Here is a 56,150-nt window from a genome sequence, read left to right on the forward strand (position 1 = left end):
GTCCAATATTCCCCACTGCTGCCTCCCGTAGGAGTCTGGGCCGTGTCTCAGTCCCAGTGTGGCCGGTCACCCTCTCAGGCCGGCTACCCGTCGAAGCCTTGGTGAGCCGTTACCTCACCAACAAGCTGATAGGCCGCGAGCACATCCTCCACCGATAAGACTTTCCACGCACATCCCATGCGGGAGTGCGTCGTATCCGGTATTAGCCACCGTTTCCGGCGGTTATCCCGAAGTGGAGGGCAGATTACTCACGTGTTACTCACCCGTTCGCCGCTCGTGTACACCCGAAGGTGCCTTACCGCTCGACTTGCATGTGTTAAGCACGCCGCCAGCGTTCGTCCTGAGCCAGGATCAAACTCTCCGTAGAAAAACAAACCCGCCTCGGTGCGAGCACCGAAGACGGAAGAAGAGATGCCTCCTGGCGGGAACAAATCAACTGACTGATGTCAGAATTATTGTCTCACCAAAGAAATCCGTCCTGATCGAGATCAGGGACGGGGCATAACAAACTAATTCGTCGACTATGACACACTGTTGAGTTCTCAAAGATCAGACGCGCACCAGCTCCGGCCTCTCAGCCGGCTCCGGGGCAACCTGACAAAACTTACCGGTCCGCCACGCTGCGAGTCAACTTGAGAGCCGGCTCGCGAGCCTGGTGGAGCGCAAGGCCGCCGGGGCGTGCGGATCCGCTCGTCTTTGGGGCCTTGCCCCCGAGGGTTCCGCCGCATCCCTGCGGCGAGGTGAAACAGTAGACGACCGATCCGCGGCAACCAAATCGGGGTGCCGGTTGTTGCAAACCCGCAGGTCAGGACCCCTTGGGTCGTCGCGACCGGGCGACCGCCGGCCGGTAGGCCGACACCGTCGGCTCGCCCGGGAGCCAGAACCGCCACGGCCGGTGTGGGTCGCCGCGGAGCCCGACCCGGGGTCCGGTGGAGACCTCCGTGGCCGGGTCCCCCAGCCGCAGGGTGACCGGACCCGTGACCAGATCGTTGCCGTTGTGGCTCAGGTCGATCCCGAGCGCGCTGCACAACCGGGCCGGGCCGCGGGCGAGGTCGCGGTCGGAGGAGCCCCGGCGCCGGGCGCGGGCCTCGTCGAGACCGGTGACCACCTCTCCGGCCCGGAGCAGCACCGCGCTGGCCACGCCCTCCACGCCGGTCACCACGTTGCAGCACACGTGCATCCCGTAGGTGAAGTAGCAGTAGAGGAAGCCCGGCGGGCCGAACATGACCGCGTTGCGCGGGGTCCGGCCGCGGTAGGCGTGCGAGCCCGCGTCGTTGGCGCCGTCGTAGGCCTCCACCTCGGTGAGGCGGAGCGAGACCTCGCCGTGGCTCAGCGTGGCCCCGAGCAGCCGCGGGGCGATCTCGAGGACCGGTCCCTCGAGCTGCGCCCGGAGGTCAGAGGAGCCGGCCATGCACCCGCTCGACCGCTCCCGCCAGCTCGTCGAGCTGCTCGGCCACCCGCACCGGGGCGGTGCCGCCGCGGCCGTCCCTGGAGGCGACCGAGCCTTCGACCGTGAGCACCTCGCGAACGCCGGGCGTGAGCGCGGGCGAGATCGAGGCGAGCTGGTCGTCGGTGAGCTCGCCGAGCTCGCAGCCCAGCTCCTCGCAGCGGCGTACGCACTCGCCGGCGACCTCGTGGGCCACCCGGAACGGCACGCCCTCCCGGACCAGCCACTCCGCGACGTCGGTCGCGAGCGAGAAGCCCTGCGGCGCCAGCTCGGCCATCCGGGGGGTGTCGAACTCGAGGGTGGCCACCATCCCGGTCAGGGCCGGCAGCAGCACCTCCAGGGTGTCGACGGAGTCGAAGACCGGCTCCTTGTCCTCCTGGAGGTCGCGGTTGTAGGCCAGCGGGAGCGCCTTGAGCGTGGCCAGCAGACCGGTCAGGTTGCCGATCAGCCGGCCGGCCTTGCCGCGGGCCAGCTCGGCGATGTCGGGGTTCTTCTTCTGCGGCATGATGCTCGACCCGGTCGACCACGAGTCGTGCAGCCGCACGAACCCGAACTCACGCGTGGACCACAGGATCAGCTCCTCGGCCAGCCGGCTCAGGTCGACGCCGAGCTGCGCGCAGACGAAGGCGAACTCGGCGACGAAGTCCCGGGCGGCCGTGCCGTCGATGGAGTTGGGCGAGGAGGACGTGAAGCCGAGCTCGGCGGCCACGGCGTGCGGGTCGAGGCCCAGCGACTGGCCGGCCAAGGCACCGGAGCCGTACGGCGAGTCGAGGCGGCCCGCCCAGTCGGCCAGCCGGTCGACGTCGCGGACCAGCGGCCAGGCGTGCGCGAGGAGGTGGTGGGTCAGCAGCACCGGCTGGGCGTGCTGGAGGTGGGTCCGGCCGGGCATGACCGCTCCCAGGTGCGCCCGGCCCTGTGCCGAGAGCGCATCGACCAGGGCGAGGACCTGCTCGGCGACCACGCGGGCGTGGTCGCGCAGGAACATCCGCAGCAGGGTGGCGATCTGGTCGTTGCGGGAGCGGCCGGCGCGCAGCCGGCCGCCGACCTCGGGACCGACCGCCTCGAGGAGCAGCCGCTCCAGGGCGCCGTGCACGTCCTCGTCGTCGTCGGAGGGCAGCAGCGTGCCGGCGTCGTACGCCGCACGCAATGACTCCAGCCCCGACTCCAGCGTCGCGAGGTCGGCGTCGGTGAGCAGGCCGGCTCGGTGCAGCGCGTGCGCATGGGCCTGCGAGCCGGCCAGGTCGTAGGGCACCAGCCGCCAGTCGAAGTGGGTCGACCGCGACAGGGCCTCGAGCTCCGGGGACGGGCCGGAGGCGAAGCGCCCGCCCCAGAGCCTGCCCTGGTTGGTGCCGCTCCTCACGCCGCCCCCTTCACGGTCTCGACGGCCCGCCGCATGATCTCTGGCAGGTCGGGCGAGGCGGCCGTGCCGTCGGCGGCCAGGTCGTCGGGGAACCACCACGCCGCCTCGGTGAGGTTACCGACCTCGGGCTCCTCGAGGCCGTCGAGCACCACCTCCACGTCGCGGTCCAGCGCGATCGCGAAGAACGTCGAGTGGCTGGTGTAGTCGCGGCCGCCCCACGAGAAGTCGTGCGTCCCGACGTGCACCGGCGGTGAGAGCGCCAGGGGCGAGACCACGATCCCGGTCTCCTCACGGAGTTCGCGCAGGGCCCCCTCCTCGAGCGACTCTCCCGGCTCGACGGCGCCGCCGATCGAGACCCAGTGCCAGTCGTCGGGGCGGGCCGGGTCGCGGCCGTGCAGGAGGAGCACCTCGCCGAGGGGGCTGACCGGCAGGACCCGTGCGGAGGTGCGGTGGATGCGTGCCATCAGTCGGTGCCCACCTCCATGGCGGCGTTGTCGAGCGCCTCGTCCTCGAGGTCGCGCTCGGCGGCCGGGTTGGCAGTGATCCGGTCACCGCCGCCGGGCGGCAGCTCGCCGAGGAGGATGCCGTGCTCGACGAGGACCTGGCCCTGGTCGAGCGGCTGGGTGGCATACAGCTCCAGCATCGACCGCGAGTCGGCGATGTCGAGGTTGCGCATGGTCAGCTGGCCGATCCGGTCGGTCGGCCCGAAGGCGGCGTTCTCGGTGCGCTCCATCGACAGCTTGTCCGGGTGGTAGGAGAGGTTGGGTCCGTCGGTGCGGAGGATCGAGTAGTCCTCGCCGCGCCGCAGCCGCAGCGTCACCTCCCCGGTCACCACCGACGCCACCCAGCGCTGCATCGACTCGCGCAGCATCAGCGCCTGGGGGTCCAGCCACCGGCCCTCGTAGAGCAGCCGGCCCAGCCGTCGGCCCTCGGCGTGGTAGCTCGCGATCGTGTCCTCATTGTGGATCGCGTTCAGCAGCCGCTCGTAGGCGATCCAGAGCAGCGCCATCCCTGGCGCCTCGTAGATACCGCGCGACTTGGCCTCGATGATCCGGTTCTCGATCTGGTCCGACATCCCGAGGCCGTGCCGGCCGCCGATCGCGTTGGCCTCGCGCACCAGCGCCACCGGGTCGTCGTACGACGTCCCGTTGAGGGCCACCGGGCGGCCCTGCACGAACTCGACCGTGACGTCCTCGGCCGCGATCTCGACCGAGGGGTCCCAGAACCGCACGCCCATGATCGGCTCGACGGTCTCCAGCGAGACGTCGAGGTGCTCGAGGGTCTTGGCCTCGTGGGTGGCGCCCCAGATGTTCGCATCGGTCGAGTAGGCCTTCTCCTTGCTGTCGCGGTAGGGCAGCCCGCGCTCGGTGAGCCACTGGCTCATCTCGGCCCGGCCGCCGAGCTCGTGCACGAAGTCGGCGTCCAGCCACGGCTTGTAGATCCGCAGCTCCGGGTTGGCCAGCAGCCCGTAGCGGTAGAACCGCTCGATGTCGTTGCCCTTGAACGTCGACCCGTCGCCCCAGATGTCCACGCCGTCCTCGTGCATCGCGCGGACGAGCATGGTGCCGGTCACCGCCCGGCCGAGCGGCGTGGTGTTGAAGTAGGCGCGGCCCCCCGAGCGGACGTGGAAGGCGCCGCACGCCAGGGCCGCCAGCCCCTCCTCGACCAGCGGGGTCTTGCAGTCGATGGCGCGGGCGATCTCGGCGCCGTACTCGACGGCCCGGGCGGGTACGCCGCCGATGTCGGGCTCGTCGTACTGCCCGATGTCGGCGGTGTAGGTGCACGGGACCGCCCCCTGGGCGCGCATCCAGGCGACCGCCACGGAGGTGTCGAGCCCGCCGGAGAAGGCGATGCCGACGCGTTCGCCCTTGGGGAGGGTCGTGAGGACCTTGCTCATGGATGTCCGTTCGTGGCCGTGGTTGAGGCGAAGTCGAGGAACCGGCGGGCGAGCTCCTCGCCGCCGAGGGGGTCGCGGCCGATCACCAGGACGGTGTCGTCGCCCGCGATGGTGCCGAGCACCTCGGGCAGCTCGGCCTTGTCGAAGCCGGAGGCGAGGTACTGGGCGGCGCCGGGAGGGGTGCGCAGCACGACCAGGTTGGCGCTGGCCTCGGCCGAGACGAGGAGCTCGGCGCAGAGCCTGGCGAGCCGGGCCTGGCCGGAGGCGGTCTCCCCCGGCGCCGCGGGTCGTCGGTCGCCGCCCTCGGCGGGTACGGCGTAGACCAGCGCCCCGGAGGCGGCCCGGATCTTCACGGCGTCGAGCTCGAGCAGGTCGCGCGAGAGCGTCGCCTGCGTGACGCTGACCCCCTGCTGGGCCAGCAGCGCGGCAAGCTCGGCCTGGGACCGCACCTCGTGGTGGGTGACCAGGTCGACGATCTGCTGGTGCCGGGCGTTCTTGGTCCCGGGCCTCAGGGTGGACTCGGTCACGGCGAGACCTCCGCCAGCCCCGCCCTGTCGAGGATCGCCGGCCACGCGTCGAGGAGCGCCGCGGCGTCCCCCTCGGAGAGCACCAGCGGCGGCGCCAGCCGGATCCGCCGAGGCGTGGGGTTGTTGACGATGAAGCCCGCCTCCAGCGCCGCCGCGAAGACGTCCGCGGCCCTGTCCTCGGAGAGGTCGAGGCCGATCAGCAGCCCCTCTCCCCGGACCTCGGTGACCCTCGGGTCGGTCGCCAGGCCGTCGCGGAGCTTCTGGCCGAGGACGCTGACGTGGTCGAGCAGCCCCTCGGCCTCGATGGTCCCGATGACCGCGAGCGCTGCCGCGCAGGCGACCGGGTTGCCGCCGAACGTCGTGCCGTGCTGGCCCGGCTGGATCAGCTCGCCCGCCGCGCCGACCCCGATGCAGGCGCCGATCGGGAAGCCGCCGGCCAGCCCCTTGGCCACCGTGACGACATCGGGCACGACGCCCGTGCGGTGGTGGGCGAACCACGCGCCGGTCCGGCCCATCCCGGTCTGCACCTCGTCGAGCCACAGCAGGGCGCCGTGCTCGTCGGCGATCCGCCGGGCCGCGGCGAGATAGCCCTCGGGCGGCACCTCGACCCCGGCCTCGCCCTGGATCGGCTCCAGGAGGACCGCAGCCGTCTCGTCGGTCACCGCGTCCGCCAGGGCCTGCTCGTCGCCGTACGGCACGAAGGTCACCTCGCCCGGGAGCGGCTCGAACGGCTCGCGGTAGGCCGCCTTCGAGGTGAGCGCCAGCGCACCGAGGGTGCGGCCGTGGAACCCGCCGTCCGCGGCCACCAGGTGGGTGCGGGCGGTGCGCCGGGTGAGCTTGAACGCCGCCTCGTTGGCCTCGGCGCCGGAGTTGGTGAAGAAGACCTTGCCCGGCCCGGCCCCGAGCAGCTCCAGCAGCTTCTCGGCGAGGGCGATCTGGGGCTCGGTGGCGAAGAAGTTCGAGACGTGGCCCAGCGTCCGCAGCTGCGTGGTGACCGCGTCGACGAGAGCGGGGTGGCCGTGCCCGAGGGCGTTGACCGCGATACCGCCGAGGAAGTCGACGTAGTGCTTCCCGTCGGTGTCCCAGACATGGGCTCCCTCGCCGCGGGAAAGGGTGAGCTTCGGCGGGCCGAAGGCGTTCATCAGCGACTCGGCGTACCGCTCCGCGTGGGTCGTCACGACTGCGCCTCCTGTGCGTTGCGGGCCTTGCGGGTCTTGGTCTCGACGTCCGGCAGCACCTGCGTGCCGACGCCCTCCTGGGTGAACAGCTCGAGGAGCACGGCGTGCGGCTCGCGCCCATCGACGACGGTGGCCCGCGAGACGCCGGCGGTCACGGCGTCGAGGCAGGCCTTCATCTTCGGGACCATGCCGCTCTCGAGGGTCGGCAGGAGCTCGGCCAGCGCCTCGGGGCTGATCTCGCCGATCACGTCGTCGGAGGCCGGCCAGTCGAGGAACAGCCCCTCCACGTCGGTGAGCACCAGCAGCTTCTCGGCCTCCAGCGCGACGGCCAGCGCCGCCGCGGCGGAGTCGGCGTTCACGTTGTGCGCGGTGCCTGCCACGTCCGGGGCGACGCTGGAGACGACCGGGATCCGGCCGGCCTCGATGATGTCGCGCACGGCCTCGGGGCGTACGTCGACGACCTCGCCGACCAGCCCGAGGTCGACCTCCTCGCCGTCGACGACGGTGTTGGTCTGCCGCGCCGTGAACAGGCCGGCGTCCTCACCGGACAGGCCGACCGCGAGCGGGCCGTGCTCGTTGATCAGCCCGACCAGCTCGCGCTGGACCTTGCCGACCAGCACCATCCGGACCACGTCCATCGCCTCGGGCGTGGTGACCCGGAGTCCGCCGCGGAACTCCGACTCGATGCCGAGCCTGTCGAGCATCCTCGAGATCTGTGGACCACCGCCGTGCACGACCACCGGCTTGAACCCGGCGAACCGCAGGAACGCGATGTCCTCGGCGAAGGCCCGCTTGAGCGTCTCGTCGGTCATCGCGTTGCCGCCGTACTTGATGACCACGATCTTGCCGTTGTAGGCCTTCAGCCACGGCAGCGCCGCGGCGAGGACGGCTGCCTTGACCGGTGGCTGCACCCTGTTGTCGCTGCCCGTGGTCATGAGCTGTAGGCGCTGTTCTCGTGGACGTAGGCGTGGGTGAGGTCGTTGGTCCACACCGTGGCCCGCTCGGTGCCCGCCTTGAGGTCGATCGTGACCGTGACCTCGCGGCCGGACAGGTCCACACCTGCGGGGTCCTCGTGCGGCTCGGAGCCCTTGCAGACCCAGACGCCGTTCATGGCGACGTCGAGGTCGGCGGGGTCGAAGGCGGCCCGGGTGGTGCCGATGGAGGCCAGGACCCGTCCCCAGTTGGGGTCCTTGCCGAAGACCGCGGCCTTGAACAGGTTGCTGCGCGCCACGCTGCGGCCGACCTCGACCGCGTCGGCCTCCGAGGCGGCGTTGAGGGTGGTGATCGCGATGTCGTGGTCGGCGCCCTCGGCGTCGCGAAGCAGCTGCATGGCCAGGTCGGTGCAGAGCTGGGTCAGGGCGTCGGTGAAGTCGGGCGGTGCCGGCGTGATGCCGCTGGCGCCACTGGCCATCACGGTGACGGTGTCGTTGGTCGACATGCAGCCGTCGGAGTCGAGCCGGTCGAAGCTGACGCCGGTCGCCTTCCGCAGGGCGGTGTCGAGGTCGCTGGCCGGGACGACAGCATCGGTGGTGATCACCACGAGCATCGTGGCCAGCTGCGGGGCGAGCATGGCCGCGCCCTTGGCCATCCCGCCGATCGACCAGCCACTGCCCTCGACCACCGCCTGCTTGCTGACCGAGTCGGTGGTCATGATCGCCTCGGCGGCGTCCTGTCCACCGTCGGCGGAGAGGACGGCGTACGCATCGTCGACACCTTTCAGCAGGGCGTCGCGGTCGTTCTTGAGGCCGATCAACCCGGTCGAGCAGACCACGACGTCGATCGCCCCGCTGCCCAGGTGGCCTGCCACCCGCTCGGCGACGGCGTGCGTGGTCTGGAACCCCTCGGGGCCGGTGTAACAGTTGGCGCCGCCGGAGTTGAGCGCGACGGCGCGCACGGTGCCGTCCTTGGCGACCTGCTGGCTCCACAGCACGGGGTTGGCCTTGCAGCGGTTGGTGGTGAACACGGTGGCGCTGTCGTAGGTGGGCCCGTCGTTGACGACGAGGGCGACGTCCTTGGCGCCGGTGGACTTCAGCCCGGCGGCGACGCCGGCGGCCCGGAAGCCGTTCGATTGGGTGACGCTCACTTCTTGCTCTCTCCTGGGGTGGCTGGGACGGCGGGCTCGACGGTGTGCCCGGATCGTCGCCACTCCTCCTCCGCCCGGTCGGCCGCGTCGCCGGGCACGAGGATCCAGTCGGTGTCGAACGTGGAGATCGTGAACACGCTGATCTCCGCCTCGGCCAGGGGCTGCAGGAGCGTGCTGAGGACGCCGGTCAGCGCGAAGTCGAGCGGCCCCTCGACCTCGAACGCGGTGAACGGCCGCTCGTGCCGAGACTTCCGCGGGACGCTGCGGGCCGCGCAGACGATCGAGGTCTCGGTGGCGGTCGCGGTGATCGAGAGGATCGACGACGACTCGGCCCAGTCCGGCACGTCCGCGCCCGCCGGCAGCCTCACCACGGCCAGCGTCTCGGGGTAACGGCTCAGCCTCACGGCGCCAGCCCCACGGTGGACAGGCCCGTGGTCTCGTCGAGGCCGAGCGCGAGGTTCATGCACTGGACGGCGGCGCCGGCGGTTCCCTTGGCGAGGTTGTCGACCACTCCCACGGCGACGAGCCTCCCGGCGGCCTCGTCGACGGTCACCTGGAGGTGCACCGCGTTGCTGCCGGTGACGGACTTGGTCTGCGGCCACTGACCGGGCGGGAGCAGGTGGACGAACGGCTCGTCGCCGTAGGCCTTCTCGTACGCCGTCCGCACGTCGTCCTCGGTGACCGCGTCACGGAGCCGCGCGGTGCAGGTGGCCAGGATCCCGCGCGGCATCGGGACCAGCAGCGGTGTGAAGCTCACGGTCACGGTGCCGGCGGTGAGGCCGCTGAGGTTCTGGGTGATCTCGGGAGTGTGCCGGTGGACGCCGCCCACGCCGTACGCGCTGGCGCTGCCCATCACCTCCGAGCCGAGGAGGTGCGGCTTCGCCGCCCTGCCGGCGCCGCTGGTGCCCGAGGCCGCGACGACCACGACGTCGTTCTCGACGAGGCCGTGGTGGATGGCCGGGGCCAGGCTGAGTGTGGACACGGTCGGGTAGCAGCCCGGCACCGCGACCCGCGTGGCGCCGGCCAGCCTCTCGCGCTGGCCGGGCAGCTCGGGGAGGCCGTAGGGCCAGGTGCCGGCGTGCGCACCGCCGTAGAACCTCTCCCACTCCTCGCTGCTCCGCAGCCGGAAGTCGGCGCCGCAGTCGACGACCAGGACCTGCTCCCCCAGCTCGGCCGCAACCGGCCCGGACTGTCCGTGGGGCAGCGCGAGGAAGACGACGTCGTGGCCGGCGAGGACCTCCGCGGTCGTCTCCTCGAGGACCCGGTCGGCCAGCGGCACGAGGTGGGGCTGGAGTGCGCCCAGCGGCTCCCCCGCGCTGCTGCCGGCGGTCAGGGCGCCGATCTCGACGTGGGGGTGGCCGAGCAGCAGGCGGAGCAGCTCACCGCCGGCGTACCCGCTGGCTCCGGCGACTGCCACCCTGGTCGTCATGGCGCATGACTATACAGACAGCCGTATGATCATGCGCAAGCGGGAATCTCATGTGCGCTTCGGCGGCCGCTGTGGATAGCGTCGATGCCCGTGCCCCGCCTCGAGTACCCCGTCTACCTCGACCACATTCGCCAGGAGTCCGCCCGGTTCCGCGCCGTGCTTGCCGACTGTGACCCTGCCGCGCGCGTGCCGACCTGCCCTGACTGGGACGCCGCCGACCTGCTCTGGCACCTGGCCGGGGTCCAGCGCTTCTGGGCGGACGTCATCCACTACCGCCCGGCCTCGCCAGACGACCCACGGATCACCCACGAGGGCACCGCGCCCCGACCGGAGTCCTACGCCGGGCTGCTGGCGGCCTTCGACGAGAGCTCCGCGGCGCTCGCCACCGAGCTCGAGCAGGCCGACCCCGAGGCCGAGGCCTGGCACTGGTCGGGCGACAGCCGGGTCGGCACGACCCACCGCCGTCAGGCGCACGAGGCCGCGATCCACCGGATCGATGCCGAGCTGGCCGCCGGCGTACCCGTCACGCCGCTGGACGCCGCGCTGGCCGACGACGGCGTCGCCGAGGTGCTCGGGGTGATGTACGGCGGTGCCCCGCCGTGGGGCACGTTCACCCCGTCCGGGGAGACGATCGGCGTCCACATCACCGACACCGGCACCGACCTGCTGGTCGAGCTGGGGAGGTTCTCCGGCACCGACCCGGACGACGGCAAGACCTACGAGGACGAGGACGACATCTCCCTCGTCGACGCCGGACCCGAGCCGGTCGCGACCGTCACCGGCACCGCCGCCGACCTCGACACCTGGCTCTGGAAGCGTGACCCGACGTTGACGCTCGGGTGGGACGAGGGCGACCGGATCGCGATCCAGGGCGACCGGATCGCCTACGAGAAGCTCTCCGCGATCCTGGGCCAGCCGCTCAACTGAGCGCCTGACCCCGGACCGACCTGGACCGACCCGGGCGGGCACGCCCCCGGCGCGGTAGACATGGCCGCATGACTCCGTCCTACCGCGCCGCCGACGACCGCTACGACGCCCACGCCTACCGGCGCTGTGGCCGCTCCGGGCTGAAGCTGCCCGCGGTCTCGCTCGGTCTCTGGCACAACTTCGGCGACGACAAGCCGATCGACACCCAGCGCGCGATCCTGCGCCGGGCCTTCGACCGCGGGGTGACCCACTTCGACCTGGCCAACAACTACGGGCCGCCGTACGGCTCGGCGGAGACGAACTTCGGCGCGATCTTCGCCCAGGACTTCCGCCCCTACCGCGACGAGCTGGTCATCTCGACCAAGGCCGGCTACGACATGTGGCCAGGCCCGTACGGCGAGTGGGGGTCGCGCAAGTACCTCCTTGCCTCGCTCGACCAGTCCCTCGCGCGGATGGGGCTGGACTACGTCGACATCTTCTACAGCCACCGCTACGACCCCGAGACGCCACTCGAGGAGACGATGGGGTCGCTGGCCACCGCGGTGCAGTCGGGCCGGGCGCTGTACGCCGGCATCTCGTCGTACTCCGCGGAGCGGACCCGGGAGGCCGCCGCCCTCCTGCGCGAGATGGGCGTGCCGTTGCTGATCCACCAGCCGTCGTACTCGATGCTGAACCGGTGGGTCGAGGACGGCTCGCCGTCGCTCCTCGACGTGCTCGGTGAGCTGGGGATCGGGTGCATCGCGTTCTCGCCGCTGGCGCAGGGGATGCTCACCGACCGCTACCTCGACGGCATCCCGGAGGACTCGCGGGCCGCGCAGGGCAAGTCGCTGGACCCGTCGCTGCTCAGCGACGAGGCGCTCGGCCACATCCGCCGGCTCAACGACATCGCCCGGGGCCGGGGCCAGTCGCTGGCCCAGCTGGCGCTGGCGTGGGTGCTCCGCGACGAGCGGGTGACGTCGGTGCTGATCGGCGCCTCGAGCGTGAAGCAGCTCGACGACAACCTCGCCGCCGTCGACAACCTCGTGCTCTCCCCCGACGAGATCGAGGCGATCGACCAGGACGCCGTGGACAGCGGGATCAACCTCTGGGCGCGGTCGTCGCAGGAGTGAGCCGGCGGCTCACGGTGGCTGAGCTGCGAGGCCGGTCACGGCCGAGCCTCGAAGCCCCCGCAGGGTAGGCAGCGCGGGTGAGTTCCAGCCTCGGCCCACCTGGCTTCGAGGCTCGTCGCTGGCGCTCCTCGCACCTCAGCCACCGTGGGTCACCTGGCTTCGAGGCTCGTCGCTGGCGCTCCTCGCACCTCAGCCACCGTGGGTCACCTGGCTTCGAGGCTCGTCACCGGGGCGCCTCTCACCTCAGCCACCGCGGTGTGAAACCCGCAGGCCGGTCGTGAAACCGGGCTGAAGGTGCCCTGAAACCCGCGACCGCCACAGTCGTGGTCATGACGAACAACACCTCCCCAACCCACGAGCTCGCGGTCACCGCGCACGACCTCGTCAAGACCTTCGGCGACCTGCGGGCCGTCGACGGCATCGACCTCGAGGTGCGCCGCGGCGAGGTCTTCGGCGTCCTCGGCCCCAACGGTGCGGGCAAGACCACGATGCTCCAGATGCTCGCGACGCTGCTGCCCATGGACGGCGGCGACGCCCAGATCTTCGGTGTCGATGTGAAGAGGCACCCGCACGTCGTGCGCCAGCTGGTCGGCGTGACCGGCCAGTACGCCTCGGTCGACGAGAACCTCACCGCCCGCGAGAACCTCTACCTGTTCGGCCGGCTGCTCGGCATCGAGAAGACGCAGGCCCGGGTCACCGGTGACGACCTCCTGGGCCGGTTCGGGCTCGAGGACGCCGCCGACAAGCAGATCGCGCAGTTCTCCGGCGGCATGCGGCGTCGGCTCGACCTGGCCGCCAGCCTGATCGCGCGGCCGCCGCTGATCTTCCTCGACGAGCCCACCACCGGCCTCGACCCCCGCACCCGCGGCCAGATGTGGGACACCATCCGCGACCTCGTCGCATCGGGATGCACGGTGCTGCTGACCACGCAGTACCTCGACGAGGCCGACCAGCTCGCGGACCGGATCGCGGTCATCGACCGGGGCCACAAGGTGGCCGAGGGCACGTCGGACCAGCTGAAGAGCCAGGTCGGCTCCTCGACCCTGCAGCTGCGGCTCCTCGACCCGGCCCAGACGGGCCAGGCCGTCGACGTCGTACGCCGTGTGGTCGGCGACGAGCCGGTCCTCACCCCGGAGGCAGGCGGCATCAACGTGCCGCTGCCCGACGCCAACCGGGCCGCCGACGTACTGATCGGCCTGCGCGAGCAGGAGCTGCTCATCACCTCCGCGACCGTCCAGAAGCCCACCCTCGACGAGGTGTTCATGGCCCTGACCGGCCACGCCGCGGAGGAGAACGGGACCAACAACGAGATGGAGGCCGTCCGATGACGCTGCTGTCCACCACGGTCGAGGAGACCGTCACCGCCAAGACCCTGACCGGCGCTCAGGACCTGCCCGCGCGGCCGTCCATCGCCGAGACCGTCAGCCAGAGCCTCACCATGGCGTGGCGGGCGACCAAGAAGATGCGCCGCAACCCGGAGCAGTTCTTCGACGTCACGATCCAGCCGCTGCTGTTCACGGCGATGTTCGCCTACATCTTCGGCGGCGCGATCTCCGGCAGCGTCGCGGACTATCTGCCGATCATCATCCCGGGCATCCTCGCCCAGACCGCGCTGACCGCCTGCATGGCGACCGGCATCCAGCTCCGCGAGGACATGGACAAGGGCGTCTTCGACCGGTTCAAGTCGCTGCCCATCGCGCGGATCGCGCCGCTGGCCGGGCCGGCCATCGCCGACCTGCTCCGCTATGCGACCGCGGCCACACTGACGATCCTCACCGGGATCGCCATGGGCTACCGGCCCGGTGGCGGCTTCGTCGGGGTCTTCGCCGGCTGGCTGCTGACGATCGTCGCGGGCTGGTCGCTGGCCTGGATCTTCACCTGGCTCGGCACCGTCGCCCGCAGCGCGCAGGCCGTCCAGGGCATCTCGATGATGATCATGTTCCCGCTGACCTTCCTGTCCAACGCCTTCGTCCCCGCCGAGACCCTGCCGGGCTGGCTGCAGACCTTCGTGAAGATCAACCCGGTCAGCCACGTGGTGACCGCCGTCCGCGACCTGCTCAACGAGGGCGCGCTCACCGCCCAGGTCGGCTGGGCGCTGGTCGGCTGCGTCGCGGTCGTCGCGATCTTCCTGCCGCTGTCGGTGCGCTCCTACGGCCGGAAGATGTAGCTCACCTGCTCCCCCGCACGCTGACCCGCCCGTTCGGTACGGGCGGGTCGGCGTCATTCCGGGCTCATGTGACGGATCCGTGGGTGGGCGGCCGCGCGCGTGGCACGCCGCAACCGCATATTGGCCACCCAGGACGCCGAACCCGGCTTCGCCGAGGTTCTCCGGCACCAGGTGCCGATCTCCCTCCGCAAACCCACCGATGGGCGCGAGACGTGATCCGGTAGGCGCGCGGGCACCCACGGATCCGTCAGGAGAGCCTCACTTCGCGGCCGTGATGCGAGCCACGACCTGCTGGGCCTGCGGGAGGAGGGCGGGGCCGCGGCGGCCGGCGTACTCCTCGCGGACCCGGGCGGCGAAGCCGGGCGCGACGCGCTCGGCCTCGCCGTCGGTCCGCGCGGGGTCCATGGTGACCGTGAAGCGCGGGTAGGCGAACAGGTCGGCGAGCACCAGGAGGCGGATCGCGTCCTCGGGGTCCATGGCCTTCTTGAGCAGCCCCCAGGTGCCGAGCCCGTGCAGCACCAGTCCCGCGACCGGGTAGTCCATCCGCGGACGGTCCGGGTCGAGCACCAGCGGCGCCTTCGCGCGCAGCCGGTCGTAGATGTCCACGCCTTCCACGCCGCTGCCGTGCACGGCGAACGCGGTCGCGCTCGCGGCGTCGCCGAACAGCGACCACGGCTCCAGGCCGGTCATCTCCATGCCCGGCAGCCTGATCGCGTCGAGCTCCTCGCCGGCCACGCGGTAGAGCCGCAGCCCCTCCTCGACCTCGCCCCTGGCCAGGGCCAGCTCGGCCCGGACGGTGGCGGTCACGAAGGCGCCGCCGAAGCCCGTGCGCCGGCTGTTCATCCGGTCGATGTCGGCGACCAGCCGCTCGGCCTCGTCGAAGCGCCCCTCCCCCAGCGCGACCCCGGCCAGGAGGGAGCGGGCCTGGATGCCGTCGTCGTTGGCCTCGAGCAGGTCGAGGATCGGGATCGCGAGGCGTGCGTGCTCGGCGGCCTCGGCGCGCTTGCCGAGCTGGGCGTAGAGGCTGCCCACGAGCGTGTGCATCATCGCCGTGATCCACGGGCCGTCGGTGTCGCCGTCGACCGCGGCCAGCCCGGCCTCGGCCTCCTCGAGCGCACCCTCGGGGTCGCCGACGTTCTCGAGGTAGTGCGCGGCCCAGAGCCGGGCGGTGGCAGCGGCGTAGCGATCGTGGCCGCGCGCCACGTCGAACGAGCGGAGCCGCTCCAGCGAGCCCTCCGGGTCCTCCGGGTCCTGGGCGGCGAGCACCGCGACCATGGCGGCCGCGCGCGGGTCGTTGGTGCGGTCGCCGTACGCCGAGAGGAGCCGCATGCAGTTCGGAGCCTCGGCGATCTCGCCGAGCACGGTGTTCATGACTGTCACCGCGGCCGCGGTGACCGCAGAGTCGATCTCCTCAGGAGCCGGCTCCCAGCCCTCCAAGGCCGCGTCGACGGCCGAGGCGACGGCGATGACGCGGGTGTTCTCCCCCCGGATCGTCCAGAAGCTCGCCAGCGCGGAGGTCAGGTCGGCGGTCGCTGCCGGGTCGGGGACGCCGACCGCCGAGCGCAGCGCGTCGGCGAGGTTGTTCTCCTCGGCGGCCAGCGCGAGGACGGCCGCCACCTGCTCACGCGAGTAGAGGTGCGCCCGGTGGACCAGTGCGTAGCGGCGAGCCCAGCCCAGCTGCGCCCGCTCGGCTTCGGCGTCCTCGCCCGCGCCGACCAGCTGCATCCGGCCGAACTCACGGACCGTCTCGAGCATCCGGTAGCGCACCGTCCCTCGCGCGTCGATGACGGTGAGCAGCGACTGGTCGACCAGCGACTGCACCAGCTCGAGCGCGTCGCAGCCGAGCAGCTCGTCCGCGCCGCTGAGCGTGAAGCCGTCGTGGAAGACCGACAGCCACCGCAGCGCCCGGCGCTCGGCCTCGTTGAGCAGGTTCCACGACCAGTCGATCACCGCCACCAGGGTCTGGTGCCGGTCGGGCGCGCTGCGGTCGCCGCCACGAAGCAGCGCGAACCGGTCGTCGAGCCGCCGGTCGATGTCCTCGACCGACATCACGCGCACCTTGGCCGCGGCCAGCTCGATGGCCAGCGGAAGGCCGTCGAGGCGGCGGACCACGCGGCGTACGGCCTCGTCGTCGAGGGGTACGCCGGGGCGCGCGCCCGTCGCGCGCTGTCCGAACAGGTCGGCGGCGGCGTCCTCGGAGAGCTGGCCCAGCGGAAAGACCCGCTCGGCCGCGATCGACAGCGGCGCGCGGGTGGTGGTGACGACCCGGAGCCGGCGGCACGACGCCACCAGGAAGGCGACCAGCTCGGCGACCGCCTCGACGACGTGCTCGCAGTTGTCGAGGATCAGCAGCGTCGGAGCCTGGTCGAGCAGCTGCGCGATCCGCGCGCGCACGTCGTTGCGCTGCTCGGAGGTCAGGACCCGGCGCCCGCTCACCGAGTCGCGCACCCCGAGCGCGGAGCCGACCTCGCCGACCACGTCCTCGGACGAGGCCACACCCACGAGCTCGACGAAGTGGACCACGGGCTGCTCGGCCTCGCGGCCGAGGAGGTGCGCGAGCCGGGTCTTGCCGAGGCCGCCCGGGCCGAGGATCGACGTCACCCTGGCGTCGCGGACCGCGGCGCGCAGCGCGCGGATGTCCTCGTCGCGGCCGACGAGGGACGTCGCCTCGAAGCGCAGCCCCGCGCGCACCGGCCGGTCGGCGGCCAGCAGCTCGGCGTGGACCGCCTGGAGCGCCGGCCCGGGGTCCACACCCAGCCGGTCGATCAGCTGCTCACGGTGCTGCTCGTAGCGCTCGAGCGCCGCCGGGGCGCCCCTCACGGCTGCCGTCGACCGCAGCAGGGCCGCGACGGTGGCCTCGTCACTCGACGCGCTGCCGGCGGCGGCCTCCAGCAGGGGCAGCGCCTCCCCGTGGTCACCCAGCCCCGAGAGCGCCCGGCCCAGGACCGCCCTGGCGACCGCGCGGTGCCGGGCCGCCTGGAGGCGCAGCTCGCCGAGTGGTCCGTCGGCCGCACTGCCCGGCTCGGGGAGGGCCAGCGCGGTGCGGGCCAGGTCCCGCGCCTGCACCAGGTCGTGCCGCCCCTCGGCCTCGCGGGCCCCGACGACGGCGTCGCGCAGCGCGAGCGCGTCCACGGCGTCCGGTGCCAGGCCGAGCCGGTAGCCGTGGTCGGTGCGCGCGACCGCCTCGGGAGCGGTCTGCGCCCGCGCCCGCGAGACCACGACCTGCAGCGCCTTGGCCGGGTTGGCGGGTACGTCGTCCGGTCCCCAGACCTCGTCGACCAGCCGCTCCTCGCCGACCTGACCGCCGGCCGCGGCCAGCGCGGCCAGCAGCGCGTGGGTGCGGCCACCGGGCAGCGGGGTGCCCTGCCAGGACACCTCGTCGAGCAGCCGGAGGGCGATCACGCCGGCAAGCGTGTCACGCCGGTGTCAGCGCTGGACGGCACCGCACCGCTCGGCGGCCAGCGCCACGGCCGCATCGCGAGCCGTGCTGGTCTCCTGCTCGGTCAGGGTGCGGTCGGGCGCCCGGAACCTGAGCGCGAAGGCCAGCGACTTGTGGCCGGCTCCGACCTGGTCGCCGGTGTAGACGTCGAAGAGGCGGATCGACTCGAGGTGGTCCCCCGCGCCCTCGCGAAGCGCCGCCTCGACCTCGGCCGAGGTCACGTCCTCAGGCACCAGGAGGGCAACGTCCTCCTTGGCCACCGGGAAGGTCGAGAACTGCGGGCCGGGGACGACGTCCACCGCCTTCGACATGAGGAGGTCGAGGTCGATCTCGAGCGCCGCCGAACGGGCCGCGAGGCCGAACTCCTTGCAGACCTGCGGGTGCAGCTCCCCGGCATGGCCGAGCTCCGCCCCGTCGATGCTGACCCGGGCGCACCGGCCCGGGTGCCAGGGCATCCGGCCGGCCGAGGCGACCTCGACGCCGACGCCGAGCTCGTCGCCGAGCCGCCGGACCAGGTCGATGGCGTCCGACCAGCCGGCGGCGCGCCCTGTGCCCCACCAGCCGGCGCGCTCGCGCTCGCCGGCCAGCACGACCGCGAGGTGGAGCGGCTGCACCGGGATGGCCTCGAAGAGCTTGGCCAGCTCGGCCTCGGTGGGCCGCCAGTCGACGCCGTAGACCGGGGCCGGCCCGCGGTCGGCCGGAAAGGCGACGGTGCCTGTCTCGAAGAGGGCGACGCCCGGCGTACCGCGACCGAGGTTGCGGCCAGCGGCCCGGAGCAGGCCGGGCAGGAGTGTGGTGGTGTACGCCGGCTCCTCGGTGGACAGCGGGTTGGCCAGGCGCACCGTCCGGCGCCGCGGGTCGTCCGCAGGCAGACCGAGCTGGTCGAAGGTGGCGTCACCGACGAACGGGAAGCTGATCACCTCCACGCAGCCGGCACCGGCCAGGGTCCGTCCGACCCGGCGGCGCAGCCGCTGCTCCCGGGTCAGTCCGCGGCCGGCGGCCTCCCGCGGCAGGATCGAGGGCACCCGGTCGTAGCCGACGATCCGGACGACCTCCTCGACCAGGTCGTAGGGGTCGGTCAGGTCCGGCCGCCACGGGGGCGGGACGACCTCGAGGTGCTCCGCGTCGGGGGCGGTCCGGCAGCCGACGGCGGCGAGGTTGCCCACGACGGTCTCGGAGCCGATGTCGATGCCGGAGACACGAGCGGGCAGGTCGTAGTCGATGGTGATGGTCGGCTGCTCCGGCGCCGTCCCGACCACCGTGACGCCGGGCTCGGCGATGCCTCCGCCGTAGCGGACGAGCAGCTCGACGACCCGGTCGGCGGCCGCGGGCGTGATCGCCGGGTCGACGCCGCGCTCGTTGCGCTTGCCGGCCTCGGAGGTCAGCCTGTGCCGCTTGCCGGTGCGGAACATGGAGACCGCGTCCCAGTGCGCCGCCTCGACCAGCACCCGGGTGGTGGTCGCGGACATCTCGGTGGTCTCGCCACCCATGACGCCGCCCAGCCCGATGATCCCCGAGTCGTCGGTGACCACGAGGTCCTCGGTGGAGAGCTCCCGGTCGACGCCGTCGAGCGTGGTGAGGCGCTCGTCCTCGACGGCCCGGCGGACGCGGATCGGGCCCTGGAGCCTGTCCGCGTCGTAGCCGTGGATCGGCCGGCCGAGCTCGAGCATCACGTAGTTGGTGACGTCGACGGTCAGCGAGATGGGCCGCATCCCCGACAGCGCGAGCCGCTGCGCCATCCAGGGCGGCGTCGTCGCCTCCGGGTCGAGCCGGCTCACCGTGCGGGCCACGAACACCGGGCAACCGACCGGGTCGTCGATGACGACGGGGTAGCCGTCGTCGTTCGGCTCGGCCACGGGCCGGACAGCCGGGTCGTGGAAGGGCACGTCGAAGGCGAGGGCGGCCTCGCGGGCCAGTCCGCGCAGCGACATGGCGTAGGCGCGGTCCGGGTTGATCTCGAACTCGATGACCTCCTGGTCGAGCCCGAGCACCGGCCGCGCGTCGTCCCCTGGCCGGCCGGCACCCTCCGGCAGCACGATGATCCCCTCGTGGTCCTCGCCGATGCCGAGCTCGCGCGCGGAGCAGATCATCCCGGCGCTCACGTGGCCGTAGGTCTTGCGCGCGGAGATTTCGAAGTCACCGGGGAGCACGCCCCCGGGGAGGATGACGACCACCAGGTCCCCGACCTCGAAGTTGTGCGCACCGCAGACGATGCCCTGCGGCTCGCCCGTGCCGTTGGCGTCGCCGACGTCGACCTGGCACCACTCGATGGTCTTGCCGTTCGTCTGTGGCTCGGCGTCCATCGACAGGACCTGCCCGACGACGAGCGGGCCCCGGATCTGCTCGCCGGGCTTCTCGATCGCCTCGAGCTTGAGTCCCAGGGCGGTCAGGCGCGCCGCCAGCTCCTCCGTGGTGACCTCCGCGGGGAGGTCGACGTACTCACGGATCCAGGAGACCGGGGCCTTCACAGTTCTGTCCCGAACGCCGTCGTGAACCGGACGTCGCCCTCGAAGAGGGCGCGCAGGTCCTCGATGCCGTGGCGGAACATCAGGGTCCGGTCGATGCCCATCCCGAAGGCGAAGCCGGTGTAAGTCTCGGGGTCGACGCCGCAGGCGCGCAGCACCCGCGGGTTGACCACGCCGCAGCCGCCCCACTCGATCCAGCCCTCGCCCTTGCAGGTGCGGCACGGGTCGCCGGCCTCGTTGACCCGCGCGCCCCTGCAGACGAAGCAGACCAGGTCGACCTCGGCGCTGGGCTCGGTGAACGGGAAGTACGACGGCCGGAACCGCGTGGTGATCCCCTCGCCGAACATCGCGGTGGCGAAGTGGTCGAGGGTGCCCTTGAGGTGGCCCATGGTGATGCCCTCGTCGACGGCCAGCCCCTCGACCTGGTGGAAGACCGGGCTGTGGGTGGCGTCGTAGGGGTCGGTCCGGAACACCCGGCCCGGGCACACGACGTAGATCGGGGGCTTGCGCGAGAGCATGGTCCGGGCCTGGACCGGCGAGGTGTGCGTCCGCAGCACCAGGTGGTCCTCCGGCGGGTCGGTCCAGAAGGTGTCCTGCATGGTCCGGGCCGGGTGGTCCGGCCCGAGGTTGAGCGCGTCGAAGTTGAGCCACTCCGCCTCGAGCACCGGCCCCTCGGCCACCTCCCAGCCCATGGCCACGAAGATGTCGGCGATCAGCTCCGAGCCGGTGGTGAGCGGGTGCCGGGCCCCCGTGGGCATCCGGTCGGTCGGCAGGGTGACGTCGACGGTCTCCTCGACGAGGATCCGCTGCTCCTGCTCCTGCTCGAGGACCGCCTGGCGCTCGGCCAGGGCCTGCTGGACGGCTCGCCTGGCCTGGCCGACGCGCTGGCCGGCCTCCTTGCGGGCCGCGGGCGGCAGCGCCCCGATCTCGCGGTTGGCCAGGGCCAGCGGCGACCGGTCACCGGTGTGCTCGATCCGGACCTGCTTGAGCGCGTCGAGGTCGGCAGCGGCCGCGATCGCCGTCAGGGCGGCGTCGCGCGCGGCCTCGACCTCTTCGGGCTTCAGGGCAGCGACCTCCACGGGGTCGAAGTCGGTGTTCGGTCCGGACACGGGACGAGTCTAGGAAGCGGCGTACCCCTGCCGCGAACCGGTTAGCGGTCGTGGACGGCGGCCGGCTGGGTCAGGAGTCCTCCGCACAACCCGCCAGTTGGTCATCAGAGGTCGCGTCCAGGGCCGCGGCCAGGTCGCTCGGGCCGTCGTCGACGGCCGAGGTCGCCCGGCTGCGGCCGAGGTTCCAGCTCAGCCAGTCGTCGTCCTGCGACCAGTAGCGAGGCATGCCGCACGAGATCACGGCCGCGCTCTCGTCCTCGAAGAGCGGTACGGCGTCGGCGGAGAGGTTGCGGAGGTAGGACCAGTCGACCCGCCCGGTGTCGGCGTACCGGTCCAGGTTGCGCTGGGCGATCCAGGCGTCCGGGTTGATGACCGCGAGCCCGAGCAGGCCGACGACACCGGTGACCAGCGCGAAGCGCGGCACCCACACACCCCAGGTCACCAGCCCCGCCACCGCGACGGCGACGACCAGCAGGCCGAGCCAGCCCTCGAAGACGTCGACGAAGAGCCGGAGCCTCGTGAAGCCGTAGGCCTGCTGGTAGAGGTGCATCCGGTGCAGGGCCGAGCCGACCACGACCATCGTGAGCCCGCACAGCAGGCCGAGCGAGCCGCGCAGCCAGAGCCGGTCGGCACGGGTGTCACCGGCCCAGTGCGCCGCGGCCCAGACGACGAGGAAGGTCAGGAGCGTGGCCACGGTGAGCTGGCCGAAACCCTGGTGCACGTAGTCGGCGTAGGTCAGCCCGGTGGTCCGCTGCACGTAGTCGTGGCCACCGAACAGCACGCTCAGCTGGGCGGCGACGAAGACCGTGAAGACCGCGTCGACCAGCAGCACCGGCACCAGCCACTCGTAGCGGTGCGCCACCGACCGGGCCCGGCCCGACCCCAGCACCTGCACGTCCGGCGGGTTGAGTGCGACGTAGGCCGCCCCGAGGGTCGCGGCGGCCACGGCGACGGCGATGAAGACCCGCAGCACGATCGAGTCGACGCTGATGTCCGGCAGCACGGCGTCGACCCAGCTGGCCACGACGGCGTCGGCGGACACGAACAGCAGCCCGAACACGAGCAGCACCAGGCCGGACCACAGGGCCGTGACCAGGACCCGCGGCGCGCTCCCGTGGCCGGTGAGGGTGCGCAGCGTGCGGCCCAGCCAGGGCAGGTCGCGGATGCCGGCGAGCGGCCACGAGACGCCGGCGAGCAGGAACTCGTGGAACCGGCGGGCGCGGCACACCCCGGCGATCACCGCGCTGGCGCCGGCGAGCAGGCACAGCGCGCCGATCCAGGTCGCGTCGAGCAGGAGGATCGGCAGCGTGCACAGCCCGGCCAGCACCAGGCAGGTCAGCGTGAACAGGTCCCGGCGATGCGCTGCGGCGTACGCCGTGGTGAGCCCGGCGGCGACCGACACCACGAACACGGCGAGGCCGGCGGCGTGGTCGGGGAGCACCAGCCCGGCGAGGACGCCGACCCCGGCGGCGGCGAGAACGACGCCCTGACGCGCGGCGGCGGTGTCCGGCCAGAACCGGCCGAACAACGGGTCGAGCACCGGGGTCGCCAGCACCGCGGTCCCCGGTGGTGCCGGCTGGAAGCTCGGCGGGGCGGCGGGGGGCGGCGGGAGCGGGGTGTTCTCAGGCACTGTGGCCTCCTCGCGCTGAGTCGGGCTGAGGGTCGTGACGGGCGGGCTGAGGGGCAGGTCGACGCGGAGGAGCGCTCCGGTCGCACCGGGCGGGTCGAGGAACCGGACCGTGCCCCCGTGCAGCCCGGCCACCCAGCGGGCTATGGCCAGACCGAGCCCGGTGCCGCCGGTGCCCTGGCTGCCGGGGTCGGGCGCGGTGAGGGTCCCGAACCGCTCGAAGGCGCGCTCACGATCCTCGGGCGGTACGCCGGGGCCCTGGTCGGCGACGTCGAGCTGCCACCGGTCCCCCACGACGCCGGCCCGGACCGAGACATGGCCGCCCTCGGGGCTGTGCCGCACGGCGTTGTCGAGCACGTTGGTGAGCAGCTGGCGCAGCCTGGTCCGGTCGGCGCAGACCTCCAAGCCTTCGGGGATCTCCACGTCGAAGCGCACCGCGCGGCCGGTGGGGACCAGGTCGGCCACGACCTCGTCGACCAGCTGCTCCACCGCGACGTCGTCGAGGCGCAAGGCCGCCACGCCGGCTTCGACGCGGGACAGCTCGAGCAGGTCTCCGACCAGGTCGCCCAGCCGTTGGGCCTGGTCCACGGCCCGGCCGAGGCTGCGGGGGTCGGCGGGCCGCACGCCGTCGGCGAGGTTCTCGAGGGTCGCGATGAGCGCGGCCAGCGGGGTGCGCAGCTCGTGGGAGACCGTGGCGACCAGCTCTCGTTGCTCCCGGTCGACGGCGGCGAGCTCGGCGGCCATCTGGTTGAACGCCCGGGCCAGCTCGCCGATCTCGTCGGAGGCGTCGGCCCGCACCCGGCCTCGGTAGTCGCCGCGCGCCATCCGCCGGGTGGCCTCGGTCATCTCGCGCAGTGCCGAGGTCATGCCGACCGCGAGCAGCTGGGTCACGCCGAGCGCCAGCGCGACGGTCACCGGTACGGCGAGCAGCACGGGCACGCGGGCGTCGGCGGCCAGCATGCCGACCACGGCCGCGACCACGACGCTGGCCGCGACCAGCAGGCCGAGCTTGACCTTGATCGACCTGACCGGCTGCAGCGGAGAGGTCACGAGCCCGCCTCGAGCGCGTAGCCGACGCCGTGCACCGTCCGCACCCGGTGGGCTCCGACCTTGGCACGGAGCGCGCGGACGTGGCTGTCGACGGTCCTGGTGCCCGAGGCGTCGGGCCAGTCCCAGACCTCGGCCAGCAGGTGCTCGCGGGTCAGCACCTCGCCCGGTGCGGCCGCCAGCCGGGCGAGCAGGTCGAACTCCGTGGGGGTCAGCCTCACCTCGGTGTCGCCGACGGTCACCCGCCGGGTGCCGGTGTCGACGACCAGGTCGCCCACCACCAGCCGCGCGGTCGGGCGGGCGGCCAGCTCGGCGGCCCGGTCGACGCGCCGGAGCAGGGCCCGGACCCGGGCCACGACCTCGCGCATCCGGAACGGCTTGGTCAGGTAGTCGTCGGCTCCCACGGCCAGGCCGACCAGGACGTCGGCCTCGTCGTCGCGGGCGGTGAGCATCAGCACCGGCACCGGCCTGGTGGCCTGGATCCGGCGGCACACCTCGTGGCCGTCGTACCCCGGCAGCATGACGTCGAGCACCACGACGTCGGGCTCGAGCTCGGTGGCCTTCGCGACCGCACCCGGTCCGTCGTACGCCTGGTCGACGAGGAAGCCCTCGGCGCGCAGCCGCTCGGCGACCGCGTCGTTGATGACCGGCTCGTCCTCGACCACGAGGACCCGGCGGGGCACGGCTTCCTGCACGGACTCACGGTAGGAGCGGAGCGGCGTGGAACGGGGGTGGGACTCGTGAAGGTTCTGTGCAGGATTTCCGGCTCTAGCCGCTGAGGCCGGCTTTGCCGAGGATCTCTGGCACCAGGTGCCGATTCCCTTCCGCAAACCCGGCGAGGTCGCTGACGGCGAGACGCGATCCGGTAGGCGCGCGGGCACCCACGGATGGGCCACAACAGCCGGATGTCCGGTGGGCCTACAGCTCGGGCACCGCCGACGGCCAGGCCACCTGGATCCGCGCTCCACCGCCGGGGGCGTCATCGATCACGATCGTCCCACCGTGCACCTTGGTCAGTCCGCCGACGATGTAGAGGCCGAGGCCGGAGCCGCCGCGCTTGCCGCCCTTCCAGAACTTGGTGAAGACCCGGCGCCGCATCTCGACGGGGATGCCCTCGCCCTCGTCGTCCACGGTGATCCGGACACCGGGCTGGTCGCCGAGCTCGCCGGGTCCCAGCGGCGCCAGCATCACGCGGACGACGCCCTCGCCGTGGCGGACGGCGTTCTCGACCAGGTTGGTGACGACCTGGGTGAACTTGTCCGGGTCGGCATGGATCTCGGGCAGCTCGCCCTCGACCTCGACGCTGATCGTCCGGGCGGTGCCCTCCGACACCGAGTCGACGATGCGGCGGGTGAGTATGGCGGCGTCACTTGGCCGCGGGTGGAGCTGGAGCCGGCCGGTGTCGATCCGGGCCACATCCAGCAGCTCCGCGATCAGCCGGGTGAGCCGGTCGGAGTCGGCGGCGACCGTGGTGAGCATCAGCTTCTTCTGCTCGTCGTTGAGCCGGTCCCAGCGGTTGAGCAGCGCCTGGACGAACCCCTTCACGCCCGTCAGCGGCGAGCGCAGCTCGTGGGCGACGGTGGCGACCAGGTCGGAACGCTCCCGGTCGAGCCGGGCCCGCCCGCGGCCGGACCGGATCGTGACCGCGACCTCCGAGACCGGCTCGTGGAGCGCCGTCCGGTGGATCCTGGCGGCCACCAGCGCCTCCTCGCCGTTCGGGAGCAGCCAGGACTGCTCGGGAACCGCCGTCCGGGTCGACAGGCCCTCGTAGGGCCGGTTGTGGCTCACCCACGCGTTGCCGTCCTGGTCGCGGAGCGCGAGCACCTCCGCCAGCGGCCGGCCGACGAAGTCGCGGTCCACGCCGAGCATCGCCGCCGCGACGCTAGAGATCGCCGTGACCCGCCCGTCCGCGCCGGCCAGGACCACACCGTCCGGCAGCGCGTCCACGACGACCTGCGCTGGGCGGTTCGGCATGGCGTCAGCCTGTCACGTCCGGTCACGGCCTCATAACGATCCGCGGCAACCGTCGACGGGCCGGCCGGGCCGGGCATCACCGCGCACATGAAGCGTGGCCCGGGCCAAGCCCCGGTCAGGAACGCTGCGCGCGGGCCGACTCGTAGAGGCACAGCACGGCCGCGGTCGAGAGGTTGAGACTCTCGGCGCGGCCGTGGATCGGGATCGCGACCCGGTGGTCGGCCAGCGCGGCCAGGTCGTCGGGCAGCCCCCAGGCCTCGTTGCCGAACAGCCACGCGGTCGGGCCGCCCAGCGGGGCGTCGTACAGCCCGACCTCGCCGGCGCCGTCGGCGGCGAGCACCGTCAGCCCGGCCGCTCCGGCCGCCTGGACGGCCGCCGCAGCCGACGGCTCGACGGCAACCGGCAGGTGGAAGGCGCTGCCCACGCTCGCGCGCAGCGTCTTGGGGTTGTAGAGATCCACCGAGTGGCCGGCGAGCACCACGGCGTCGGCGCCGGCCGCGTCGGCACACCGGATGACTGTGCCGGCGTTGCCGGGGTCGCGGACGTCGGCGCAGACGGCCACCAGGCGCGCGCCGGACAGTGCCTCGGCGACGGGTACGTCGACGAACCGGCACAGCGCGACGACCCCCGCCGGCGTGACGGCGTCCGAGAGCAGCTCGAGCGCGCGGTCCTCGACCACGGTGACCCGCACGTCGGCGGGCGGGGCGGGCGGTTCGGCACCTGCGCGGAGGAAGACCTCCTCGACGCACCCGGCGGCCAGCGCCGCCTCGACGGCCTTCGGGCCGTCGGCAAGGAACAGCCGCCGCTCGGTACGAACCGAGCGGCGGCTGAGCCGACGTACGTCCTTCAGGCGAGCGTTGCTCGCCTTGAGGGGTGTCACGTTTTTTCGGGGTCCCCGCGGAAGCATGCCCCTCCCGCGCGTAGCGCGCTCCGGGCAGGCTTTCGTGGGGTGATCAGGCGGAGGCCTCGGCCTTGGGCGCGTTGACGTCCTCCGGCAGGGCGGCCTTGGCCACCTCGACGAGGGCGTTGAACGCCGCGATGTCGTTTACGGCCAGGTCGGCCAGGATCTTGCGGTCCACCTCGACGCCGGCCAGGCCGAGCCCCTGGATGAACCGGTTGTAGGTGATCCCCTGGGCGCGGGCGGCCGCGTTGATCCGCTGGATCCACAGGCGGCGGAAGTTGCCCTTGTTCTTGCGCCGGTCGTTGTAGCTGTAGACCAGCGAGTGGGTGACCTGCTCCTTGGCCTTGCGGTAGAGCCGCGAGCGCTGGCCGCGGTAGCCGCTGGCGCGCTCGAGGGTGGTCCGGCGCTTCTTCTGGGCGTTCACTGCCCGCTTGACGCGTGCCATGTCTTCTCAGTGCTCCTCGGGGAAATCTTCGTGTCTCGGGTCGGGGGCAGGCTCAGAGGCCCAGCATCTTCTTGGCGCGCTTGACGTCGGCCTTCTCCAGCTCGACCATCCCCTGGTTGCGGCGGTGCTTCTTGCGGCTACCGGTGGTCGGGGCGGAGGCGAACGCAGCACCGGACTTCCGGCCGGCCTGGAGGCGGCGGATCTTGCCGGTGCCGGTCACCTTGAACCGCTTGCTGGCACCCGAGTGGGTCTTGTTCTTGGGCATGTCTCTCTCCTCGTACGTCGTACGTCCGCTCGTGGTGTACGGCGGCGGGGCTGGGAATGAGGCCTAGGCCTCGATCTCCGGGTCGAGGTTCTCCGAGCGACCACGGACCTTCTTCTGTGCCACGGGGCCTGCGGCACGGGCCGCGGCGCGCTCCTCGCGCTCCTCGGCCTCCTCGGCGGCGCGTGATGCCATGCGCTCCTCCTTGGCGGCCTGGGCGTCGACCTTGGCCTCGGCCTTCTTCTTGTGCGGGCCGAGCACCATGATCATGTTGCGGCCGTCCTGCTTGGGCGCCGACTCGACGAAGCCGAGCTCGTTGACGTCCTCCGCCAGCCTCTGCAGCAGCCGGAACCCGAGCTCGGGGCGGTGCTGCTCGCGACCGCGGAACATGATCGTGATCTTGACCTTGTCGCCGGACTTCAGGAACCGGACCACGTGACCCTTCTTGGTCTCGTAGTCGTGCTGGTCGATCTTGGGACGAAGCTTCATCTCCTTGATGACCACGTTGGTCTGGTTCCGGCGGGCCTCACGGGCCTTCTGGGCGTTCTCGTACTTGAACTTCCCGTAGTCCATGAGCTTGCAGACCGGGGGCTTGCCCTGCGGGGCGATCTCGACGAGGTCGAGGTCGGCTTCCTGGGCGAGCTTGAGCGCCTGGTCCGTGGGGACGATGCCCACGGTCTCGCCGTTGGGCCCCACGAGGCGCACCTCGGGTACCCGGATCCGGTCGTTGATACGAAGCTCGGTGCTGATGAGTCCTCCTGCTGGTTGGTGACTGGGCTGGGAGGCTCTCCACGAAATGCAGAAGGCCTCCGCGTCGCAAGCGGAGGCCAGTGGACGCCCGTCCCGACCAGGGACGGACCTACCCTTGGACCTGACCCGACGACCTGTGCAGCTGGGCGGTCGGTGCGGGTGGGAGTCCAGTCGGCCCGGGGGCCGCTGTCATCCGCTTGAGATCGGTGCTCCTAGGAGCACAGATCGGTCAACGCCCGATGGTAACCGACTATTCCGGCGCCGAGCCAATTGAAACCGCGTACGGCACCGGCCCCGCCACGTCGATCAACAGCGCGTCGGCGCCGTCCTGGAGCGCCGCCAGCGCCGCCGTGCTGGCGGGGACCGGGACCGGCCGAGCGTCCGGGTCCCAGCTGTGGAGTGCGTCCAGCCCGGTGAAGGCCAGCAGCGCCAGCCGCCCGTCGGCGCCCCGCATCAGGACCGTCGCCATCTCGGCCGACTTGTCAATGACCAGCCCGTCGGGCCCGGTCTCGGACTCCCCGAGCTCGGCGACCACGGGCACCAGCAGCCGGGCCCCGGGCAGTGCCGCCAGCACCTCGGGCTCGCGGCCCGGGTCCTCGGCGTACGCCGCCAGGGCGGCCGACAGCGCCGGGTCCGGCTCACCCGTGTCATCGGGTGCCCCGGCGCCGGCGAGCAGCCGCGCTCCGCCGTGGTCCTGGTCCATGAGCACCACCGTAGGCTGGCTGCGTGGACCAAGCCGCCTGGGGAGCACTCACGCTCAGCCTCACGGTGCTGGGCGGGATCTACACGTGGTTCGCCTTCCGCAGCCGCGGCTTCGTGGCCGGGCTGCGCGGAGTGGGGTTCACACTGATCCCGGTGGCGCTGCTCCTCACCGACACCCTGCAGATGGTCACCCGGATCGGCAGCGCGATCGGTGACTGGGCGCTCAACCTGGCGTTCAGCCCCGCCACCTGGCTCGGGATCATGCTGGGCGGCGTCTCGGTCGTGTGCTTCGTGGTGGCCGGGTTCGTGGCCAACCGCGGGGCCGACGACAAGGCGGCGACGGCGAAGGCCGCACCCAAGCAGGTGGGCAAGGGGAAGGGTCAGAAGTCCGACCCGATCCTCGCCGACCCGGAGCTCGCCGAGATCGAGGCGCTCCTGCGCAAGCGCGGGATCACGTGACCTCCCACGCGGGCAGCCTCGAGCGCAACCGGCTCTGGGCGCGGCTCAACGACGCCGTGAAGGCCCACGAGGAGCCGCTGGCGACGCCGCTGATGGTGATCGACCTCGACGCCTTCGACGCCAACGCCGACGACCTGGTCCGCCGGGCCGGCGGCACCCCGATCCGGGTCGCGTCCAAGTCGGTGCGGGTGCCCGCGCTGCTGCGCCGGGTGCTCGCCCGCGACGGCTTCCAGGGCGTGCTCGGCTTCACCCTGGCCGAGGCCCTGTGGCTCGAGGAGCAGGGCGTCACCGACGACGTGGTCGTCGCCTACCCGACCGTCGACCGGGGCGCCCTGGCCCGGCTGGTCGCATCGCCGTCCGCGGCCGCGCACATCACGCTGATGGTCGACGACCTGGCCCACCTCGACGTCGTCGACTCGGTGCGCGCGTCCCACGCCGTACCGGTGCAAGTGGCGATCGACGTGGACGCCGGGCTGCGGATGGGCGGCCAGCACGTCGGGCCCAAGCGCTCCCCGCTCCACGACGCCGACGAGGTGTTGCAGCTGGCGCGCGACATCGAGCGCCGGCCCGGCTTCCGGCTGGTCGGTGCGATGACCTACGAGGGCCAGGTCGCCGGCGTCCAGGACGACGTGCCGTCGCAGCGCGCCAGGTCGGCCGTCGTACGCCGGATCAAGTCGCTCTCGATGAGCCAGCTCGCGGTGCGCCGCCGCGAGGTCGCCGATGCACTCCGGTCGGCCGGGGTCGAGCTGGAGTTCTGGAACGCCGGCGGCACCGGCTCGGTGGAGGCCACGACGGCCGACCGCGTGGTGACCGAGGTGGCCGCGGGCTCCGGCCTGCTGACCCCCACGCTGTTCGACCACTACCAGTCCTTCGACGCCCGGCCGGCGGCGTTCTTCGGGCTCCCGGTGACCCGCCGCCCGTCGCCGCAGGTCGCGACCGTGCACGGCGGCGGACTGGTGGCCTCCGGGCCGATCGGCAAGGACCGGCTGCCGACGCCGTGGGCACCGGCCGGGCTGCACCTGACCGGGCTCGAGGGCGCCGGCGAGGTCCAGACCCCGCTCACCGGCCACCCGGCCGCGCTGCTGGCGGTCGGCGACCTCGTGTGGTTCCGGCACGCCAAGGCCGGCGAGCTGTTCGAGCACACCAACACCGTCCGGCTCCTCTCCGGGGCCGCGTTCACCGACGAGGTCCTGACCTACCGTGGCCACGGGCTCGCCTTCTGAGGTGGTGGCGCTCGCCGAGTCGCGACCACCCACGCTCGGCTCGGGCCGGCTGGTCGCGATCGACGGCCCCGCGGGCTCCGGCAAGACCACGCTGGCCAGAGCCGTCGCCGAGCTGACCGGCGCCCAGGTCGTGCACATGGACGACCTGATGGACGGGTGGGACGGCATGGCCGGCACCGGGCCGCAGCTCCTCACGATCGTGGAGCCGCTGGCGGGTGGCGTGGCGGGCAGCTACCGGCACTACGACTGGCACGCGGGGCGGTTCGACCGGACCGTCGAGGTGCCGCCCGCTCCGTGGCTGGTGATCGAGGGTGTCGGTGCGGGGAACCCGCTGATCGCCGACCTGGTCACGGTGCTCGTCTGGGTCGAGGCGGACGACGACGTCCGGCTCCGGCGCGGCCTCGAACGGGACGGCTCGGCGATGGAGGGCCGCTGGCGGGCCTGGATGCGCGACGAGGTCGGCCTCTTCGCGGCGCAACGCACCGCCGAGCGCGCCGACGTACGAGTCCGGTCCCAGCCCTGAGTTGTCAGCCTGCGTGGCCCCAGCCGGCGACGAGGGTCGGGAGCACCAGCACGGCCCCGGCCTCCCTCACCTCGGCGGTGAGCCGCTCCTCGAAGGTGTCGAGCCGCAGCGCGGCCACGTCGGCGATCCCGTACTTCTCCAGCGCCGGAGCCAGGCCACGGACCACGGCGGAGAGCATGGGCGGGCCGCTGGCGTCGTCCGGTCCGGCGTACCCCTGCAGCCCGAGGACGCGCGCATCGGCCGCACCGGCCTCCCGGAGGAGGCCGCCGAGGTGCGGCCCGATGGTCTGCGGCGTGCCCGCGGCAGCGAAGGCGGCGTTGACGAGGTCGCGTCCGTGCTCGACCAGCGGGGTCGGCGGGTCCGAGCGGACGGCGTTGGTGTCGTACTCGAGGGCCAGGTAGACACCGCCGCGCTCGAGTGCGCCGAGCAGGCGGCGCACCGTCGCCACGGGGTCCGGGAGGTAGGAGTGCACCAGCCGGCCCACGACCGCGTCGATGGCCTCGTCGGGCACGTACGACGGGATCTCGGCCTGGACGAACCGGACGTTGGTCACGCCGCGGTCGCGGCACTTGGCCGCGGCGTACTCCAGGACCTCGGCCGACTGGTCGACGCCGAGCACCGATCCGTCGGGTCCGACCGCCTCGGCGAGCAGCAGCGCGACCTCACCGGTGCCCGTCCCCAGATCCAGGACTCGCATGCCCTGCTGGATGCCGGCCATCATCATCGCGAGCCGGGTGGGCGGCTCGAGCGCCTTCGCCTGTCCGTCGAGTCGAGCCAGCTCCTCGGCATCGTGGCCCAGCACGTACTCCCCAGCCATGGTTCGGATCATGGTCCTGGTCGTGTCACCTTGACCACACCCTCACGACGGCTACGGTGACCCGCGTGGTGGCACCGAGCGGCGAGCAGTTCGAGATCTCGGCCAGTGGCTACCGGGCCGTGGTCACCGAGTGCGGCGGCAGCCTGCGGCTCCTCGAGCACGAGCGCCGGCCGCTGGTCGACGGCTTCGCCGAGGACGAGATGGCCTCGGGCGGCCGGGGCCAGCTGCTGGTGCCGTGGCCGAACCGGATCCGGGACGGTCGGTACGCCGTCGGCGACCGGCAGCTGCAGCTGCCGCTGAGCGAACCGGCACGGCACAACGCCTCGCACGGGCTGGTCCGCTGGGTGGCCTGGAGCCTCGAGGAGCACACCACTCGGTCGGTCGAGCTGCGCTGCCGGCTGATGGCGCAGAGCGGCTACCCGTGGACCCTCGACCTGCAGGTGGTCTACGACGTGAGTGCCGACGGGCTCACGGTGACCCAGTCCGCCACCAACGTGTGCGGGCATGCCGCGCCGTACGCCCACGGCGCGCACCCCTACCTCACCGTCGGGCCCGGCCCGTGCGACGGCTGGGAGCTGACGCTGCCCGCCGCGACCCGGACGCTGTCCGACCCGGAGCGGAAGCTGCCGACCGGGTCGGAGCCCGTCGAGGGGACGGCGTTCGACTTCCGGGTCGCCCGCCCACTGCGCGACACCGTGGTCGACCACGCCTTCACCGACCTGACCCGCGACGCCGCCGGCCGCGCCACCGTCGAGCTCCGCAACCCCGACTCCGGCGATGCCGTGGCCCTGTGGGTGGACGAAGCCCACCCGTGGCTGATGGTCTTCACCGCCGACGAGGACCCGAGCGGCCATCGCCGCGCCCTCGCCGTCGAGCCCATGACCGCCCAGGCCGACGCCTTCCGCTCTGGTGAGGACCTGATCTGGCTGGAACCCGGCCAGGACTTCTCCGCCTCGTGGGGCATCCGCGCCCTCGACTGACCGCGAGTCGGCGGGGTCAGGGGGCGGAGCCGGCCTCGACCAGGGCCTTGAGCTCGCGGAGGGCGGTGCGGGCGCGGGCGCCGTCGGAGCCCTGGATGCCCATCACCGAGGCGGTCTCGCCGTCGGCGAGGTCGAGGGTCACCCACGGCGCACCGGGTGGCAGCCGGGCGGCGACGATCTGGGGCCAGGCGAACTCGTGGCGGCGGTAGCCGTTGACCACCACCAGCCGGTCGGCGTAGGCCACCGCGCGCGAGCGGATCAGCGCGAACATCAGGGCCAGGTAGAGCAGCCCGAAGAAGATGAGCGTGCCGCGCTGGAACCACGTGAACCTGGCCCGGTCCTCGGGGTCGAAGCCGAACCACCCGGCGGCCACCACCGCGACCAGCGCGAAGGTGACCGCGATGCCGACCACCCGCGGCCCCAGCGGCCGCCAGGTGCGCGGCAGCGGGGGCAGGTCGGCCGAAGGCTCAGAGTCGGCAGGCATGGATGTCGGTGAGCAGGATGCCGCGGGCACCGATCTCGTAGAGCTCGTCCATCAGCCGCTGGGCGCCGTCGCGCGGCACCATCGCCCGCACCGCCACCCAGCCCTCCCGGTGCAGCGGCGCGATGGTCGGTCCCTCGATGCCGGGCGTGAGCGCCACCGCCTCGGTCACCCTGGCCTGCTCGATGTCGTAGTCCATCATCACGTAGGCCCGCGCGACGAGGACGCCCTCGATGCGCCGCCGGAAGACCTCGAACCCCGGGGGTACGTCGCCCGAGCGCGTGACCAGCACCGCCTCGGACTCCAGGATCGTCTCGCCGAACACCTCGAGCCCCGCCTGACGCAGCGTGCTCCCGGTCTCGACCACGTCGGCGATCACGTCGGCAACGCCCAGCTGGATCGACGTCTCGACCGCACCGTCGAGACGGACCACCTCGGCCTCGACGCCGCGCTCCTCCAGGAACGCACTCACCACACCGACGTACGACGTCGCGATCCGGGTCCCGGCCAGCTCCGAGAGGTCGGTGTAGGTCCCGATCGGGCCGGCGAAGCGGAACCGGCTCCGCCCGAATCCCAGCGAGAGCACCTCCTCGGCCTTGGCCCCGGAGTCACTGAGGAGGTCGCGGCCGGTGATTCCCACGTCGAGAGTGCCCTCACCGACGTAGAGCGCGATGTCGCGCGGGCGCAGGTAGAAGAACTCGACGCCGTTCTCGGCGTCGGTGAGGGTGAGCTGCTTGGCGTCGTCGCGCTGGCGGTAGCCGGACTCGCGCAGGATGTCGGCCGCGGACTGGGCCAGCGACCCCTTGTTGGGGACGGCGATGCGGAGGAGGGACACGGCGGCTTCCTAGAGGTGTGCGTAGACGTCGTCGAGCTCGATGCCGGTGGCCAGCATCAGCACCTGGGCGTGGTAGAGCAGCTGGCTGATCTCCTCGGCCGCGCGCTCCTTGCCCTCGTGCTCGGCCGCCATCCAGGCCTCCGATGCCTCCTCGACCAGCTTCTTGCCGATCGCGTGCACGCCGGCGTCGAGCTCGCGCACGGTGCCGGACCCGTCGGGACGGGTGCGAGCCTTCTCGGAGAGCTCGCTCCAGAGCTCCTCGAACGTCTTCACGACCGGTCAGCCTAGTTGGCGGGCGACCGGAACCCGCTCGCCCGCCCGTGCGTGGACCGGTCAGGATGGGCGGGTGAGCCGCAGCATCGCCGACCTCGACTGGCCAGTGACCACCGAGCGGCTGACGATCCGGCCGGCCGAGCAGCGGGACGCTGCCGCGACGTACGCCTTCCGCTCCCTGCCCGAGGTCGCGGAGTGGATCACCTCGCAGACCACGGACCTCGCAGCCTGGGAGGCCGGCTTCGGCGACCGGCTGGCGGACACGCTCATCATCGAGCTGGACGGCGTCGTGGTCGGCGACCTGATGCTCCGGGTGCAGGACGCCTGGGCGCAGACCGAGGTCAAGGAGCAGGCGGTGGGGACCGAGGCGGAGATCGGCTACACCCTGGATCCGGCGTACGGTGGGCGGGGGGTCGCCACGGAGGCCGTCCGGGCGCTGCTGGAGATCGCCTTCGTGGAGATCGGAGTACGCCGGGTGATCGCCCAGCTCTTCGCCGACAACCTTCCCTCGCGGCGGCTGCTGGAACGGCTGGGTATGCGCCGCGAGCAGCACACGAAGCAGGACTCGCTGCACCGCAACGGCGAGTGGATGGACGGGATGATGTACGCGATGCTGAAGGACGAGTGGCTCAGCCCGAGCTGACGTCGCTCCGCAGCCGGTCCCGCAGCCGGCCCAGCGTCCGGGCCGTGGCGAGCGCGGCCGCGGTCGCCTCGTAGCCCTTGTCCTCCTGAGAGCCGTCGAGCCCGGCGCGGTCGAGCGCCTGCTGCTCGGTGTCGCAGGTCAGCACCCCGAAGCCCACCGCCACCGTGTGGTCGAGGGCGACCCGGGTGAGCCCGTCGGTGGCGGCGTTGCAGACGAAGTCGAAGTGCGGAGTGCCACCGCGGATCACCACGCCGAGCGCGACCACCGCGTCGCAGCCCTGCTGGGCCAGCGCCGAGGCCACCACCGGCAGCTCGAAGGTCCCCGGCACCCGCACGACCGACGGCTCGACCTCGAAGTCGGCGCACGCCCGGGATGCGCCGGCCAGCAGCCCGTCCATCACCGGGGTGTGCCAGCTCGCGGCCACCACCGCGACGCGCAGGCCGGAGGCGTCGAACGGCTCGACCGCGGCCGCCCCCTCGCCGCTCACCGGGCCTCCTGGAGGTGCCCGTCGAGGTCGGGCAGCACGTGGCCCATCCGGTCCCGCTTGGTGAGCAGGTAGGCCAGGTTGTGGTCGTTGGGGTGCGGGGTCAGCGGCACCCGCTCGGCCACGGTGATGCCGTACTCCTCGAGGCTGGTCACCTTGTCGGGGTTGTTGGTCATCAGCCGCACGGTGTCGACCCCGAGGTCCTTGAGGATCTGCGTCGCGGCGCCGTAGTGGCGTGCGTCGGCCGGCAGCCCGAGGTCGAGGTTGGCGTCGACGGTGTCGCGGCCGCCGTCCTGCAGCTGGTAGGCCTGCAGCTTGGCGACCAGCCCGATCCCGCGGCCCTCGTGGCCGCGCAGGTAGACCAGCACGCCTCGGCCCTCCTCGACGATCCGGTCCATGGCCTCGTTGAGCTGCGGGCCGCAGTCACAGCGGTCGCTGCCGAACACGTCGCCGGTCAGGCACTCGGAGTGCACCCGGGTGAGCACCGGCTCGTCACCGGAGAGGTCGCCGTAGACGAGCGCCACGTGCTCGGAGTCGTCCACGGCGATCGTGTAGCCGTAGGCCGTGAAGTCGCCGTGCCGGGTCGGCAGCCGGGTCTCGGCCACCCGGTCGACCAGCACCTCGTTGCGGCGCCGCCAGCGGACCAGGTCCTCGATCGAGACCAGCGCCAGGCCGTGCTCGTCGGCGAACTCCCGCAGCTCGGGCGCGCGCTTCATGGTGCCGTCGTCGTTGACCAGCTCCACCAGGACCCCCACCGGGGTGAGGCCGGCGAGCCGGACGAGGTCGACGGCGGCCTCGGTGTGGCCGCGCCGCGCCAGCACGCCGCCCTCGCGGTAGCGCAGCGGGAAGACGTGGCCCGGACGGGTGATCTCCCACGGCTCGGTCGCCGAGTCGGCGAGGACGCGCACCGTGTGCGAGCGGTCGGCCGCCGAGATGCCCGTGGTCACGCCGTCCCTGGAGTCGACCGAGATCGTGTACGCCGTCCGCATCCGGTCCTTGTTGTGCGGCGTCATCAGCGGGATCTCGAGCCGGTCGAGCATGTCGCCGGGCATCGGCACGCAGATCACGCCGCTGCTGTGCCGGATCGTGAACGCCATCAGCTCCGGTGTCGCCTTGCTGGCCGCGAAGATGATGTCGCCCTCGTTCTCGCGGCTCTCGTCGTCGACCACGATGACCGCCCTGCCGGCCGCGATGTCGGCGACGGCCCGTTCGATGGAGTCCATCCGGACCCCGGCGTACTGGTGCTTGACACTCATGCCACGACCTCCCGGTCCGCCCCGTGCTGGAGCAGCTTCTCCACGTGCTTGGCGAGGACGTCCACCTCGAGGTTGACCCGGTCGCCGGGCCGGCGGCTGCCCAGCGTGGTGCGGGCGAGGGTCTCAGGGATCAGCGAGACGGTGAAGCCGTCGTCGCGGGCCTCCACGACCGTCAGGCTGACGCCGTCGACGGTGATCGAGCCCTTGTCGACCAGGTAGCGGGACAGGTGGGTGGGCATGGAGACGTCAACGACCTCCCAGTGCTCGCTGGGGGTGCGCGAGACGATCGTGCCCACGCCGTCGACGTGCCCCTGGACGATGTGGCCGCCGAGCCGGGTGGTCGGCGTGACCGCGCGCTCGAGGTTGACGCGGTCGCCGGGACGTACGCCGGCCAGGCTGGTCTTGTCGAGCGTCTCCTGCATGACGTCGGCGGTCCAGGTGTCGCCGTCGCGGTCGGCCACGGTCAGGCAGCAGCCGTTGACGGCGATGGAGTCGCCCAGCCCGGCATCGGCCAGCACGTGCTGGGCGTGGATGGTGAGCCGGATCGCGTCACCTTGGTCCTCGACCCCGGCGATGGTGCCGAGCTCCTCGACGATGCCGGTGAACATCAGTGGTCCCCTTCTGGCTTCATGGTGATGCGGACGTTGGGTTCCTCGCCGTCGAGCCCGTCCAGCACGGTCACGTCGGTGACCACGGGACGCAACGCGTCGGCGATGGTGGTGATTGCGAGGTCGGCCACGGCATGCCGGCCGGCGCCGAGCAGCATCGGCGCGACATAGGTGACGATCTCGTCGACCAGCCCCGCGCCGACGAACGCCGCGGCGAGGGTCGGCCCGCCCTCGAGGAAGACGTGCTGCCGGTCGCGTGCGAACAGCGTCTTGAGCGCGGTCTCGGGGTCGCGGGTGCGCAGGTGCACGGTCTCGGCGAGGTCGTCGAAGACCCGCCTCGTTGCAGGTAGGTCGCGCTCGCCCATCACCACGCGCAGCGGCTGGCGCTCGCGCGGCAGGGGCCGGTCGTGCTCGTCACGCACCGTGAGCTGCGGGTCGTCGACCGCGACGGTGTTGGCCCCGACCAGCATCACGTCGCAGAGGGCGCGCAGCCGGTGGGTGTCCAGCCGGGCCGCGCGCGAGGAGATCCAGCGGCTGGTGCCGTCCGGGGCCGCGCTGCGGCCGTCGAGCGTGGTCGCGAACTTCCAGGTCACGAACGGCCGGCCGTGCTCGACCGCCCAGGTCCACACCCGGTTGAGGGCGCGCGCCTCGTCCAGCATCAGCCCCGACTCGACGTCGACCCCACCCTCGCGCAGCAGCGCGGCACCGCCCGTCGCGACCGGGTTGGGGTCGGCCTGGGCGAAGATCACCCGGCGTACGCCGGCGTCGCGCAGCGCCACCGCGCACGGCCCGGTCCGGCCGGTGTGGGCGCAGGGCTCGAGGGTGACGACGGCTGTCGTACCGCGCGCCCGCTCCCCCGCCCGGGCCAGGGCGTCAGCCTCGGCGTGCGGGCTCCCGGCGCCGCGGTGGTGACCCTCGGCCACGGTCGCGCCGGTGTCGTCGAGCAGCACGCAGCCGACTCGCGGGTTGGGGCCGAGCGGTACGCCGGGGGTGGCCGCCAGCTCGAGGGCGCGCGCCATCGCCGCCTGCTCGGCTGCGGTGAAGCTCATCGTCCGGCCCCTCGTGTCTCGCGGGTCGCGGACTCCGGGGCGACGACGTGCGCGCTGCGCGCCTCACCTCGGGTGAGGGCGAGCGGCCGCCTGCGTGCACTTCCCATCCGGACTTTGACCGTCGGTCCAGGAGTTGCACCTGGTCAACCGGTCACTGGCTGTGACCGGGTCGCGGACTTCTGGGCAGTTCGCCCAGTCACCGCCGGTTCGGGATTTCACCGACCCCAGAGCACGCGAGCTTGGTAACTCGTCGTCACGAGTCTGCCACAGGCGCCGCGTGAGGGCGTCCGTGATCCCGCCCACATGGTCGGCCGGCTGCCCTCCTCATGGATCCGTGGTGCAGATCCGGCGGCCCCGGTCCTTGCCGAGGTCTTCTGGCACCAGGTGCCGATCTCCCTCGGCAAACCCCATTGGCGTCACTCGACCGAAGACGCCGCCTCCGCCACCGCCCGGAGCTCCTGGACCATGCGGTCGGGGTCGTCGGCGGAGTAGACCGCCGAGCCCGCCACGAACACGTCGGCCCCCGCCTCGGCGCACCGCTCGATCGTCTCCAGCGAGACGCCGCCGTCGACCTGGAGCCAGGTCTCCACGCCGTGCTTCTCGATCAGCTGACGAGCGGCGCGGATCTTGGGCAGGCACAGGTCGAGGAACTTCTGGCCGCCGAACCCCGGCTCGACCGTCATCACCAGCAGCATGTCGAGCTCGGGGAGCAGCTCCTCGTAGGGCTCGACCGGCGTCGCGGGCTTCAGCGCCATGGCAGCGCGGGCGCCGTGCGCCCGGAGCTCCCGGGCCAGCCGGACCGGCGCTCCTGCCGCCTCCACGTGGAAGGTGACCGAGCCGCAGCCCGCCTCGACGTACTCGATCGCGGTGCGGTCGGGGTCCTCGATCATGAGGTGGGCGTCGAGCGGGATGTCGGTGTGCCGGCTGAGCGACTCGAGCATCGTGGGCCCGAAGGTCAGGTTCGGCACGAAGTGGTTGTCCATCACGTCCACGTGCACCCAGTCCGCGCTCCCGATCCGGGCCACCTCGTCGGCGAGCCGCGAGAGGTCGCTGTTGAGGATGCTCGGGGTGATCTGGATGCCCACGCCTCCAGACTATTCAGAGAACACCCGGGCCGCGGTGACCTGGGCAGGGCAGCGGCCCTCGGGGCGCCCGCAGGCGGCGAAGTCGCAGGTGCGGCACCACCAGCCGCCCGGCTCGCCGGCCCGCCGGCGCTCGGCCCTGCTCTCGACCCTGCTCTCGACCCGGCTCTCGACCCGGCTCTCGACCCGGCTCTCGACCCGGGCCGTGACCAGCTTGTCGAGCAGCACTTCCAGCGTGTCGGCCTCGGCACCGGTGAGGCCGCCGGTGGCCTGGCGGACGACCGCGTCGCGCGCCTCGCGGGCCGCCCGGGCCCGCGCCCGGCCGCGGGCGGTGAGCCGGACCTCGACCCTGCGCCGGTCGTCGCCGGTGCGGCGTACCGCCAGCCCCTCCCGCTCGAGCTGGGTCACCAGGCGTACGGCGCCGGAGTGGGTCAGCCCGAGCACGTCGGCCAGCCGCCCCACGTGCGCGTCCCCGAGGAACTCCTCCAGCGCCAGCAGGCCCGTCGCCGCGGCCCCGGTCAGCCCGGACGCACGCTCGAGGGCCGCGGTGGTCTCCTCGCCGAGGTTGAGGGCCAGCGCGGCCAGCAGGTTGTGCAGCCGGGGGTGTGGGTCGGCGGCCATCCGGTTATTGTATGAGTGAGTCATATGAATCGGAGGAGATGAGCAGGATGGCCGGCTTCGTAGCCACCGCGCGGACCGACGTCGCCGCTACGCCCGAGCGGGTGTGGGAGGCGCTGACCGACCCGGCGCAGATCGCGGCGTACATGCACGGGTCGAAGGTCACCTCGACCTGGGAGGTCGGGAGCCCGATCACCTGGGAGGGCGAGTACGACGGCCGCCCCTACCAGGACAAGGGCGAGGTGCTCACCTACGACGAGCCGCGGGTCCTGTCGGTGACCCACTACAGCCCGATGATGGGCAGGCCCGACGAACCGGAGAACTACCACACCGTCGTCTACACGCTGACGCCCGACGGGGACGGCACCCGCCTCGAGCTCACCCAGGACGGCAACGAGAGCGAGGAGCAGGCCGAGCAGTTCTCCGCGAACTGGCAGGGCATGCTCGACGGGCTCAAGGCCCACGTCGAGGGCTGACCTCGGCGCCGCGGACTACTGCGGGTCGAGCAGGTTGTAGTCGGGCTCGGCGGTGCGCTCCCCACCTGCGTCGCCGGTGTTGGGGACCCCCGCCGGCTCGATGAGCATCATGCTCACGTCTCCCTCGGCGATCGGGCAGTGCTCGACGCCGCGCGGAACGACGTACAGCTGTCCGGGACCGAGGGTCACATCACCGTCGCGGAGCTGGATGGTCAGGCTCCCGTCGATGACGAGGAACAGCTCGTCGGTGTCCTCATGGGTGTGCCAGACGAACTCGCCCTTGATCTTCACCAGCTTGATCTCGTAGTCGTTGAGCTTCGCGACCACCTTGGGCGACCAGTGCTCGGAGAACAGGGAGAGCTTGTCCGCGATGTCGACGACGGCCATGCGACCAACCTAACCAGCGCCGCCCGCGGACACCCACCGGGTTTTCAGCCGTCGTCCGGCTCCCCCGGTGGAGCTCCTGGCGGCTCGGCGCCCTCGGCCTCGTCACGCTCGGCCCACTCGAGCAGCGGCCGGATGTCGTAGACGTGCTCGTCGATCTCCTCGTGCAGGTCGCCGAGGCGGGCGAAGCGCTCCGGGACGGTGAAGATCGTGAAGTCGCGCGGGTCGGCGTCGTCGACCTCGTCCCAGGTGATCGGGGTGGAGACCGGGGCGTCGGGCAGGCCGCGCACGGAGTAGGCCGCGGCGATGGTGTGGTCGCGGGCGTTCTGGTTGTAGTCGACGAACAGCTTCTCGGGGTCGCGGTCCTTGCGCCACCAGGCGGTCGTGACCTCGCCGGGGTCCCGCCGCTCGACCTCGCGGGCGAAGGCCAGGGCCGCGCGGCGTACGTCCTTGAAGCCATGCTCGGGGTGGATCCGCACGTAGACGTGCATGCCCTTGCCGCCGGAGGTCTTCGGGAAGCCGACCGCGCCGAGCTCGTCGAGCACCTCGTGGACCCCGTGCGCGACCCGCTGGACGGTGTCGTAGGTGCATTCCTCGCCCGGGTCGAGGTCGATCCGCCACTCGTCGGGCTTCTCGGTGTCGGCCCGCCTGCTGTTCCAGGGGTGGAACTCGACCGTCGACATCTGCACCGCCCAGATCACCGAGCCGAGCTCGGTGACGCACAGCTCGTCGGCGGTGCGCCCCCAGCGCGGGAAGTAGAGCTGTACGGTCTCCACCCACTCGGGCGCGCCCGCGGGGAGCCGCTTCTGGTGGACCTTCTTCTCGGCCAGCCCCTTCGGGAATCGGTGCAGCATGCAGGGCCGCTCGCGGAGCGCGTTGAGGATCCCGGGCCCGACCGCGAGGTAGTAGTTGACCAGGTCGAGCTTGGTGGCGCCGCTCTTGGGGAAGTAGACGCGGTCCGGGTTGGTGACCCGGACCACCCGGTTGTCGACCTCGATCTCGACCGAGGGGGACGACGGGGCCATGGCGAAACGCTAGCCGGAAGGCCTACCTGGAGCTGCCCGGCCGCCACCTGCGGCACGTGCTGGACTGAGAGCCCGAGGTCAGGGCAATCGCCGGAAGAGCGCCATGAACATGGCGTCGGTGCCGTGCCGGTGCGGCCAGAGCTGGACGGTGCCGGACACCGGGCCCTCCGAGCGGGGTACGCCGGAGAACTGTGGGCCGAGGTCGGCCAGCTCGGCGTCCATGCGGGCGCCGTTGACCGAGGTGACCACGCTCGAGGTCTCGGACATGACCGGCGAGCAGGTCGAGTAGAGGACCAGGCCGCCGGGACGCACCAGGTCGAGGGCCGCCCGGGTCAGCTGCCGCTGCAGCATCACCAGCGTGAACAGGTCGTCGGGCTTGCGCCGCCAGCGCGCCTCGGGACGGCGGCGCAGGGCACCCAGGCCGGTGCACGGAGCGTCGACGAGCACCCGGTCGAAGGATCCGGCCCGGTAGGGCGCGAGCGCGCCGTCCGCGGCCACGACCCCGACAGCACCCGGAGCGAGGCCGTCCGCCGTCATGAGCGTGCGGCGCACCAGCCGGGCGCGCGCGGGCAGCCGTTCGCTGGAGACGAGGGCGGCACCCCGCTGCGCGGCGAGCGCCGCCAGCAACCCGGACTTGCCGCCCGGGCCCGCGCAGAGGTCGAGCCACAGCTCGTCACGGCCCTCGAGGGGCGCCTCGGCGAGGGCGAGGGCCACCAGCTGCGAGCCCTCGTCCTGGACGGCCGCCCGGCCCTCGGCCACCGCCGGCACCGCTCCCGGGTCGCCGCCGTCCAGCAGGACGCCGTACGGCGAGAAGGGCGTCGGCTCTCCCGGCAGCTCCTCGCGGCGCGCTCGCCCCGGGCGAGCGACCAGGGTGACCCGCGGGTTGTGGTTGTCCGCGGCGAGCAGGGCGTGGAGCTCCTCGCGCCCCACCGCCTCCCGGAGCTCGTCCACGACCCACTCCGGGTGGCTGAAGGCGATCGCGGCGTACCGGGTCGGCGAGCTGCGGGCGTCGGGGGTGACCTTCTCGATCCACTCGTCGAGGTCGTGCTCGCTGACCGCGCGCAGCACGGCGTTGACGAAGTTGCCGGCACCGGTGTTCACCCGCGCGCGCACCAGGTCGACCGTGGTGCTGATCGCGGCGTGGTCTGGCACCCGCATCGAGAGGAGCTGGTGGGTCCCGATCCGCAGCGCGTCGAGCACCCGCGCCTCGACCTTCGACAGCGGCCGGTCGGTGCAGGCGGCCAGGATCGCGTCGTAGGTGCCCCGGCGGCGGATCGTGCCCGACGCCAGCTCGGTGGCGAACGCCGCGTCCCGGCCCTCGAGGTGGTAGTGCCGGATCGCGGCCGGGAGCACGAGGTTGGTGTAGGCACCGTCGACCCGCACCGCCTTCAGCACGTCGAGGGCGGCAGCGCGGGCCGGGTCCAGCACCAGCTTGCGGCCCGCGCCCGGACCACTGACCGGACCACTGGGGGGCGCGCCGGTGTCGGGCCGCGGCTGCGGGTCAGCCATCGACTGGCCCCGGCGTCATGATCGCTTTCGCCAGGGACTTCGGAGCCTTGGTCAGCCAGGCGTCCGTGATGATCTCCGCCAGCTCGTCGCGGCTGATCTCGCCGAGCCGGCTCTGCTGCACGAGCACGGCGTTGTAGCCGTTGAAGTGGTCGATGGTGAAGAACGGCAGCGAGTCGTCCTCGACGAGGGCACGCTTCTCGCTCTCGCTCGGCACCTGGATGACGAGGAGGTCGGCGTACCACTCACCCGTGGCAGGGTCGACCGCGGTCCGGCCCGGCGGCCGGTGCATGAGGAAGCCCTTGCCGTGCACCTTGTAGGTGAGGTTGTCGCCCCACGACGTGCCGAGCTCGACCTCGGGGAGGCTGAGGCAGATCTCGTCGACGTCCTGGGGGGTCGCGGCCCGGTGGGGAGCCTTGGTCACGTCACCCAACGCTACTCGACCCCGGACACCCCCCCGGGTGTACCGACCCGCGCCCCCGGCGGCAGCCGCAGCCCGCGCGCCCAGTCGGCGGCGGGCATCTCGCGGGCGCCGAACGCCTTGACGTCACCGAGCCGGACCGCGGTGGTGGCGGTGCCCACCAGCACGTCGGCCTTGCCGGCCCGGAGCTCGCCCGGGGCCAGCCGCTCGTCGGTGTGCGTCACGGGCCCGAGCTTGACCCGGGTGCCGTCGTACGTCGTCCAGGCGCCGGGAGCGGGCGTGCAGGCCCGGATCCGGCGGTCCACGGCCGCTGCCGGCTCGGCCCAGTCGACCTCCGCGTCGGCGACGGTGATCTTGGGCGCGAGGCTGACGCCCTCGGCCGGCTGCGGCCGCGCCTCGAGGCTGCCGTCCTCGATGCCGTCGAGGGTCGCGACGAGGAGCCCGGCGCCACCCTCCGCCAGGCGGGCCAGCAGCTCCCCGGCCGTGTCCGTGTCGCGGATCCGCTCGGTCATCACGCCGAAGACCGCTCCGGCGTCCATCTCCTTGACGATGCGGAAGGTGGTGGCGCCGGTGACCTCGTCGCCGGCCCAGATCGCGTGCTGGACCGGCGCCGCGCCACGCCACGCGGGCAGGCACGAGAAGTGGAGGTTGACCCAGCCGTGCCGGGGGATGTCGAGCGCGCTCTGCGGGAGCAGGGCGCCGTAGGCGACGACCGCACAGCAGTCCGGCGCCAGCTCGCGCAGCGCGGCCTGGAAATCCGGCTCGCGCGGGTGCTCGGGGGTGAGCACGGGTACGCCGAGCTCGCGCGCCAGCTCGGCGACCGGGCTGGGGGTGAGCCTGCGGCCGCGGCCGGCGGGCGCGTCCGGGCGGGTCACCACGCCGACCAGCTCGTGGGAGGAGCCGGCGATCGCCCGGAGGCTCGGCAGCGCCACCTGCGGCGTACCGGCGAAGACGACTCTCATGGGTGGGGAGCCACGCGCCGGTGGAGGGATCCCAGGTGCACCTGGGATCCCTGCACTTCTGGGGCGTTGCAACGGCCGAGAGGCTCAGCGGTCCCAGGTGAGCCTGGGATCCCGACAGCGGCCGAGGAGCCCGCCCGCGCGGTCAAAGGCCCAGGCCCCCGGTCGGGTGCGGCGAGACCTTGACCCGCGGGGGCTCGGCCCCGAACCACTCCGCCTCGCGGATCGCCTTCTTGGCCGCCTTGCGGGTCTCGTCGTCGAGTCGGTCGATGAACAGGACGCCGTCGAGGTGGTCGGTCTCGTGCTGGAGCGCTCTGGCCAGCAGCTCCGAGCCCTCGATCGTCAGCGGCTCGCCGTGCATGTCGAACCCCTTGGCCACCACCGACAACGCCCGCCGACAGTCGAAGGACAGCTCCGGGATGGACAGGCAGCCCTCGGGGCCGAACTGCTCCTCGTCGGACAGGTCGAGCACCGGGTTGACCAGGTGACCGGTCTCGCCGTCCACGTGCCAGGTGAACACCCGCAGCCCCACGCCGATCTGGGGCGCCGCGAGCCCCGCACCGGGTGCGTCGAGCATCGTGTCCGTGAGGTCCTCGACGAGCTTGCGGAGCTCCTTGTCGAAGTCGACCACCTCGACCGCGCGCTGTCGCAGCACCGGGTCGCCGAAGAGCCGGATCGGCTGGATCATCTCGGCGTCCCCGGCGAGCCGTGAGGCCGAAACGCGAAGCCGGGAGAGCCCGGAGCTGATGGGGGTGACATCACCCGGCAAGTCTAGGAAGTCGCTCTCCTGGCCGCCCCCGCCGGGATAGTCCCAGACCTTTCCAACATGGCGTGCGCGGGAAACGTGTTGGGAACGGCTGGGACTATCCCGGCGGTCCGGTCGGTTTGGTCCGATCGGTTGGACCGGTCCGATGACCTAGAGGGTCGGTGGGTCGACCTGGATGCGCACCGCGTCGAGCTTGCGGGCCGAGCGCACCCGCTGGACCTCTCCGAGGGCGCGGGAGAGCTCGGCCCCGTGCGCCCGCGGGACGCGGACGACCGCGCGCGACTCACCGTCAGCGGTGGGCACCGGCCCGAGCAGCTCGAAGCCGGTGGGCGCCGCGAGCAGCGTGAGCGCGTCGTCGACGGCACCCGGCTCGCCGGTGATGGTGGCCAGCCGGGAGGCGGGCGGGAGGTGGGCCTCGCGGCGCTCGGCCGCCTCGCGGGCGGCGAACCCCGACGGGTCCCAGCGGACCAGCGCCTGGACCGCCGGGTGGGCCGGGTCGCCGACCACGACCGCACGGCCACCGGGCCGGACCAGCGCCACGGCGTTCATCCACCGGCGCAGCGCCTCCTCCGCCGCGCGCAGGTGGGCCAGGCCGAGCACCAGCCAGGTATCGAGCAGGACGACCGCTGCGTAGCCACCGGCCGCCACCGGCTCGGCGCCCGGCGTCGCCACGACGATCGCCGGTTCGCCGTCGACCGCAGCCAGCACCCGGTCACCCCCGGAGCTGCGGACCACGGCGCCGGGGAAGGACCGGCCCAGCTCCTCGGCGGTGCGGGTCTCCCCCACGACCGGCGCCCGGAGGCCGCGGTGCCCGCACTCGGGACAGGCCCAGCCGTCGTGCCCGGTGCCGCACCAGCGGCAGGTCGGGGGTGCGGTGGCCGACCCCAGCGCGAGCGGGCCGGAGCACACCCCGCAGCGGGCCGGGGTCCGGCACCGCTCGCAGGCCAGCGCGGCGGCGTACCCGGTCCGGGGTGTCTGCACCAGCACCGGTCCGCGGTCCAGCGCGTCCCGGATGGCGTGGTGGACCTCGGTGGGCACCCGGGTGGCGCGAGCCAGCGGGTCGCGGGCCAGGGCGCGCTCGTCGGCCCCGGCCACCGACACGGTCACCCGCGACCGCAGCGTCTCCCGTGATGGAGCGAGTCGGTGTGCCCAGCCCGAGCGTACGAGCTGGTCGCCCTCGACGGCCGTCGCGAAGCCCCCCACGAGCGCCGCCGCGGCCTCGCGCTCGGCACGCGTGAGCAGCGTCTCCCGGGCGTGGGGGTACGGCGCCCGCGGCTCTGCGTGCAGGTCGTCGCCGTCGTCCCAGATGACGACCAGGCCGAGCCCGTGCACCGGGGCGAACGCCGCCGCGCGGGTGCCGACCACCACCCGGCGCCGGCCGCGGGCGACCGCGAGGAAGTCGCGGTAGCGCCGAGCCGGGCCGGCGTCCGCGGTGAGCACCACGTGCTGGTCGGGGCCGAGCACCGAGGTGAGGGCCGCATCGACGCGGGCCACGTCCTTGCCGTCGGGCACGACGACGAGGGCGCCGCGACCGCCGGCGACCGTCGCCGCGACCGCGTGGGCCACGAGGACCGGCCAGTCGGTGCCCGGCGCGGCGGTCCACACCGCCCGCGGCGAACCGCCTCCGGACAGGTGGCCGAGGAAGGCGTCGGCCGGGCCGTGGTCGGACCATGCGGTCGCCGCGGCCGCGGAGTCGTAGGCCGGCGGCGGGGCCGGCGGCAGCGAGTCCTTCGCCTCCGTCGCGGCGTGCCGGCCCGGCACCGCCAGCCGGATCACGTCGGACCGGGTGCCGGCGTAGCGCTCGGCGATCTCGGCGGCCAGTGCGGAGACCGTCGGCAGCAGCACCGGCTCAGGGCTCACCAGCCGGCGCAGCGGCGTCAGCTCGCCCTCGTGGTCACTCGCCGCGGCACGCTCGAGCACGAACCCGTCCACGTCGCGCCCGGCGAACCGCACCTTGACCCTGACCCCGGGGCGGGCGCCGTCGGCCATCGAGGCGGGGACGGCGTAGTCGAAGCTCCGGTCGAGGTGGGCGAGGGGTACGTCGACCAGCACCCGGACGACCGGGTCGACCTCAGCCACCGGCTCCGCGGCCGGCGCGGTCCGCCGTGTCGGCCGGACTCGGGAGCGCGCCAGCCCGGGGAGCAGCTCATCGTCGTTCGGCTCGGGCACGTCACATGGATATCAGTGCTGACCGACGCATCCCCGCGGAAGGTGACGGGATTGTGGGAGCGAAGCGACCCGGTCTTTCGGGTTCCTGAGATGGATCCGTGGGTGGGCGGCCGCGTGCGTAGCAGGCCCGCAAGGGCGGAGCAAGCTCCGCCCCGCAGGCGCGGCCGTCCAGCTCGGGTTCTGCACCAGGACGCCGAGATGTGGTGCAACCCAGCAAGCCTGGCCTTTGCCGAGGATTCCCGGCACCAGGTGCCGATATCCCTCCGCAAACCCCACCGACCGGGGCTGGTGTTGCCCGCGCCATGCAACGGCGCGGCGAAGCCCGCCGTTGTGCGCCGTATCACCGGATCGCGCGAGGCGAGACGCGATCTGGTAGGCGCGGGGCACTCACGACAGCGCAGGGGTCACCGGATATCCGGCGACCCCTGAGCTTCTGTGCCGAGATCTCGGCACAGAAGCGGATGGGTCGCTACAGAACCCACGGCCCTGCTCGCGAAGCGGGCGCCGATCGCGATCCTTGACGGCGAGACGCGATCCGGTAGGCGCGCGGGTACCCACGGATTCATCAGGAGAGCCGTCTTTCGCGAGCGCAGCGAGCTGTCGCCGCGGGCCCGGGCCCGGGCCCACGAGGGCGTTCCGGTCGTCGTGGACCCGGGCCGAAACTCACGAGGGTAGACAGGCCGCCTTGAGCGCCTCGGCGCGGTCGGTGCGCTCCCAGGTGAACTCCGGGAGCTCGCGGCCGAAGTGGCCGTAGGCGGCGGTCTTGGCGTAGATCGGCCGGAGCAGGTCGAGGTCTGCGATGATGGCGGCGGGCCGCAGGTCGAAGACCTTCAGCACGGCGTCCTGGATCGCCTCGTCGGAGGCGGTGCCGGTGCCGAAGGTCTCCACGAAGACCCCGACCGGCTGGGCCTTGCCGATCGCGTAGGCGACCTGCGCCTCGCAGCGGCGGGCCAGCCCGGCGGCGACGACGTTCTTGGCCACCCAGCGCATCGCGTAGGCCGCCGAGCGGTCGACCTTCGACGGGTCCTTGCCGGAGAAGGCGCCGCCACCGTGGCGGGCCATGCCGCCGTAGGTGTCGACGATGATCTTGCGACCGGTCAGCCCGGCGTCGCCCATCGGGCCGCCGACCACGAAGCGGCCGGTCGGGTTGACCAGCAGCCGGTAGCCCTCGGAGGGCAGGTCGAAGGTGGCGAGCACCGGGTCGATGACGTGCTTCTTGACGTCGGACTCGAGGGTGTCGAGCTGGGTGTCCTCGTCGTGCTGGGAGGAGAGGACCACGGTGTCGACGCGGACCGGCCGGTTGTCGGCGTCGTACTCGATGGTGACCTGGGTCTTCCCGTCCGGGCGCAGGTAGGGCAGCGTGCCGTCCTTGCGGACCTCGCTGAGCCTCTCGGCCAGCCGCTGGGCCATGACGATCGGCAACGGCATCAGCACGTCGGTGTCGTCGCAGGCGTAGCCGAACATCAGCCCCTGGTCGCCGGCGCCCTGCTTGTCCATGGCGTCGACCGAGCCGGTGCGGGCCTCGTGGCCGCTGTCGACGCCCTGCGCGATGTCGCCGGACTGGCCACCGATCGCGACCATGACGCCGCAGGAGTGGCCGTCGAAGCCCTTGATCGACGAGTCGTAGCCGATCTCGACGATCTTCTGGCGTACGACGTCCTTGATGTCGGCGTACCCCGTCGTGCTGACCTCACCGGCCACCACGACGAGCCCGGTCGTCAGGAGCGTCTCCACCGCGACCCGGCTGTAGGGGTCCTGGCGCAGCAACGCATCGAGGACGGAGTCGCTGATCTGGTCGGCGATCTTGTCCGGGTGACCCTCGGTCACCGACTCTGAGGTGAACAGACGTCCTGGCACAGTGGTGTCTCCTGGTTCGTTCCTGGTGCGGGCCTACGCTAGCCGGTGTCTCGCATGGCGGGACCGATGTCTCAGCGCCGGTCCCCAATTCGCGTCACCCGGGTGACACACCGGCGAACGGGGTCAATCCTGCAGCCTCCGGGCCACCTCGTCCCAAATCACGTGGGCCAGGGCGGTCTTCGACCCGCGCGGAACCGCGGTCTCGGAGCCGTCGGCGCCCAGCACGACCGCCTCGTTGTCGGCGCTGCCGAAGACCGCTCCCCCGCTCACGTCGTTGACGACGAGCAGGTCGCAGCCCTTGCGGGCGAGCTTGGCCCGGCCGAGCTCGAGGACGGTCGAGTGGTCGTCGCCGGTCTCGGCCGCGAAGCCGACGATCACCGCACCGGGCCGGGGCCGAGTGGCGCTCAGCTCGCGCAGGATGTCGGGGTTCTGGATCAGCTCGAGCCCCGGCGCCGAGCCGTCGTCGGCCTTCTTGATCTTGGCCCCGCTGACCGAGACGGGCCGGAAGTCCGCCGGCGCCGCGGCCATCACCACCGCGTCGGCGGAGGCGGCCGCGGCCAGCACCTCGGTGCGGAGCTGCTCGGTGGTCTCCACGCGCACGACCTTGACGCCGGCCGGGTCGGGCAGCGAGGTGTTGGCGGCGACCAGGGTCACCTCCGCTCCACGGGAGGCCGCGGCGCGGGCAAGGGCGTAGCCCTGCCGCCCCGAGGACCGGTTGCCGAGGAAACGCACCGGGTCGAGGTACTCGCGGGTGCCGCCGGCCGACACGACCACCTGGCGGCCGGCGAGGTCTTGCCGAGAAGGTGACCCAGGGCCGAAGCCGCGCGCGAGGACGTCGACGCACACGTCGTAGATCTCGTCGGGGTCGGGCAGCCGGCCCTTGCCCGAGTCGGCACCCGTGAGCCGGCCCTCCGCGGGCTCGATCACCAGGCAGCCGCGCTCGCGCAGGGTGGCGACGTTGGCCCTCGTCGCGGCGTGCTCCCACATCTCGGTGTGCATCGCGGGCGCGAAGACCACCGGGCAGCGCGCGGTGAGCAGCGTGTTGGTCAGCAGGTCGTCGGCCATGCCGTGCGCGGCCTTGGCCAGGAGGTCCGCCGTCGCCGGTGCGACCACGACCAGGTCGGCGGACTGCCCGATCCGCACGTGTGGCACCTCGTGCACGTGGTCCCACACCTCGGTCGCGACCGGCTTCCCGGAGAGCGCGGACCAGGTGGGGGCGCCGACGAAGTGCAGGGCCGCGGCGGTCGGTACGACGGTGACGTCGTGGCCGGACTCGGTGAAGCGGCGCAGCAGCTCGGCGGCCTTGTAGGCCGCGATGCCGCCGGAGACCCCGAGGACGACCCTGCTCAGGGGAGCGTCCTACTCCGCGGAGGCGTCGGCGGCCGCGGCCTTGGCTGCGGCCTCCTCGGCGGCCAGCTCCGCCGGGTCGACGTCCTCGCAGGTCAGGAGGTCCTCGTTGATCTCGCGCAGCGCGATCGAGAGGGGCTTCTCCTGCACGTGGGTGTCCACGAGCGGGCCGACGTACTCCAGCAGGCCCTCGCCGAGCTGGGAGTAGTAGGCGTTGATCTGCCGGGCGCGCTTGGCGCTGTAGAGAACCAGCTTGTACTTGCTGTCGGTCTTGGTGAGCAGGTCGTCGATCGAGGGGTTGGTGACACCCTCGGCCTCGATGTGGGGGGCAGACACGCGTGAGCCTCGCAGCTTGTGATCGATGGAGTGTCGGTGGTGGGCGGCGGTCCGGCGGGACCGCGCCGCTCGTCGCAGACGCGGGGTCGGGCCCTCAGTCCGCGGTGTCGAGCTTCATCAAGGCTACCAACTCCTCCGCGGCAGCGTGAACTTCGCGGTTGACGATGCTCACGTCGAACTCCGCCTGCGCGGCCAGCTCCTCGCGGGCGGTGGCCAGCCGGCGCTCGCGCTCGGCCTCGTCCTCGGTGCCCCGGCCGACCAGCCGGCGGACCAGCTCCTCCCACGACGGCGGCTCCAGGAAGACGAACAGCGCCTCGGGCATCGTCTCGCGCACCTGCCGGGCACCCTGGAGGTCGATCTCGAGCATGGCGGGGTGTCCGGAGGCGAGCGCCAGGTCGACGGGCTGGCGTGGCGTGCCGTAGCGGTTGTGGCCATGGACCACGGCCCACTCGAGCAGGTCGTCGTCGGCGATCATCCGGTCGAACTCCTCGTCGGAGACGAACCAGTAGTGGACGCCGTTCACCTCACCCGGTCGCGGAGCGCGGGTGGTCGCGGACACCGAGATCCAGACCTCGGGGTGGTGCTCGCGGATGTCGGCCGCGACGCTGCCCTTGCCGACGGCGGTCGGACCGGCGAGCACGACGAGGCGGCGCTTGCGCTCCGGCTCGGTCATCGACGAGCGCAACCAACCGCTGATCGAGCCTGTCGGGATCTCCGCAGGCGTGGGCCGGGAGCCGACCCTGCGGACATCTCGACACGCTCGATGAGCGCCGGGCGAGTCCCAGCGTCAGGCACCGAACTCCTTCTCCAGCGCCGCGACCTGCTTGGTGCCGAGGCCGCGCACCCGGCGGCTCTCGGCGATGCCGAGCCGCTCCATCGTCTGCTTGGCCCGGACCTTGCCCAGGCCGGGCATCGACTGGAGCAGGTCGACGACCCGCATCTTGCCGATGACGTCGTTGCGCTGGCCCTCGGCGAGCACCTCGGAGATCGAGGCGCCGGCGTTCTTGAGCCGGTTCTTCACCTCGGCACGTTCCCGTCGGGACGCTGCGGCCTTCTCCAGGGCCGCCATGCGCTGTTCGGGAGTGAGCGGGGGCAGAGCCACGTTGCGGGGTCCTTCGGTGCTCGAAGTGGGAGGGAGCGTGCTGCTCAACATAGTCAGGTACCTGTCCGCGCGGCAATCGACCCCCGGGGCGAGAGGTTTGGTCCGGCTCGCGAACGGGTCCGGTCGTCAACCGGTCGTCAGCCGAGCTGCAACGGCGTGCCGCACACGTCCTTCGCCTCCTGGTCCACGGCGTTGAACGCGGTCGTGCTGGCCTGGCTGCCCACCTGCGCGGCGGCCTGGTCGATGGCCTCCTGGTCGGCCTCGCTGAGCCCAGCCGGTGGGTGGTCCCGGTCGTAGGTCGCCGGGTCGACGCCGGCATCGTCCAGCGCCTCCTGGAGCCCGTCGAGCGCGTCGATGACGGTCTTCCAGTCGTCCCGGATGTCGTCCGGCGCGTCGTCGGCGAGGTCCTCGAAGATCGGCAGCGCCTTCAGCAACGCGTCCGGCGAACCGTCGCCGAGGACCTCGCTCAGCTCCTGCTGGTGGTCCTTGACCGCGTCGCAGTACTGCTCCTGCTCGCTCTGGCATCCCGACACGCCCAGCACCAGCACGACGGCGAGGACGACTGCCCGGCGTGTCCGGCCCCAGTCGGGGCAGCGGTCAGCAGGCAACCTCATGGGTTCAGCATTGCCGAGCTCGGGTTGCCTGCTGACCGCTGACCCGCCCGTACAGAACCAGCGGGTCAGCCGCGCAGCGAGCGCAGCTCGTCGTTCAGGCGCAGTGCCTCGTCGCGCATCGCGGTCACCGACGGCCCACGGCGGAGCAGCTCGCGCGAGGAGCTCGGGGTGACCGCTGCGACGGCACCGCCGAAGATCCGCCGGATGTCGGCGACCGTGCCTCCCTGGGCGCCGAACCCGGGGGCCAGGATCGGGCCGTTGAACCCGAAGTCGAGGTCGCTCTCTCCGATGGTCGCGCCGACCACCGCGCCGAACGAGCCCAGCGGCTCCTCCCCGACGTTCAGCTGCCGCAGGTGGTCGAGCACCCGCCCGGCCACCGGCCCGCCGTCCTCGCTGCGGGCGTGCTGGACCTCCGGCCCCTCCTTGTTGGAGGTCAGCGCCAGCACGAACAGCCCCGCGTCGTGCTTGCGCGCGGTGTCGACCATCGGGTCGAGCGAGCCGAAGCCGAGGTAGGGCGAGGCGGTGATCGCGTCGGCCGCGAGCGGGGAGGAGGGGTCGAGGTAGGCGTCGGCGTAGGCCTGGGTGGTCGAGCCGATGTCGCCGCGCTTCACGTCCAGCAGCACCAGCGCCCCGGCCGCCCGCGACTCGGCCAGGACCCGCTCGAGGACCGCGATCCCGCGGCTGCCGAACCGCTCGTAGAACGCCGACTGCGGCTTCACGACCGCGACGTACGGCGCGAGCCCCTCGACCGCCGTCAGCGCGAACCGCTCGAGCCCGGACACGTCGTCGGGCAGCCCCCACTCGTGCAGCAGGGCCGAGTGCGGGTCGATGCCCGCGCAGAGCGCCCCCCGGTCGTCGAGCGCGGCCACGAACCGAGTGCCGAACGTGGTCATGAGAGCCCCTTCAGGATCCGGCGGGGCCAGCCCGGCCCCTCGTAGACGAACGCGGTGTAGCCCTGCAGGAGGTCCGCGCCGGCGTCGATCCGTGCCTGCGCGTCCTCGACCGTGGTGATGCCACCGACGCCGATGAGGGTCAGCCCGTCGCCGACCCGCGACCTGAGCAGCCGGAGCACCTCGAGCGACCGCGCGGCCAGCGGCCGGCCGGACAGGCCGCCGGCGCCGACGGCCGCCACCTGGGCGGGTGACGAGGCCAGGCCCTCGCGGGAGATCGTGGTGTTGGTCGCGACGATGCCGGCCAGCCCGATGGCGGTGGCCAGGTCGGCGACCGCGATGACGTCGTCGTCGGGGAGGTCGGGCGCGATCTTGACCAGGAGCGGTACGCCGCCCGCGACGTCCTGCACCGCGCGGAGGATCGGCTCGAGCTTCTCGACCGCCTGCAGGTTGCGCAGCCCCGGCGTGTTGGGCGAGCTCACGTTGATCACCAGGTAGTCGGCGTGTGGTGCGAGCAGCCGCGCCGACTTCTCGTAGTCCCCCACCGCGGCGTCCTCGGGGACCACCTTCGTCCTGCCGATGTTGACCCCGAGCACCGGTCCACCGTCGCGGCGTCGCCGCGCGGCGAGCCGCGCGGCCACGACCTCGGCGCCGTCGTTGTTGAACCCCATCCGGTTGACGACCGCTCGGTCGGCGGGGAGCCGGAACAGCCGCGGCTTGTCGTTGCCGGGCTGGGGCTCCCCGGTGACCGTGCCGACCTCGACGTGCCCGAAGCCGAGCGCGCCGAGCGCTGCGATGCCGACCGCGTTCTTGTCGAAGCCGGCGGCCAGGCCGAGGACGTTGGGGAAGGTCAGCCCCATCGCGGTGACGGGTGCACCCGGCGCACGCCGCCGGGCCAGCGCCGGCCGGGCCGCCCGGACGGCCCGGAAGCCGAGCCGGTGCGCCTTCTCGGCGTCGAGCCGGGTCAGGCCGTGGTCGAAAAGGGTGGAGTAGAGGCTCACGTGGTGGAACCCGTGGGTTGAGGGCTGAGGACCGCTCGTGAGAGCGCCGGATCCGCCATCACGTGCGATCCGAGGCGACTCGAAACCAGTCCTGCAGCGACCGCACCCCGATCGAGCCGCGGATCGTCGCCTCGATCCCCTGCACCGCGGCACCCAGCCCCTGGACGGTCGTGATGCACGGGATGTTGGCCATCACCGCGGCGGTCCTGATCTCATAGCCGTCGATCCGCGGCGAGCCGCCGCTGGCCGAGCCGTAGGGCGTGTTGACCACGAGGTCGATGTCGCCGTCGAGGATCCGCTGGACGGTGGTGCGGTCGTCTCCCTCGCCCGGGCCCTCGAAGTGCTTGCGCACCACGGTCGCGGCCACGCCGTTGCGGCGCAGCGCGTCGGCGGTGCCCTGGGTGGCCAGGATCTCGAAGCCCATGTCGGCGAGCACCTTGATCGGGAAGATCATGGTCCGCTTGTCCCGGTTGGCCATCGAGACGAACACCCGGCCCGCGCGGCCCTCCTGCTGCGGCAGCGGCAGCGAGCCGTACGCCGCGGCCTGCGACTTCGCGAACGCCGACCCGAAGTCGGCGTCGAGCCCCATCACCTCGCCGGTCGACTTCATCTCCGGCCCGAGCACCGTGTCGACCTGCTGGCCGTCAGGTGTGCGGAACCGGTTGAACGGCATCACCGCCTCCTTGACCGCGATCGGCTGGTCGGGCGGGAGCGTGCCGCCGTCGCCCGTCGCGGGCAGGACCCCGGAGGCGCGGAGCCCGGCGATGGTCTCGCCCAGCATGATCCGGGCCGCCGCCTTGGCCAGCGGGGTCGCGGTGGCCTTGGACACGAACGGCACCGTCCGCGACGCCCGCGGGTTGGCCTCCAGCACGTAGAGGACGTCGGCGCCGAGGGCGTACTGGATGTTCAGCAGCCCGCGCACGCCGACCCCGCGGGCGATCGCCTCGGTGGCCCGCCGGATCTCCTCGATCTCGGAGTCGCCGAGCGTGATCGGCGGCAGCGCGCACGAGGAGTCGCCGGAGTGGATGCCGGCCTCCTCGATGTGCTCCATCACGCCGCCGAGGAACAGCTCCTCGCCGTCGTAGAGCGCGTCCACGTCGATCTCGACGGCGTCGTCGATG

The 56,150-nt window shown here is 72.6% G+C and carries 57 protein-coding genes, 1 rRNA gene and 1 riboswitch (1 of these 59 running past the window's edge); of the genes, 10 read left to right on the forward strand and 48 right to left on the reverse strand.

The features are described from left to right. From VFV89_RS04260 to argC, 11 genes are all read right to left on the reverse strand, one after another. Positions 1-367 (reverse strand): 16S ribosomal RNA (locus VFV89_RS04260); the annotation flags it as partial. A 438-nt stretch (positions 368-805) separates the two neighbouring features. Beyond that, positions 806-1,411: a DNA-3-methyladenine glycosylase gene (locus VFV89_RS04265; protein WP_329704662.1), complete on the reverse strand. Its 606-nt coding sequence runs from the start codon at positions 1,409-1,411 to the stop codon at positions 806-808. Further along, entirely contained in the window at positions 1,395-2,807 is a 1,413-nt protein-coding gene (gene argH / locus VFV89_RS04270; protein WP_329704663.1) for an argininosuccinate lyase, read from the reverse strand. The genes VFV89_RS04265 and argH overlap by 17 nt, the downstream gene beginning before the upstream one ends. Next, positions 2,804-3,271 (reverse strand): NUDIX hydrolase, encoded by a 468-nt coding sequence (locus tag VFV89_RS04275; RefSeq protein WP_329704664.1) that lies wholly within the window; start codon positions 3,269-3,271, stop codon positions 2,804-2,806. Before VFV89_RS04275 ends, argH begins: the two co-directional genes overlap by 4 nt. After that, positions 3,271-4,704, reverse strand: coding sequence for an argininosuccinate synthase (gene argG, locus VFV89_RS04280; RefSeq protein ID WP_329704665.1), 1,434 nt, complete (start codon positions 4,702-4,704; stop codon positions 3,271-3,273). Before argG ends, VFV89_RS04275 begins: the two co-directional genes overlap by 1 nt. Then, positions 4,701-5,231, reverse strand: a complete 531-nt coding sequence (locus VFV89_RS04285) for an arginine repressor (RefSeq protein WP_329704666.1) — start codon at positions 5,229-5,231, stop codon at positions 4,701-4,703. Before VFV89_RS04285 ends, argG begins: the two co-directional genes overlap by 4 nt. Next, complete coding sequence (locus VFV89_RS04290; protein ID WP_329704667.1) at positions 5,228-6,409, reverse strand: acetylornithine transaminase; 1,182 nt, start codon at positions 6,407-6,409, stop codon at positions 5,228-5,230. The genes VFV89_RS04285 and VFV89_RS04290 overlap by 4 nt, the downstream gene beginning before the upstream one ends. After that, entirely contained in the window at positions 6,406-7,344 is a 939-nt protein-coding gene (argB, locus tag VFV89_RS04295; RefSeq protein ID WP_329704668.1) for an acetylglutamate kinase, read from the reverse strand. Before argB ends, VFV89_RS04290 begins: the two co-directional genes overlap by 4 nt. Beyond that, positions 7,341-8,492: a bifunctional glutamate N-acetyltransferase/amino-acid acetyltransferase ArgJ gene (gene argJ / locus VFV89_RS04300; protein ID WP_329704669.1), complete on the reverse strand. Its 1,152-nt coding sequence runs from the start codon at positions 8,490-8,492 to the stop codon at positions 7,341-7,343. Before argJ ends, argB begins: the two co-directional genes overlap by 4 nt. After that, positions 8,489-8,896, reverse strand: coding sequence for an ACT domain-containing protein (locus VFV89_RS04305; RefSeq protein WP_329704670.1), 408 nt, complete (start codon positions 8,894-8,896; stop codon positions 8,489-8,491). Before VFV89_RS04305 ends, argJ begins: the two co-directional genes overlap by 4 nt. Then, on the reverse strand, positions 8,893-9,921 hold the full coding sequence (gene argC, locus VFV89_RS04310; protein ID WP_329704671.1) for an N-acetyl-gamma-glutamyl-phosphate reductase: 1,029 nt from the start codon (positions 9,919-9,921) through the stop codon (positions 8,893-8,895). Before argC ends, VFV89_RS04305 begins: the two co-directional genes overlap by 4 nt. 90 nt (positions 9,922-10,011) lie before the next feature. Between argC and VFV89_RS04315 the strand changes: the two genes are divergently transcribed. From VFV89_RS04315 to VFV89_RS04330, 4 genes are all read left to right on the forward strand, one after another. Beyond that, positions 10,012-10,848, forward strand: coding sequence for a maleylpyruvate isomerase family mycothiol-dependent enzyme (locus VFV89_RS04315; protein ID WP_414690346.1), 837 nt, complete (start codon positions 10,012-10,014; stop codon positions 10,846-10,848). A gap of 68 nt (positions 10,849-10,916) precedes the next feature. Then, on the forward strand, positions 10,917-11,957 hold the full coding sequence (mgrA, locus tag VFV89_RS04320) for an L-glyceraldehyde 3-phosphate reductase (protein WP_329704673.1): 1,041 nt from the start codon (positions 10,917-10,919) through the stop codon (positions 11,955-11,957). A gap of 329 nt (positions 11,958-12,286) precedes the next feature. Further along, the gene (locus VFV89_RS04325; RefSeq protein ID WP_329704674.1) at positions 12,287-13,285 is read left to right on the forward strand and encodes an ATP-binding cassette domain-containing protein; all 999 of its coding nucleotides are present in this window, start codon (positions 12,287-12,289) and stop codon (positions 13,283-13,285) included. Then, positions 13,282-14,124, forward strand: coding sequence for an ABC transporter permease (locus VFV89_RS04330; RefSeq protein ID WP_329704675.1), 843 nt, complete (start codon positions 13,282-13,284; stop codon positions 14,122-14,124). Before VFV89_RS04325 ends, VFV89_RS04330 begins: the two co-directional genes overlap by 4 nt. 258 nt (positions 14,125-14,382) lie before the next feature. On the opposite strand, the gene VFV89_RS04335 is transcribed toward VFV89_RS04330, so the two are convergent. From VFV89_RS04335 to VFV89_RS04385, 11 genes are all read right to left on the reverse strand, one after another. Next, positions 14,383-17,526, reverse strand: a complete 3,144-nt coding sequence (locus VFV89_RS04335; RefSeq protein ID WP_329704676.1) for an ATP-binding protein — start codon at positions 17,524-17,526, stop codon at positions 14,383-14,385. Positions 17,527-17,550: 24 nt separating this feature from the next. Continuing rightward, positions 17,551-20,031 (reverse strand): phenylalanine--tRNA ligase subunit beta, encoded by a 2,481-nt coding sequence (gene pheT / locus VFV89_RS04340; protein WP_329704677.1) that lies wholly within the window; start codon positions 20,029-20,031, stop codon positions 17,551-17,553. Beyond that, the gene (gene pheS, locus VFV89_RS04345; RefSeq protein WP_329704678.1) at positions 20,028-21,137 is read right to left on the reverse strand and encodes a phenylalanine--tRNA ligase subunit alpha; all 1,110 of its coding nucleotides are present in this window, start codon (positions 21,135-21,137) and stop codon (positions 20,028-20,030) included. Before pheS ends, pheT begins: the two co-directional genes overlap by 4 nt. 70 nt (positions 21,138-21,207) lie before the next feature. Further along, positions 21,208-23,814, reverse strand: coding sequence for a DUF4153 domain-containing protein (locus VFV89_RS04350; RefSeq protein WP_329704679.1), 2,607 nt, complete (start codon positions 23,812-23,814; stop codon positions 21,208-21,210). Next, positions 23,811-24,506, reverse strand: coding sequence for a response regulator transcription factor (locus VFV89_RS04355; protein ID WP_329704680.1), 696 nt, complete (start codon positions 24,504-24,506; stop codon positions 23,811-23,813). The genes VFV89_RS04350 and VFV89_RS04355 overlap by 4 nt, the downstream gene beginning before the upstream one ends. A gap of 223 nt (positions 24,507-24,729) precedes the next feature. Continuing rightward, positions 24,730-25,785 carry an ATP-binding protein gene (locus tag VFV89_RS04360; protein WP_329704681.1) on the reverse strand — a complete coding sequence of 352 codons (1,056 nt, stop codon included), beginning with the start codon at positions 25,783-25,785 and terminating at the stop codon, positions 24,730-24,732. Positions 25,786-25,900: 115 nt separating this feature from the next. After that, positions 25,901-26,665 (reverse strand): RNA methyltransferase, encoded by a 765-nt coding sequence (locus VFV89_RS04365; protein ID WP_329704682.1) that lies wholly within the window; start codon positions 26,663-26,665, stop codon positions 25,901-25,903. Positions 26,666-26,738: 73 nt separating this feature from the next. After that, the gene (gene rplT, locus VFV89_RS04370) at positions 26,739-27,131 is read right to left on the reverse strand and encodes a 50S ribosomal protein L20 (RefSeq protein WP_329704683.1); all 393 of its coding nucleotides are present in this window, start codon (positions 27,129-27,131) and stop codon (positions 26,739-26,741) included. 52 nt (positions 27,132-27,183) lie between these two features. Continuing rightward, entirely contained in the window at positions 27,184-27,396 is a 213-nt protein-coding gene (locus tag VFV89_RS04375) for a bL35 family ribosomal protein (RefSeq protein ID WP_329704684.1), read from the reverse strand. Between the two features lie 63 nt (positions 27,397-27,459). Beyond that, the gene (gene infC / locus VFV89_RS04380; RefSeq protein ID WP_414690347.1) at positions 27,460-28,089 is read right to left on the reverse strand and encodes a translation initiation factor IF-3; all 630 of its coding nucleotides are present in this window, start codon (positions 28,087-28,089) and stop codon (positions 27,460-27,462) included. Positions 28,090-28,393: 304 nt separating this feature from the next. Further along, positions 28,394-28,846, reverse strand: a complete 453-nt coding sequence (locus VFV89_RS04385; protein WP_329704685.1) for an SseB family protein — start codon at positions 28,844-28,846, stop codon at positions 28,394-28,396. Positions 28,847-28,869: 23 nt separating this feature from the next. Here VFV89_RS04385 and VFV89_RS04390 point away from each other — a divergent pair, with 23 nt between their 5' ends. From VFV89_RS04390 to VFV89_RS04400, 3 genes are read left to right on the forward strand one after another with little or no spacing between them, the layout of a single operon-like run. Next, positions 28,870-29,304: a hypothetical protein gene (locus VFV89_RS04390; RefSeq protein WP_329704686.1), complete on the forward strand. Its 435-nt coding sequence runs from the start codon at positions 28,870-28,872 to the stop codon at positions 29,302-29,304. Next, positions 29,301-30,527 carry an amino acid deaminase/aldolase gene (locus tag VFV89_RS04395; protein ID WP_329704687.1) on the forward strand — a complete coding sequence of 409 codons (1,227 nt, stop codon included), beginning with the start codon at positions 29,301-29,303 and terminating at the stop codon, positions 30,525-30,527. The genes VFV89_RS04390 and VFV89_RS04395 overlap by 4 nt, the downstream gene beginning before the upstream one ends. A gap of 1 nt (position 30,528) precedes the next feature. Further along, positions 30,529-31,050: a 4-amino-4-deoxy-L-arabinose transferase gene (locus tag VFV89_RS04400; RefSeq protein WP_329704688.1), complete on the forward strand. Its 522-nt coding sequence runs from the start codon at positions 30,529-30,531 to the stop codon at positions 31,048-31,050. Positions 31,051-31,054: 4 nt separating this feature from the next. On the opposite strand, the gene VFV89_RS04405 is transcribed toward VFV89_RS04400, so the two are convergent. Continuing rightward, on the reverse strand, positions 31,055-31,867 hold the full coding sequence (locus VFV89_RS04405; RefSeq protein ID WP_329704689.1) for a class I SAM-dependent methyltransferase: 813 nt from the start codon (positions 31,865-31,867) through the stop codon (positions 31,055-31,057). A gap of 65 nt (positions 31,868-31,932) precedes the next feature. On the opposite strand from VFV89_RS04405, the gene VFV89_RS04410 reads away from it, so the two are divergent. Continuing rightward, the gene (locus VFV89_RS04410) at positions 31,933-32,847 is read left to right on the forward strand and encodes an aldose 1-epimerase family protein (RefSeq protein ID WP_329704690.1); all 915 of its coding nucleotides are present in this window, start codon (positions 31,933-31,935) and stop codon (positions 32,845-32,847) included. A 16-nt stretch (positions 32,848-32,863) separates the two neighbouring features. Here the strand turns inward: VFV89_RS04410 and VFV89_RS04415 are convergent, their stop codons facing one another. Genes VFV89_RS04415 through VFV89_RS04425 form a run of 3 tightly spaced genes read right to left on the reverse strand, consistent with a single transcriptional unit; the run spans position 32,864 to position 34,436 of the window. Continuing rightward, a complete protein-coding gene (locus VFV89_RS04415; protein WP_329704691.1) occupies positions 32,864-33,331 on the reverse strand; it encodes a PH domain-containing protein in 468 nt (155 codons plus the stop codon). Next, a complete protein-coding gene (hisG, locus tag VFV89_RS04420) occupies positions 33,315-34,163 on the reverse strand; it encodes an ATP phosphoribosyltransferase (RefSeq protein WP_329704692.1) in 849 nt (282 codons plus the stop codon). Before hisG ends, VFV89_RS04415 begins: the two co-directional genes overlap by 17 nt. Before the next feature lie 9 nt (positions 34,164-34,172). Next, complete coding sequence (locus VFV89_RS04425) at positions 34,173-34,436, reverse strand: phosphoribosyl-ATP diphosphatase (protein WP_329704693.1); 264 nt, start codon at positions 34,434-34,436, stop codon at positions 34,173-34,175. Between the two features lie 73 nt (positions 34,437-34,509). On the opposite strand from VFV89_RS04425, the gene VFV89_RS04430 reads away from it, so the two are divergent. Next, positions 34,510-35,079: a GNAT family protein gene (locus VFV89_RS04430; protein WP_329704694.1), complete on the forward strand. Its 570-nt coding sequence runs from the start codon at positions 34,510-34,512 to the stop codon at positions 35,077-35,079. Here VFV89_RS04430 and ribH read toward each other — a convergent pair. From ribH to VFV89_RS04460, 6 genes are all read right to left on the reverse strand, one after another. After that, positions 35,066-35,566 (reverse strand): 6,7-dimethyl-8-ribityllumazine synthase, encoded by a 501-nt coding sequence (gene ribH, locus VFV89_RS04435; RefSeq protein WP_329704695.1) that lies wholly within the window; start codon positions 35,564-35,566, stop codon positions 35,066-35,068. The genes VFV89_RS04430 and ribH overlap by 14 nt on opposite strands. Continuing rightward, the gene (locus VFV89_RS04440) at positions 35,563-36,819 is read right to left on the reverse strand and encodes a bifunctional 3,4-dihydroxy-2-butanone-4-phosphate synthase/GTP cyclohydrolase II (RefSeq protein ID WP_329704696.1); all 1,257 of its coding nucleotides are present in this window, start codon (positions 36,817-36,819) and stop codon (positions 35,563-35,565) included. Before VFV89_RS04440 ends, ribH begins: the two co-directional genes overlap by 4 nt. Next, positions 36,816-37,427: a riboflavin synthase gene (locus VFV89_RS04445; RefSeq protein ID WP_329704697.1), complete on the reverse strand. Its 612-nt coding sequence runs from the start codon at positions 37,425-37,427 to the stop codon at positions 36,816-36,818. The genes VFV89_RS04440 and VFV89_RS04445 overlap by 4 nt, the downstream gene beginning before the upstream one ends. Further along, positions 37,427-38,476, reverse strand: coding sequence for a bifunctional diaminohydroxyphosphoribosylaminopyrimidine deaminase/5-amino-6-(5-phosphoribosylamino)uracil reductase RibD (ribD, locus tag VFV89_RS04450; protein ID WP_329704698.1), 1,050 nt, complete (start codon positions 38,474-38,476; stop codon positions 37,427-37,429). Before ribD ends, VFV89_RS04445 begins: the two co-directional genes overlap by 1 nt. A gap of 90 nt (positions 38,477-38,566) precedes the next feature. Then, a riboswitch (FMN riboswitch) is annotated at positions 38,567-38,713 on the reverse strand. Positions 38,714-38,892: 179 nt separating this feature from the next. Continuing rightward, positions 38,893-39,561, reverse strand: a complete 669-nt coding sequence (gene rpe / locus VFV89_RS04455; protein ID WP_329704699.1) for a ribulose-phosphate 3-epimerase — start codon at positions 39,559-39,561, stop codon at positions 38,893-38,895. 9 nt (positions 39,562-39,570) lie between these two features. After that, positions 39,571-40,179 (reverse strand): MarR family winged helix-turn-helix transcriptional regulator, encoded by a 609-nt coding sequence (locus VFV89_RS04460; protein WP_329704700.1) that lies wholly within the window; start codon positions 40,177-40,179, stop codon positions 39,571-39,573. Positions 40,180-40,226: 47 nt separating this feature from the next. Here VFV89_RS04460 and VFV89_RS04465 point away from each other — a divergent pair, with 47 nt between their 5' ends. Further along, positions 40,227-40,652 carry an SRPBCC domain-containing protein gene (locus VFV89_RS04465; protein WP_329704701.1) on the forward strand — a complete coding sequence of 142 codons (426 nt, stop codon included), beginning with the start codon at positions 40,227-40,229 and terminating at the stop codon, positions 40,650-40,652. 15 nt (positions 40,653-40,667) lie between these two features. Here the strand turns inward: VFV89_RS04465 and VFV89_RS04470 are convergent, their stop codons facing one another. The 16 genes from VFV89_RS04470 to carB all read right to left on the reverse strand — a co-directional run. Further along, positions 40,668-41,039: a cupin domain-containing protein gene (locus VFV89_RS04470; protein ID WP_329704702.1), complete on the reverse strand. Its 372-nt coding sequence runs from the start codon at positions 41,037-41,039 to the stop codon at positions 40,668-40,670. Positions 41,040-41,083: 44 nt separating this feature from the next. After that, a complete protein-coding gene (gene ligD, locus VFV89_RS04475; RefSeq protein ID WP_329704703.1) occupies positions 41,084-42,061 on the reverse strand; it encodes a non-homologous end-joining DNA ligase in 978 nt (325 codons plus the stop codon). A gap of 78 nt (positions 42,062-42,139) precedes the next feature. After that, complete coding sequence (locus VFV89_RS04480) at positions 42,140-43,570, reverse strand: RsmB/NOP family class I SAM-dependent RNA methyltransferase (RefSeq protein WP_329704704.1); 1,431 nt, start codon at positions 43,568-43,570, stop codon at positions 42,140-42,142. Further along, entirely contained in the window at positions 43,563-43,991 is a 429-nt protein-coding gene (locus VFV89_RS04485; RefSeq protein WP_329704705.1) for an MmcQ/YjbR family DNA-binding protein, read from the reverse strand. Before VFV89_RS04485 ends, VFV89_RS04480 begins: the two co-directional genes overlap by 8 nt. 11 nt (positions 43,992-44,002) lie before the next feature. Further along, the gene (fmt, locus tag VFV89_RS04490; protein ID WP_329704706.1) at positions 44,003-44,950 is read right to left on the reverse strand and encodes a methionyl-tRNA formyltransferase; all 948 of its coding nucleotides are present in this window, start codon (positions 44,948-44,950) and stop codon (positions 44,003-44,005) included. A 142-nt stretch (positions 44,951-45,092) separates the two neighbouring features. Continuing rightward, positions 45,093-45,635, reverse strand: coding sequence for a peptide deformylase (gene def / locus VFV89_RS04495; RefSeq protein WP_329704707.1), 543 nt, complete (start codon positions 45,633-45,635; stop codon positions 45,093-45,095). Between the two features lie 228 nt (positions 45,636-45,863). Then, positions 45,864-47,882 (reverse strand): primosomal protein N', encoded by a 2,019-nt coding sequence (locus tag VFV89_RS04500; protein ID WP_329704708.1) that lies wholly within the window; start codon positions 47,880-47,882, stop codon positions 45,864-45,866. A 663-nt stretch (positions 47,883-48,545) separates the two neighbouring features. Further along, the gene (metK, locus tag VFV89_RS04505; protein WP_329704709.1) at positions 48,546-49,739 is read right to left on the reverse strand and encodes a methionine adenosyltransferase; all 1,194 of its coding nucleotides are present in this window, start codon (positions 49,737-49,739) and stop codon (positions 48,546-48,548) included. A gap of 123 nt (positions 49,740-49,862) precedes the next feature. Then, positions 49,863-51,089: a bifunctional phosphopantothenoylcysteine decarboxylase/phosphopantothenate--cysteine ligase CoaBC gene (coaBC, locus tag VFV89_RS04510; protein WP_329704719.1), complete on the reverse strand. Its 1,227-nt coding sequence runs from the start codon at positions 51,087-51,089 to the stop codon at positions 49,863-49,865. Between the two features lie 9 nt (positions 51,090-51,098). After that, complete coding sequence (rpoZ, locus tag VFV89_RS04515) at positions 51,099-51,422, reverse strand: DNA-directed RNA polymerase subunit omega (RefSeq protein ID WP_329704710.1); 324 nt, start codon at positions 51,420-51,422, stop codon at positions 51,099-51,101. A 94-nt stretch (positions 51,423-51,516) separates the two neighbouring features. Then, entirely contained in the window at positions 51,517-52,095 is a 579-nt protein-coding gene (gene gmk, locus VFV89_RS04520; RefSeq protein ID WP_329704711.1) for a guanylate kinase, read from the reverse strand. A gap of 114 nt (positions 52,096-52,209) precedes the next feature. Beyond that, positions 52,210-52,524, reverse strand: coding sequence for an integration host factor, actinobacterial type (gene mihF / locus VFV89_RS04525; protein ID WP_329704712.1), 315 nt, complete (start codon positions 52,522-52,524; stop codon positions 52,210-52,212). Between the two features lie 137 nt (positions 52,525-52,661). Further along, positions 52,662-53,138: a hypothetical protein gene (locus VFV89_RS04530; protein WP_329704713.1), complete on the reverse strand. Its 477-nt coding sequence runs from the start codon at positions 53,136-53,138 to the stop codon at positions 52,662-52,664. A gap of 65 nt (positions 53,139-53,203) precedes the next feature. Continuing rightward, complete coding sequence (gene pyrF / locus VFV89_RS04535; RefSeq protein ID WP_329704714.1) at positions 53,204-54,031, reverse strand: orotidine-5'-phosphate decarboxylase; 828 nt, start codon at positions 54,029-54,031, stop codon at positions 53,204-53,206. Then, positions 54,028-55,029 carry a quinone-dependent dihydroorotate dehydrogenase gene (locus tag VFV89_RS04540; protein WP_329704715.1) on the reverse strand — a complete coding sequence of 334 codons (1,002 nt, stop codon included), beginning with the start codon at positions 55,027-55,029 and terminating at the stop codon, positions 54,028-54,030. Before VFV89_RS04540 ends, pyrF begins: the two co-directional genes overlap by 4 nt. 58 nt (positions 55,030-55,087) lie before the next feature. Next, a protein-coding gene (gene carB, locus VFV89_RS04545; RefSeq protein ID WP_329704716.1) for a carbamoyl-phosphate synthase large subunit crosses the window boundary here: on the reverse strand, positions 55,088-56,150 show its end. It continues 2,288 nt past the right edge of the window; only the last 1,063 of its 3,351 coding nucleotides appear in the window; its start codon lies beyond the right edge, outside the window; it ends in the stop codon at positions 55,088-55,090.

Origin of the sequence: Nocardioides sp., from assembly GCF_036274455.1 — a bacterium.
Taxonomy (GTDB): domain Bacteria; phylum Actinomycetota; class Actinomycetes; order Propionibacteriales; family Nocardioidaceae; genus Nocardioides.

What these genes read in the sequence shown, in the direction of transcription:
- VFV89_RS04465 (WP_329704701.1), top strand. Translation starts at nt 40,227, where the DNA reads ATGGCCGGCTTCGTAGCCACCGCGCGGACCGACGTCGCCGCTACGCCC.
- argG (WP_329704665.1), bottom strand. Translation starts at nt 4,704, where the DNA reads ATGAGCAAGGTCCTCACGACCCTCCCCAAGGGCGAACGCGTCGGCATC.
- VFV89_RS04445 (WP_329704697.1), bottom strand. Translation starts at nt 37,427, where the DNA reads ATGTTCACCGGCATCGTCGAGGAGCTCGGCACCATCGCCGGGGTCGAG.
- VFV89_RS04275 (WP_329704664.1), bottom strand. Translation starts at nt 3,271, where the DNA reads ATGGCACGCATCCACCGCACCTCCGCACGGGTCCTGCCGGTCAGCCCC.
- argC (WP_329704671.1), bottom strand. Translation starts at nt 9,921, where the DNA reads ATGACGACCAGGGTGGCAGTCGCCGGAGCCAGCGGGTACGCCGGCGGT.
- mgrA (WP_329704673.1), top strand. Translation starts at nt 10,917, where the DNA reads ATGACTCCGTCCTACCGCGCCGCCGACGACCGCTACGACGCCCACGCC.
- rplT (WP_329704683.1), bottom strand. Translation starts at nt 27,131, where the DNA reads ATGGCACGCGTCAAGCGGGCAGTGAACGCCCAGAAGAAGCGCCGGACC.
- def (WP_329704707.1), bottom strand. Translation starts at nt 45,635, where the DNA reads ATGATCCAGCCGATCCGGCTCTTCGGCGACCCGGTGCTGCGACAGCGC.
- gmk (WP_329704711.1), bottom strand. Translation starts at nt 52,095, where the DNA reads ATGACCGAGCCGGAGCGCAAGCGCCGCCTCGTCGTGCTCGCCGGTCCG.
- argB (WP_329704668.1), bottom strand. Translation starts at nt 7,344, where the DNA reads ATGACCACGGGCAGCGACAACAGGGTGCAGCCACCGGTCAAGGCAGCC.
- VFV89_RS04405 (WP_329704689.1), bottom strand. Translation starts at nt 31,867, where the DNA reads ATGGCTGGGGAGTACGTGCTGGGCCACGATGCCGAGGAGCTGGCTCGA.
- ribD (WP_329704698.1), bottom strand. Translation starts at nt 38,476, where the DNA reads ATGAGCTTCACCGCAGCCGAGCAGGCGGCGATGGCGCGCGCCCTCGAG.
- VFV89_RS04325 (WP_329704674.1), top strand. Translation starts at nt 12,287, where the DNA reads ATGACGAACAACACCTCCCCAACCCACGAGCTCGCGGTCACCGCGCAC.
- fmt (WP_329704706.1), bottom strand. Translation starts at nt 44,950, where the DNA reads ATGAGAGTCGTCTTCGCCGGTACGCCGCAGGTGGCGCTGCCGAGCCTC.
- VFV89_RS04460 (WP_329704700.1), bottom strand. Translation starts at nt 40,179, where the DNA reads ATGGCCGCCGACCCACACCCCCGGCTGCACAACCTGCTGGCCGCGCTG.
- VFV89_RS04330 (WP_329704675.1), top strand. Translation starts at nt 13,282, where the DNA reads ATGACGCTGCTGTCCACCACGGTCGAGGAGACCGTCACCGCCAAGACC.
- ligD (WP_329704703.1), bottom strand. Translation starts at nt 42,061, where the DNA reads ATGGCCCCGTCGTCCCCCTCGGTCGAGATCGAGGTCGACAACCGGGTG.
- VFV89_RS04385 (WP_329704685.1), bottom strand. Translation starts at nt 28,846, where the DNA reads ATGGACCAGGACCACGGCGGAGCGCGGCTGCTCGCCGGCGCCGGGGCA.
- VFV89_RS04375 (WP_329704684.1), bottom strand. Translation starts at nt 27,396, where the DNA reads ATGCCCAAGAACAAGACCCACTCGGGTGCCAGCAAGCGGTTCAAGGTG.
- VFV89_RS04440 (WP_329704696.1), bottom strand. Translation starts at nt 36,819, where the DNA reads ATGAGTGTCAAGCACCAGTACGCCGGGGTCCGGATGGACTCCATCGAA.
- VFV89_RS04415 (WP_329704691.1), bottom strand. Translation starts at nt 33,331, where the DNA reads ATGCCTGCCGACTCTGAGCCTTCGGCCGACCTGCCCCCGCTGCCGCGC.
- pyrF (WP_329704714.1), bottom strand. Translation starts at nt 54,031, where the DNA reads ATGACCACGTTCGGCACTCGGTTCGTGGCCGCGCTCGACGACCGGGGG.
- VFV89_RS04470 (WP_329704702.1), bottom strand. Translation starts at nt 41,039, where the DNA reads ATGGCCGTCGTCGACATCGCGGACAAGCTCTCCCTGTTCTCCGAGCAC.
- VFV89_RS04480 (WP_329704704.1), bottom strand. Translation starts at nt 43,570, where the DNA reads ATGGCTGACCCGCAGCCGCGGCCCGACACCGGCGCGCCCCCCAGTGGT.
- VFV89_RS04360 (WP_329704681.1), bottom strand. Translation starts at nt 25,785, where the DNA reads ATGCCGAACCGCCCAGCGCAGGTCGTCGTGGACGCGCTGCCGGACGGT.
- VFV89_RS04265 (WP_329704662.1), bottom strand. Translation starts at nt 1,411, where the DNA reads ATGGCCGGCTCCTCTGACCTCCGGGCGCAGCTCGAGGGACCGGTCCTC.
- VFV89_RS04530 (WP_329704713.1), bottom strand. Translation starts at nt 53,138, where the DNA reads ATGAGGTTGCCTGCTGACCGCTGCCCCGACTGGGGCCGGACACGCCGG.